This is a genomic window from Prolixibacter sp. NT017 (assembly GCF_009617875.1).
Classification (GTDB): domain Bacteria; phylum Bacteroidota; class Bacteroidia; order Bacteroidales; family Prolixibacteraceae; genus Prolixibacter.
This window is the reverse complement of sequence record NZ_BLAV01000001.1, coordinates 173015-230685: the sequence shown is the minus strand read 5'-3', so window position 1 is coordinate 230685 and position 57671 is coordinate 173015. Positions and strand designations below refer to the sequence as shown.

The window sequence follows — 57671 nt, the reverse complement described above, 5'->3', positions numbered from 1 at the left end:
CGATTCGCCATCGACTTCGCCGTTCGGCTTCGCCTTAGGTCCCGACTAACCCTGATCCGATTAGCGTTGATCAGGAAACCTTAGTCTATCGGCGGGCAGGTTTCTCACCTGCCTTATCGTTACTTATGCCTACATTTGCTTTTCCGGACGCTCCAGCATACCTCGCAGTACACCTTCAGCGCCGACCGGAATGCTCCCCTACCACTGTAAATAAATTTACAATCCATAGCTTCGGTGGTATGTTTAATGCCCGATTATTATCCACGCCCGACCGCTCGACTAGTGAGCTGTTACGCACTCTTTAAATGAATGGCTGCTTCCAAGCCAACATCCTAGCTGTCTAAGCAATCAGACCTCGTTTGTTCAACTTAACATACACTTGGGGACCTTAGCTGATGGTCCGGGTTCTTTCCCTCTCGGACACGGACCTTAGCACCCGCGCCCTCACTCCTGGTGAGCATCTTGCAGCATTCGGAGTTTGTCTGGAGTTGATAGGCGGTGAAGCCCTCGCATCCAATCAGTAGCTCTACCTCTGCAAGACTCATAACCAAGGCTGCACCTAAATGCATTTCGGGGAGTACGAGCTATTTCCAAGTTTGATTGGCCTTTCACCCCTACCCACAACTCATCCAAGGACTTTTCAACGTCCCCTGGTTCGGTCCTCCATCCCGTGTTACCGGGACTTCAACCTGGTCATGGGTAGATCACATGGTTTCGCGTCTACCCCCACTGACTATACCGCCCTGTTCAGACTCGCTTTCGCTTCGGCTCCGTGGCTGAACCACTTAACCTTGCCAGTGAGGAGTAACTCGTAGGCTCATTATGCAAAAGGCACGCCGTCACCCCCTAAAGGGCTCCGACCGCTTGTAGGCGTACGGTTTCAGGTACTTTTTCACTCCCCTGTTCGGGGTGCTTTTCACCTTTCCCTCACGGTACTGGTTCACTATCGGTCTCTCAGTAGTATTTAGCCTTACCAGATGGTCCTGGCAGATTCAGACAGGATTTCGCGTGTCCCGCCCTACTCAGGATACTGCTAACTCCGCAAGCCTTACACGTACAGGACTTTCACCTCCTTTGGTGTGACTTTCCAGAACACTTCCGTTTCGTCTTACTTTGTATATCGCAGTCCTACAACCCCGAAAGTGCCGAAACACTTCCGGTTTGGGCTATTCCCCGTTCGATCGCCACTACTGGGGGAATCACTTTTGTTTTCTTTTCCTCCGGGTACTTAGATGTTTCAGTTCTCCGGGTTAGCTTCCTGCATAACAGGATACCATGCTTATGCATGGTGGGTTGCCCCATTCGGATATTCGCGGATTAACGGTTATTTGCACCTCCCCGCGACTTTTCGCAGCTTATCACGTCCTTCGTCGCCTCTGAGAGCCAAGGCATCCCCCGTACGCCCTTTCGTACTTTCTCTCGCCTTGTTCGAAGGTTTTATCCTTCGGCGTTTCTCTTGTAACTCTGTTGTTTTTCTTCCAGCATGTCAATGAACTTCATCCCTTTCAGGATATGTGGATTACAGGGAATCGAACCCTTTCCTCTTTCAGGCGCCAGCCTAATCCTTCGTGTTCCAATACGTTTCTTTATGAACTTTTCCTGGTGTTTACACCCTCGTGGAGAATATCGGAGTCGAACCGATGACCTCTTGAATGCAAATCAAGCGCTCTAGCCAACTGAGCTAATCCCCCGTCTGTGCAATGGGTAATCAATAATGTGTAATGAATAATTACTAATTACCAATTTGCGGTTACTTCCGCTTTGCCTAATAAACAATCTGACTCATTACTAATTGTTCATTATTCATTGCTTTAGTAGTCCCGCCCAGACTTGAACTGGGGACCTCTACATTATCAGTGTAGCGCTCTAACCAGCTGAGCTACGGGACTGTCTGCAGAATTGAGAATTGAAAATGGATAATTGATAATGTCCGTTTCCTGCTCTGCATCTGCTTCTCTCAGACCCGTGCATTGAATAGTGAGAACCGCTTTGCATTGAATTCTCAACTTCAATTCTCAATTTTCAATTGCTCTTGTGTTTTACAGTATCTTTTAAAAAGGAAGAAGTAAGCATCCTCTGCTCTAATTTCCTCTCAGAAACCTATCGTGTCGGCTCCAGAAAGGAGGTGTTCCAGCCACACCTTCCGGTACGGCTACCTTGTTACGACTTAACCCCAGTCATTGGTTTTACCCTAGGCCGCTCCTTGCGGTTGCAGACTTCAGGTACCCCCAACTTCCATGGTTTGACGGGCGGTGTGTACAAGGCCCGGGAACGTATTCACCGCGCCATGGCTGATGCGCGATTACTAGCGAATCCAGCTTCATGGAGTCGGGTTGCAGACTCCAATCCGAACTGAGACCGGCTTTTGGGATTAGCATCCTGTTACCAGGTAGCTGCCCTTTGTACCGACCATTGTAACACGTGTGTAGCCCTGGACATAAGGGCCGTGCTGATTTGACGTCATCCCCACCTTCCTCTCACCTTACGGTGGCAGTCTCGCCAGAGTCCTCAGCTTGACCTGCTAGCAACTGACGATAAGGGTTGCGCTCGTTATGGGACTTAACCCGACACCTCACGGCACGAGCTGACGACAACCATGCAGCACCTTGTAAAACGCCCCGAAGGGAAGTCACCTTTCGGCAACGGTCATTCTACATTTAAGCCCAGGTAAGGTTCCTCGCGTATCATCGAATTAAACCACATGTTCCTCCGCTTGTGCGGGCCCCCGTCAATTCCTTTGAGTTTCAACCTTGCGATCGTACTCCCCAGGTGGATAACTTAATGCTTTCGCTTAGCCGCTGACTGTGTATCGCCAACAGCGAGTTATCATCGTTTACGGCGTGGACTACCAGGGTATCTAATCCTGTTCGCTCCCCACGCTTTCGTGCATCAGCGTCAGTTACGCTTTAGTAAGCTGCCTTCGCAATCGGTGTTCTGAGTAATATCTAAGCATTTCACCGCTACACTACTCATTCCGCCTACCTCAGGCGCACTCAAGCTATACAGTTTCAATGGCAGTTCTACAGTTGAGCTGCAGCATTTCACCACTGACTTATATAGCCGCCTACGCACCCTTTAAACCCAATGAATCCGGATAACGCTTGCATCCTCCGTATTACCGCGGCTGCTGGCACGGAGTTAGCCGATGCTTATTCCTGCAATACCGTCAAATCACTACTCGTAATGACCATTCTTCTTGCAGAAAAGCAGTTTACAACCCGTAGGGCCGTCATCCTGCACGCGGGATGGCTGGTTCAGGCTCTCGCCCATTGACCAATATTCCTCACTGCTGCCTCCCGTAGGAGTCTGGGCCGTGTCTCAGTCCCAGTGTGGGGGATCATCCTCTCAGAACCCCTAGGCATCGTCGCCTTGGTAAGCCGTTACCTTACCAACAAGCTAATGCCACGCATGCCCATCCTGTACCGCCGAAACTTTATTCAGAGTCCCATGCGAAACTCTGAAACTATGGGGTATTAATCCGGATTTCTCCGGGCTATCCCCCTGTACAGGGCAGGTTGCATACGCGTTACTCACCCGTGCGCCACTCGTGTACCCCCGAAGGGGCCTTACCGTTCGACTTGCATGTGTTAAGCCTCCCGCTAGCGTTCATCCTGAGCCAGGATCAAACTCTTCGTTGTAATCAAAAAGTTTAAATGTCTATTTGCCTGGCACGATCAGTTTTTCCTCTAAAAGAAAATTGAACTTCTGGTGCTTATCTTCTTTCCTTTTCAATATTTTCAATGAACTTGTCTTCTTCTTGACTCCTGCCCCTTCTGCCCAACCCTCAGTTGCCGTCGGACGGGCCGAAAAAAGCGTTGCAAAGATAGAAATCTTTTCGCGTTATCTCCAAATCTTTTTTTGCCTTTTTTCTAAAGGCTCAGTACCGGAAATCAACGCCCGTTTTTCAAAAACGTGGCGGCAAAGATAAAACCTTTTATCCCGACTTTCCAAATACTTCTTCAAAAAAATTTGCGGGGTGATTTCTACGGGTAAAAACCGAACGACTCCGGCCTCTTCTCTTCCCTTTTCAACCTCCCACTGAACGCTGCTCCCCTTTCGGAAAGCGGATGCAAAGAAAGCGTATTTTTTCTTTTCTCTCCAAACCTTTTTTCCTTCTTTTTTGACATAAAATCGCAAGTGACTGAGTAGCTGAACTAACTTATTTCAAAAAAAGATCACAGACAGCAATCACAGGAGGAGAAACATGGTGAGTGGGCGAAAAGGAGACGGGGAGACGGGGAGACAAGGCAATGGGGAGACAGCAATTTTGAATGATGATGAAAAGTGGAATGACGCTTCGGGGCTTTAAAAAAAAATTGAATGATGAATTATAAATGTTGAATTAAAAGTTCCGGGGAGCTTTCATAGCAGGCCTGGAGGACCGTATTTCCAAAGCCCGGGTGGCGTAGATTGAAACGGCGGGAAAGTTTTGGGCGAAATTACAGGAGCAATGCACCCGGACCCGGGCACCGTCCACATGTGCGGCGCAACAACGTTGTTTCTATTATAATGGCCGGAAGGTGCGCCTCCCGCTCTCGCGGGTATCCTAACCCGGGGTGGCGTCATCACGACTACATCGTGATTCCTTACCCCGGGCTGCGGGCTTTCAGGCCTTCAGCCTGACCAACAACAGAAACGTTTTTGACGATAGGAACAACAGCAAAGCACAACCCGGAACATGGAATTTTGAAACGTGTAATCACCTGCACAAAATGCAACATCAACATGTGGTATCTCTTTTTCAGACACTAATTTAAGACAAAAGTATCTTCATTTAATATACAGATAACATTATTTAGTTGATGTCGTCAACTACTTCGATGTATTTTTGCATATCAATTCAGTCGGAATTTTATGAAAACAGAAAAACCCATCTGTCAACTGCTTGGACAAGTCGCACGGCTTTATAAAAACAAGTTGTTTGCCAGGTTTAAGAAAAAAGATGTTGATATCACATTTGAACAGTTTGCCATTCTGAGTTCACTGAATTCAGGGAAAGAATTCACACAACAGGACCTGGCCAACCAAATGCACAAAGACAAATCTATTATACTCCGACAAATCAATGTATTAATCGACAAAAACTATATAAAAAGAACCCAAAATGAACAGGACAAACGTAAGAAAACGTTGATTCTAACCGACGAAGGATTCAAAACGTTGGAACAAGCCCAAAATCTTGTACAGAACGTACTTGACGAACTTCTTCTGGGAATCAGCAAGGATGAGCTATCCGTCTTCAGACATGTACTGGAGAAAATACAGGAAAACAGTGAACCGAATGACAGCAATTGCCAATGCTAATCGTCATATTCCAAAAACAACAGACAACTCAAAAAAGTAAAATGAAAAAAAATAACCTATTCAAAATTCTCAGTTTCATTGCGATACTGGCAACCACCATCTCATGCTCAAACTCACAAAAGAGAGGGCAAGCGGGAATGGCCGGTCGAGTCGGAGAATACAAGGTGATGAAAGTTGAACCGCAATCAACCACTCTTTACGAGGAATATCCCACTAATTTACAAGGAATTCAAACGGTTGAAATTCGCCCGAAAATCGCCGGATACATTCAGAACATCCTGGTAGATGAAGGCTCTTTTGTCAAAAAGGGACAAGTTCTTTTCCGTATCAACGACAACGACATCAGGGCAACCGTTCGCTCGGCACAGGCTCAGGTAAAAATGGCCGAAGCCGATATTGTTGCTGCGAAGATTAACCTGGATAAAACCAAACCATTGGTTGAAAAAGGCATCGTCAGCAAATTCGACCTGGAGTCATCCGAGTCGACATTAAAGGCAAAAGAGGCGCAATTGGCTCAGGCGAAAGCCAACCTGGCCAATGCACAGGCAAATCTTCAATATGCTACCATCACCAGTCCGACGGACGGATTTATCGGGAATTTCCCTTATCGTGTCGGAAGTTTGGTCAGCAGTACTATCAGCCAACCGCTCACCACTATCTCGAACACAACGGAGATGTATGCTTATTTCTCGATGAACGAGAAAGAGTTTCTCACGATGGTGAAAGGCTTGAAAGGGCAAAACATGCAGGAAAAATTGAGTCATCTGCCAGATGTTTCCCTGATTTTGGCTGACAATTCGGTATACAAAGAAAAGGGTCGGATACAAACAGCCAGTGGTTTGGTCGACCCGCAGACCGGTGCCGTGAACATCAGGGCGACATTTCCGAACAAGGAAGGAATTCTCCGCAGTGGCGGAAGCGGCTTGGTGCGCATCCCGCAGCATGTTGATTCGGTGATTATCGTTCCGCAAAATGCCACCTACGAACTGCAGGGCAAACATTTCATTTATACTGTAGGCAAGGATAACAAGGTGCATCCCACTGAAATTGATGTGCTGGTTGGTAACCTGAAAACCAATTATGTGGTCACCAGTGGATTGAAACCCGGTGATGAAGTTGTGGTCGAGGGAATTGCCTCATTGCGGAACAACATGCCCATTAAACCGAAATTAGTAACCGATAGCGGCTCCGACAACAAACAAGCTCAATCATCGGCCGAACAGGTTAATAAATAAATGCTTAACAAACTATGTTCAAGAGATTCATTGAAAGACCGGTCCTGTCATCGGTCATATCCATCATAATTGTCATACTGGGAGTACTGAGTATGTTCAGTCTTCCCATTGAACAATATCCTGACATTGCTCCGCCCACCGTCCAGGTATCCGCGCACTACACCGGTGCCGATGCCGAAACGGTATTGAAAAGCGTTATCACTCCGCTGGAGGAACAAATCAACGGGGTTGAGAACATGACCTACATGACCTCAACCGCCAGCAACAACGGTTCAGCAACGATCCAGGTTTATTTCAAACAGGGAGTCGATCCCGATTTGGCCGCCATCAACGTGCAGAACCGTGTGGCAAGGGCTACCAGTCTGCTGCCTTCGGAAGTTACACGAGCCGGTGTGATTACAGCAAAGCGACAAAACAGCATGCTAATGGTCTTTTCGCTTTACAGCGATGACAGTAAATACGACGAGACCTTTCTGCAGAACTACAGCAAAATCAACGTGCTTCCGCAGATACAGCGTGTTAACGGAGTAGGTGAAGCACTTGTTTTCAGTTCGAAAGATTACTCCATGCGAATTTGGCTGAAGCCGGATGTAATGAAAGCATACGATTTGATGCCTTCGGATGTAATCGCTGCCCTGAACCAGCAAAGTCTGGAAGCTGCGCCTGGCAGATTCGGTGAGGAAAACGGTCAATCGTTTGAATACGTCCTGAAATACAAAGGAAAATTCAGCAAAGCATCGCAATTTGAGAATATCGTCATCAAAGCCGATAAAGATGGAAATGTACTTCGTCTGAAAGACGTGGCCAAAGTGGAATTGGGAGCGTTGAACTACTCAACAACCACTACGGTGATGAATAAACCGGGAATCGCCATGGCGATTTTCCAGTCACCCGGTTCCAACGCCCGTGAAACCATTATCAATGCGAAAAAGGTATTGCAGGAAGCATCGAAGAACTTCCCCGAAGGAGTGAAATACCACATCATTATTGATGCTAACCGATTCCTGGATAATTCTATCAGCAAAGTGCTGCACACCTTGCTGGAAGCTTTCATCCTGGTATTTATCGTGGTGTTTGTTTTCCTGCAGAATTTCAGGGCGACACTTATCCCTGCGATAGCGGTTCCGGTAGCCATTATCGGTACCTTTTTCTTCCTCAGCTTGTTTGGTTTCACTATCAACCTGCTAACCCTGTTTGCTTTGGTACTGGCCATTGGAATTGTGGTGGATGACGCCATCGTGATTGTGGAGGCGGTTCACGCCAAACTTGAGCAAGGAGCGAAGAATTCGCAGGAAGCAGCGATTTCTGCCATGAGCGAAATATCCACAGCTATTATCTCCATTACGCTGGTGATGGCCGCCGTATTTATCCCGGTTACTTTTATCAAAGGAACAACAGGAGTTTTCTATAAGCAATTCGGAATTACGTTGGCTGTTGCGATTGTTCTGTCGGCCGTGAATGCCTTGACCTTGAGCCCCGCCCTTTGTGCTGTATTCCTGAAACCGGAAGATGAGAATGCGAAACACAAGAAAGGTTTCATGCAGCGTTTTTACGGTGCCTTCAACACATCTTTCGATGTGATGACGAACAAGTACCAGCGAGTGACCAACTATTTCCTGCGCCGCAAATGGATTCCGGCTTCGATTATTCTGGTATTCACGATTGGTTTGTACTTCCTGTTAAGAACAACGCCTACCGGATTTGTTCCCAAGGAAGATGTGGGTATCATGATGCTCAACGTGAGCCTTCCACCTGCTACTTCGCTGGAAGAAACCAAGAAAGTGATGGAGAAAGTCGACGCTATTCTGGCTCATACTCCGGAAATCAACGGACGGGCCATGGTGGTCGGACGTTCACTCATTAGTGGTCAGGGAAGTTCATACGGTATGATATTCTGCGACCTGAAACCTTTTGACGAACGAAAAGGGAAAGGGCACGATGTGAACAGTGTGATTGGAAGGCTTTACGGAGCCACCTCGCAGATTAAAGATGCCCAGATTATCATTTTCACGCCACCGATGGTACCCGGATTTAGTATTTCGGGAGGAGTCGAATTCCAGCTCGAAGACCGGACCGGTGGTGATATCAATAAGTTTGAACAGGTTTCGCAGCGTTTCCTGGGAGCACTGAACCAGCGCCCGGAGATTCAATACGCGATGACCTCGTTTAATATGAATTTTCCGCAGTACCAGGTCGATGTCAATGCGGTTCGGGCCAAACAATCCGGCATCGATGTCAGTACCATACTGGCAGCATTGCAGGGATACATTGGCGGATTTTACGCATCGGATTTTAACCGGTTCGGGAAACAGTACCGTATCATGGTTCAAGCCAGTCCGAAGTATCGCGGAAATCCCGATGACCTGAATAACATGTACGTCAGGACCGGTTCGGGTGAGATGGCTCCCATTACCGAGTTTATTTCTCTGAAACGGGTGTATGGTCCGGAGAACATCAACCGGTTTAACATGTACACATCCATTGCGGTCAATAGTGCTCCGCAGTTTGGATACAGTTCGGGAGATGCCATTGAAGCAGTGAAACAGGTAGCAGCAAAAACGTTGCCTCCGGGATACAGCTATGAATTCTCAGGATTGACCCGGGAAGAAATTGCATCAGGAAACCAATCAATTTTGATCTTCCTGTTAAGTGTCATCTTCGTTTACTTCCTGCTGGCAGCACAGTACGAAAGTTTCATCACACCGCTATCCATTCTGCTTTCATTACCGATTGGGGTAGCCGGAGCGTTCATATTTGCCCGCATTATGGGAGTGAATAACAACATCTACCTGCAGATATCACTCATCATGCTGATTGGATTGCTGGCCAAGAACGCCATTCTGATTGTGGAGTTCGCCCTGCAACGGCGACACCGCGGAGAAACGATTTTGCAATCGGCAATTGATGGAGCAACGGCCCGTCTCCGACCGATTCTGATGACTTCCTTCGCCTTGATCTTCGGTTTGATGCCGCTTATCGTTGGAGGTGGAGTTGGAGCCAACGGAAACCGCTCGATTGGTGTAGGAGCTATTGGAGGTATGCTGGTAGGAACATTCATTGGTATCCTGGTCATTCCAGCCATGTATGTCATCTTCCAAACACTCCAGGAGAAAATTAAAAAACCGGAAAAGGGTGAAATATCAGGCCTCAACAGCCTCGAATAATCAATGCCTGAAAACAAAATAACGAAATGAGAAAATCATCATATAAAATCATATTACTGACTATCGGCCTCGCGGTTCTGTTGGCGTCATGTAACACGTCGCGGCATTTCAACCGGGACAGTGTAGACACGAAGGGAATTTTCGGCATTGAACCGACCGATTCGGTGACCATGGCCGATACGCCCTGGCAGGAGCTGTTTACCGATACGCTGTTGCAGAATTACATTCAGGAAGGGCTGACGAATAACCCGGATTTGCAGATTGCGATTCAGAAAATGAACGAAGCCGAAGCTTACTTTTCACAAAGCAAGGCTTCCCTCTTCCCTTCTGTTTCGGCGAAAGCCAGTGACAATTACACCCGGCAGCCCAAGTCCATCTACCCGACAGGTCCATACGATGTAAATTACTATCAGCTTGGCGCCGAAGCCAGTTGGGAAGTCGACATTTGGGGAAAACTCCGCAGTTCGAAACGGGCAGCTTACGCCGATCTGCTGGCAAGCGATGCCGGAAGAAAAGCCGTGCAGACCCGTTTGATTGCCAACATTGCCAATGCCTACTACAACCTGGTTTCTCTCGATGCCAAGTTGGCGATTACCCGTCAAACGGTGAAAAACAACAAGGACCTGGTAGAAACAATGAAGGCACTGAAGGAAAGTGGCGTTGTTACCGGCGCTGCGATTGTGCAGAGCGAAGCAGCCCGTTACGCTGCCGAAGTCACCATTCCCGACTTGAAGCAACAAATCAGGGAAACCGAAAATGCCATGTGTATGCTGTTGGGACGAACGCCCGGAACGATCCAACGCGACTCATTGCTGGCATTGCCAAACAAACCGATGATGTGGACCGGCGTTCCTTCGCAGTTGCTCGACAATCGTCCCGACGTGATGCAGGCCGAGTATAACGTGATGAGCGCTTACGAGATGACCAACAACGCACGGGCCTATTTCTACCCGTCGTTGACATTGACGGCATCAACCGGCTTTGCTGCTACTGCGCTTGACAAGCTGCTTGACCCGGCCTCCTTTGCCGCCAACGTGGTGGGAGGACTCACCGAGCCGCTGTTCAACAAAAGAGCCAACGTCACCCGCCTGAAAGTAGCCAAAGCTCAGCGGGCCGAAGCATTGCTTAACTTGCGGAATACCCTGCTGAATGCCGGACAGGAAGTGAACAACGCACTTTTCTCATACCAGACTTCGGGACAGAAAATTGTGTTGCGCCAGCGTCAGCTCGAAGCATTGCAGAAATCGGTTTCGTACACCGAACAGTTATTGAACTACGGTTCGGCTACGTACACCGAAGTGCTGAATGCACAGCAAAGCCTGTTGTCAGCTCAGCTCAGCGATGTTAACGACCATCTGCAACAACTCTATGCCGTTATCTCGCTTTACCGCGCATTAGGCGGCGGCTGGAAATAATGAATTAAGTATTCATCAAAATAAAAAAGGACAGTGCGTTGGCATTGTCCTTTTTTTGATGCTATTAACCTGGCGGGCCGGTAAGGATGTCATCCCTTGAAGGGATGACATCCTTAAACGCTATAATCTTGCGTGAAAATCATTTGCGGGCTGAAAGCCCAGTTTAATTCAGCCCGGTGGCAACGCCCCGGGTTTTCGAGACGTTATGTTAGATTTTTCGGTCGTGTGATGATTTGGATTGAAACAAGGATGTTGTTTCGACCGCAATGGAACCGGCAATTGATTGGAAATATTTCTGATTTTGTTAATCCGCCCTTTCAGGGCGATAAATTGGTTTGGCGTGGTTTATTTTTCCCAAGGCGTTGCCATGGGCTAAAGTAATCTGTCCCTTCGGGACGTGAAAAGCAGATTCTCGCAAATTTCCATTCGCATACCAGATTCATGCATTCATCAAAAAATTTGGCACGTTCATCAAAAAAAACGGGCGAATAAAAATTTTCAAATTATATTCAGGATACGGTTTTTTAGACAGACAGATTTTTTAGCCGGATGATAATTTGTGAAGAGATGTGGGAGAGATGAACCGTACCTGCGTTCATTTACAGTCAACTTTTTCCAAAGTTTGAAGCTTTGGAAAAGCTAATCCACGCTGAATCGGCCCTTTCAGAATAAAAATCGCTAAAAAGCCAGTTATTACAGGGCATTCAGCAACCTGATTCTGCTTCCGGAACTGCGTCGGCGGCTATCTGCCATTCGCAGAAGCTTCCCGATTTGCGTCGGCAGCCATCTGCGGTTCGCAGATCATTCCCGCATCGAAGAAAAGACCATCTGCGGTTCGCAGAAACCTCTCGCCGGTTGTCGGGAACAATCTTCCGTTCGCAGAAGCTCCCCGCATCGTGTCGGCAATCATCTTCCGTCTGCAGAAGTGTCCCGCTTCGTGTCGCGAACCATCTGCCACCGGAAGAAACGCCATTTTCGAACGAATGAAACGTCAATTATTTCAAACCATCTAAAATCAATTACTAACCTAAACGGAAATTTATGGAAGTACACGAATTTGTAACGTTGCATGTTAGCGGCATGAGGATTAACGACCTCTTTTCGCTCAACAAATCAACCATCGATTACGCCAGGCCCGTTGTCGAACCATTGGGTGGCATCCCGGCAGCCGTACTGGCCCAACTCGAAAGTGATAACCAGGCGATGGGCGCACAAATGAACAAGTCGGGTCAAAACCAGAAAAGCCGTTCGCTGGCAGAGCTGGACACAGACCGGGACGATCGGTTTGCCGAAATCAAACGGAACATCACTACCAACCTGAAAGGACGGGACGCCGTGAAGAAGGCGGCTGCCGAAAATCTGAAGCGATTTTTTAAACCTTACTGGAAGGTGGAAAAACGGGCCATGAACACCGAAACGGGGATATTTTCGGAAATGCTGCAGAAATACAAGGGTGATGAAGGCCTCAAAGCCGATGCTGCTGCCATTGGCATAGCCGACATGCTGACTGGTCTGGAAACGGCAAATGTTGAGTTCAACACCCTCTACCAGGCCCGCAACAGCGAGGAGGCCAGTGAAGAACCTTCGGCCAGCAGTTTTAAGCGGGCAGCCATCCAGCGCTACAACCATTTTTGCACGGCTATGGAGCTGCAGGTGAATTATGCGCCGACCGATGCCGTTGTCACTTTGTTTGGGCAGATGAACGAACTGCGCAAAACTTACGCAGCATTAAACGGCCGCAAAACAAAAGAAGAAGAGACCACCGAAGACGCAACCGGGACAGAATGAGGAATGATTCCCGTTGATTGCGGGGATTGAAAAGGGACAAAAGAGGTGCGGATATCGCGCCTCTTTTTTAGAACGAATAATTTTTCGGGCTGAAAGTCCGACTTAATTCAGCCCGGTGGCAACACCTTGGGTTTTGGAGGCGTCATATTAGATTTGAGGTCGCGCGGTGCTCATGATTGAAACGGGAATGTTGTTTCGACCGCAATGAAATCGAACAATTGATTATGAATATTTCCGGAATGGTTAATCTGCCCTTTCAGGGCGATCAATGAGATTGGTGTGATTCTGTTTTCCCAAGGCGTTGCCGTTGGGCTGAATTAACCTGCCCCTTCGGGACGTAAAGACGAGTTAATCAAAATTGCTGATATTAAAAAAAGACCACCAATTGGCTCAGCAATTCGTTCATGAATAACTTCGGGCTGTCAACCCAAATTGTCCATTTTTCATTACCCATTGTGCATTGTATATAATGCCGCCGTCTTCTCAAACGCAGCACGATTCATCCAGCGTTGCTCAACGGCTTCATCGACGATACGATGGATGCGTTGCGCCAACTGAGGGATGAGTCCATGCTCTTCGATAAACTGCAATGCCTCTTCGAAAGCTTTGAGCATCGCGCGATAAAACGCCTCCTGGGTAACGGGACGCTCACCACAAAATGTCTGAGCCACTTCTACGTTGTACAGCATCAGGTCGGCAACCACGGGCGCATCAACTCCCAACCGGATGAAATTCCGGATATGCTTCTGCGCCACCGAACGCCGCATCTTCGGTTTTCTCCGGTTAACCGGGAAATATTCTTTGGAGATTTGCCATTTCGCTTCCTCCAGCATTTTGTCTTCCTGCGGATTGAAAGCAAAATCGTAAAAGGTTTTCACCTCTTTGAAACGTCCATATAAATCGAGGATTTGCTCTTCGAGCTGTTCCTTGGTCAGTTCTTTCAGGTATTGTTTTAATTCGCGTTTACTCATGAAAATTGTTTATCGGTCATCCACCGGCGGATGGTTTCCGGAGAAACGTGGAAGAAATCGGTAATAAAATGATGAGCGGCAGAAATATCATGCTGCACAGCTCCTTCGGGCCGAAAAGCGATGCAAGTCATTCCGGCATCAACGGCTGCACGAATGCCATTCATCGAATCTTCGAAGACCAGACAATTGGCCGGTTCATGCTCTAATTTTTTCGCGGCATAAAGATAAACATCCGGCGCCGGTTTACTCTTCCCAGCCTGCACCGTGGTAACTACCGCATCGAAGTAGGAACGGATTCCACACTGTTCCAGGATAATGTCGACAATGCCGGGAACCGAGGAAGTGGCCACGGCCATCGGAATGTTGGCATCGCTCAATCCCGACAGCAATTTCTTTACACCCGGGTTGGGCTGCAAATTCCCAAGGTCTTTGAAAAAGCCCACCCGAAATTCCTCATCGTACCGCACCAACTCTTCCAGCGATTGTTTCAGGCCATAACGCTGCTTCAGGTCCGACCACATCAAATCGGCTGCCGTGCCCAGGTAGAGTTGATGCACTTTATCCGGCACCTCGATGCCCAATTCGGCATAAATCAACTCTTCTACTTTATAGTGCCACGGCTCGCTGTCGACCAGCACGCCATCCATGTCAAATATCACCGCCAATTGCTCTGCCATCCTATCTCTGTAAAATTATTGAGGGGTCCAGTAAGGTTGTTTATTCGGTATAAACTTAATGGGAAGTCCCGAAATAAAACCACCAAGCCACTCGGCACAATAATCCATTCCCGCCTGTTCGGAAAGCACATGTCCCATCATGATGAAAGCTTTGCTTCTTCCCTGCTGCGTTGCATCGAGCGCATATTCGGGCGTTTCCCACTCCCGCGCTTCTCCGCTAATTACCACTTGCACATCGTCGCGATTAAGTAATTGTCGTTGCCGGTCTGCACCGGGAGCTCCGACTAACACCCCAACCCCGGTAAGTTTCATCCCGGGATCTCCCACAACACGAATAACTCCCTGCGGGAATTTTTGTTTCAGCTGCTCAGCCAAATCCTTCAGTGTTGTTTCCGGAAATTCGAAAACCATATAACTGTCTCCTTTCCGGTATTTGGCCCATCCAAGTTTTCGTACCATTCCCACATAAATTCCATCGGGGCTGGTGCGGTGCCAGTGATCGTGAAAACGCCAAACCACCAGGTGATGATCGTTGATGTATTTCAGCTTTTCGAGATAAACCGGATCATCTTTCTGGAAATCGGTTTCATCGAGGTGATTATAGAAGAGTGGTTCGTGGGAAATAATGAAATTGCAGTTTTGCTTCACCGCCTCACGTAACACATCCATCGTGGCAAACATGGTCGATACAATACCAGTCACCTTTTCGTCTGGATTGCCGGCTTTAAAAGTGTCGACGGTCTTTCCTTCATTCCACGGACAGGTAACATGCTGTTTGATTTGCTCTACCACGTCGCGACATGTCACGGAATCATCCTTACCGGAAACTTCCGATGCTTTTGCCGGAACGATCCCAACGGCCATCACAAGCAATAAAAGCGAAAATGGAAATAATCTTTTCATAGCCAAGGCAGGTAAGTTTTCGTCAGCAAGTTAGTAAAAACCGTTTCCGGGAAAAAGAAAAGAGAGCGGTTAAACTCTCTCTTCCCTTGCATTAAAGTGTATAAAGGTTCAATCAATAAAAATATATTAAGGTTTAAAATAATTCTTCGGAACAAAAACGGTCTTGTACGCTTTCGGGTCGTTAAAAACGGCCGATGGATTTTGAGATGACTTCACCAACTGCTCTTGTCCATCCTGATATGCAGTAACCGTAACAATAGGCTCTTCATCCTTCCGGGTGATATCGAGCGTTGCTACCGGCGCTGAATTCACTTCATTTTTTTCCGCGAAAGCGGTTCCCTTCAAATTGCCCAGCTTTTGCAAGTACCCTGCAACCTTGGCAGAGTCGGCAGTGACGCCGTTCACCTTCCATTTTCCATCCTCATTCACCAGCGTAAACGATTTACCAGTGGCATACGAGAAAGCCAGCTTCGTGATGTCGCTGGTAACCATGTGCACAATGCGATGATCGCGATATTCGTCCACCTTCCGGTTGAAAAGCATTGGCAAATAACCTTCCACTGCAAACACATCGTTTCCGGGCATCAACCGGACATACGTGGTCAGATTATGAGGTTTCGAATAGGTGAATTTACCCAAAACCAGGTCAGCCAGTTTTTCTTTCCCTTCATAAACTACAACGTGCGTTCCCGACGAATCTGCGACACCGAAGTCATCAAATTTCTTCTCGGATGAAGAAACCAAACTTCTTGCTTTTAAATCGCTAATGGCTGACAGCATCCGGACAACGACATTATTGTCAGCGCTCAGAATCTTCCCGCCAATTACAATATTCCAGTGGTTATTATGCTTTTCGAAGCGCAGCATTTTTTCAGCTCCCTGTTTCGGCGTTAGTTCTATTGCTGTCACTTTCGTAGTCGAAAAACTGGTAAGCTGGCTGTTGAAGGTCTGGTCGCCTTTCCGGCTATCGTCTATTTTCACCAGCACAACTGCCACCAAAAGCACGGCAAACGCTACGGCCAATGAGCGTATTCCGATTCTCCTAAACATAGTCGTCCTCCATTCTTTTGATACGAATCCACCGCTTCCGCTGTGCGCGGAATACACCGTAAATAATGATGAGCAAAATGGGCAACAGGAAGTTGAAGTATTTCAGGAAGGATTTCTTGCCATCCTGAATCTTCGCCAATGGCCGCGATGAAATTCCTTTGGTACGCAAATCAATCAAACCGGTATCATCCGAAAGCCAATCGACAGCATTCACAAAGAAGTTGATGTTATCACCCGGCAGCTGTCGGGCCGACTGTCCTGAACCATTCACTGCAAAATCGCCGTCCGTAATGACAATCATTCGGGCATTCGCCGGACCAGCAATTTTCCCCTCGAGTAAACCGGCTACTATTTCGTTGGACAATGGAAAATCTTTATTGGTCCAGTGATGTTCTATATCGAAATAAACCGGCGTGTGTTGCTTGCCCGACATCCGGGATGTTTTTGCCAGGGGAATAAACGTCAAAGTTGAATCGCCGGTATATTTCATCGGACTGGCGAATTGCAGAGACACTGCTTCCAACCCTTTCGTTACCGGATGATTCGCAAAGGTGGTGATGATTGGCAAATAAGGGAACTGCAACTGTGTGGAGAAACTAAACAACCCCGATTGCTGACGAAGCGAAATCGTTGAACAACTGGCATCCGTCACAAAACTGGATTCCACCTGAATGCCTTTATTCGCCAGCCAGGTCTCCAGTCCGGTATTAATTGCCACGCCTCTCGAACGTTCCAACTGGCCATCTACCCGGTCAAAAGCAACCAACAGGTTTCCTCCCTGCGCCAGGTAATTATTCAACAGTTTCAGTTGCTCCGGAGGAATACTGTCCTTCGGGCCATCCAGAATCAATGTTTTATATTTTCCGAGGTAAACTGAATCATTCAAGGTCACATTCCGGACATTATACAGCACATTCAGTTCCTGCATTACCTGCGGGAATTCGTATTTGGCCGGTTCGCCGTTACCCTGAATCAAACCAATCTCCGGTTTATTCTTCACGGTAAGTTTACGAATAGCCGATGCCAAAGCATACTCCATTCCGGAGCCCGGCTGCAAAAATGGTATCACCTGAGTTTTGTCTTCGTAATGAATCACAGCCCCGAGGTATGCCTTCTTCTGAACGGCCTGATCTTTTTCCCGCACATTGATAACCACCGGTTGAATACCCGCATCGACTGCTTGTTGCTCTGTATTGGAATTTTCGTTTGGAGCAACAAATTCATAATTCACTTTTCCGTGCGAAACACTATGGAATTCCTGAAGAAGGTTTTTAAAGTCGTTCCGCACACGACTGACATCCGGTGGTAAATCCTGCGAAAAATAAGCCGTAACCGTAACCGGATCATCAAGGTGGTTAATGATTTGGTGCGTGGCATCACTCAATGTGTAGCGCTGATCGTCGGTAAAGTCAATCCGAAAGAAAAAACGGTTGGCTAAAACATTCAAAAGAATCAGCACACCACCCAACAGAAGAAAATATGGTAATAGTAGTTTTTTGCTCTTCATGATACGCTTTTCAATTCAGATTACGCTTTGCCAAAGATGCCTCGGAGCCCATCAGCCCCATAACGACAATGGAAAGGAAATAGATGATGTCTCTCGAATCGATTACACCGCGGGAGATGGCACTAAAATGAGTCGACATACTGAGATAATCGAACACCGAGCCCGCAGCACCGGTAAGCGATGAAGAGAGAACTCCGAATATGACGTGAAAGAAAATACCGATAATCAGCGCCAGCAGAAAAGCAACAATCTGGTTGTTCGTTACGCTACTGGCAAACAAGCCGATGCTAATGTAGGCCGAACTCATCAAAATCAATCCAACATATCCCAGAATGACCGCTCCGTGATCGATAGGCCCTAAACTCCATACGGTGAAATAATACGGGAAGGTTAGAAACAGAGCGATGACAATCAATATGAGAGTGGAAAGGAATTTTCCAAAAACAATCTGCCAATCGGAAATGGGTTTCGTCAACAACATCTCCAGGGTACCGGTTTTATTCTCCTCGGCCAGTTGCCTCATAGTAAGTGCCGGAATAAACAGAAAAAGCGTCCAGTAAGCAATGCTGAAGAACGATTGCAGACTGGCCTGTCCAACAAAAAAGATGTCATTCCCTGAAATCCAGGTAAAGAATCCGCTGAATCCGAGGAATGCCACCAGCATAATGTAAGCCGTAAGGGAATCAAAAAACGACTGTAGCTCTCTCCTGACAATGGTCCATGTTTTACTCATTGTACCATTTTTTGAATGAATCTTGCTTTTCAAGTCAACTAATTCATGGTTACTTCGCGGAAAATATCTTCCAACCGGGTTTCTACCGGTGTCAACTCTTCGATGTACCAATTATTTTCGGCACACATCTCGAAAATGGAACGCGCCGAGTTCTCATTCTCGTGACTATGAACTTCGAAATACCCGGGGGAATTGTCTATGATAGCGATAGAACGAACCGTTTCCAGATCTTCCAAAGCAATAAAAATATCCTCCGGTTCTCCGCCACCAATCTTCACCTTTAGTATCTCGTCGCCGTGGGCCCGCATCCGCAATTCGGCCGGAGTACCGTTTGCCACGATGCGACCATTGCTGATGATCAGAATCCGGTCGCAAGTAGCTTCCACTTCGGCCAGAATATGAGAACTGAGGATGACCGTTTTTTCCTTTCCGATTTTTCGGATCAGGTCACGAATTTCGGCAATCTGGTTTGGGTCAAGACCAGTCGTCGGTTCGTCCAGAACGAGTACCTCAGGATCGTGAATCAACGCCTGAGCCAAGCCGACCCGCTGTTTGTATCCTTTCGACAGCTCACGGATGTTCTTGGATTTCTCACCGCTCAAACCACAAACCTTTATCATCTCACGAATGCGTCCCGGGATTTGTTCTTTCGGCACCCCTTGCAGCTCGGCAACAAATGCGAGATAATCGATCACCTGCATTTCCTGGTAAAGAGGATTGCTCTCGGGCAAATAGCCAATCAAACTCTTCACCTTCTCCGGATTTTCTCTAACCGATAATCCGCCAACGGTAATATCTCCTTCGTTGGGCGCCAGAAAACAGGTAATCGCTTTCATGGTCGTCGTCTTTCCGGCACCGTTAGGGCCCAAAAAGCCAAGCACCTCACCGGTATTCACCTTAAAAGAGATGTTGTCGACTGCCTTTTGCGCACCATATAATTTGGTCACCTTTTCAACGATAATGTCCATAACTTGATGCAGTATTTAAAACTTGCAAATCCGAAATTATAAAATTTCGATACCTGAAAAACATAACGTAACTTGGTTTAACAATATTTAACAGCACTTAAAACAAGGGATTCAGAGGAGTGTTGTAGATTAGATAACGCCTGTTAACCTATCAGCCCCGAAAAGATTGAATACACGTTATGCCAAATATTGTCGAAAGCAAATCTTCCGGTTTGGAGCAGCTGTCATCATTATTTCATCGACAGCTATCCAAGTCGTAACTGCCTCTGTACCTTTTTCAAATACAGATGCACTAACTACAACAAATCAAAAGCGATCAGAATCGTTAATAATTAATAAAAAGGACAAAAAATACCGTAGAGATTCGGTCCCGGAGAAAAATTTACACCGGCGTTTTGAGCAACTAAAAGTATCGGCTGACACACTAATTAAGCCACTTCCCATAAAAACCAGAAAAGATATTGTTAAATCGGCAGAAGTACAATCTGACAAATCAGATACCCTCACCCGCGACAGCCTTTCCCGTTCTACAGAAACGAAAGCTTTTTATGATTCACTCAGGCTGCGCTCCGAAAGGAGTTTCTGGGCCAGGTATCTTTACGGATGGATGATTGCATCACCACAGAGCGCCAAATCGCAGCTCGAAGTAAACAGCGAACAGTACTTTAAGCCTTTCGCCGGAAAACGAATTGGGCACATCCGCATTCAACAACTCGATGTGTTTGGTCCGTCGATACAAGACACCTCCATCGTTCTTGACAACTGGCTGGCAAAAGTTGGAAATGGCATTCATGTGAAAACCCGTGACTGGGTACTGCGGAAAAACCTATTGTTTAAAACAGGCGACATTGTTGATCCAAGAACAATGGCAGAAGACGAAAAGCTTATTCGTGACCTTCCCTATATTAAAGATGTATCCATTATTCTGATTCCGGATCAATTGAATTCCCAGATAGTCGACGTGCTTATTGTAACCAAGGACAATTTTTCCTGGGGATTTCTTCTGGATATTAACGGTAGTAAATCTGCGAGATTTGATTTGTTTAATCAAAACATGTTTGGCCTCGGTCATGAGTTCTCTATCGGAACCGTTTATCATTCCCATGAATATCCGACTGTCGGCTTTCATGGCTTCTATGGCGTCAACAACATCGGCGGGAAATTCATCAACGGAGCATTCCGAATAGAAGATACCTACCGGAAGAATGCTGTTTCAGCCATGCTGGAAAAGCGTTTTCTAACGACAAAAACCAGGAATGCCGGCGGAATTTCATTCAATCGGGTATTCCGTTTCGACTATTTGACAGATGACCGGATCATGCAATTGGATACCACTGTCAGCTTCCTGGATATGGATGCATGGTATGGGCACTCGTTCGAACGCAAAAAGGAAACGCAGGCAGCAGGTAATTTCATTGTTGCAGGGCGCCTTTCCAGTCGAAAATTTTTCGACCGTCCAACGGTATCTTCGCAAAGAAATCAATTGTTTCACGACCAACATCTAATATTGGGTTCGGTGGCCTACAGCAAACGATTTCTGCAAAAGAACAACCTGGTTTACGGCTACGGAATCACAGAAGATATTCCTTACGGCGATTACCTCGAGTTGACTTCCGGATATGACTTCGGGGAATTTTACAATCGGAGCTATCTTCACCTATACTATTCAAAAGGAATGGTTTTGCCCGATTTCAGCTACCTGCGCTTTGGACTGGGAGCCGGAAGTTTTTTTCACCACAACCAGCTCGAGCAAAGCACGATTCTGGGAGAAGGAAACTTCTTTTCGCGGCTGTATAACATCAACGGACATCGACTCCGGCAATTTATCAATGTCCGGTACATCATCGGATTCAATCATTTTAATCAGGAATATCTTACTTTGAATGATGAGTGGGGAATTCGTGGTTTTAAAACCGACTTCGTAAGAGGAACGCAAAAGCTCACAGTCAACATGGAAGCGGTAACCTTTCTTCGTTCTCAATTCTATGGTTTCCGTTTTGCTCCTTACTGCTTTTCCGATTTAGGCTTCATTGGCGACAACACGAAGTTCATTCTGAACCAGGATTTCTATGCCGGCGTCGGCTTAGGATTCCGCATTCGTAACGAATCGCTGGTCATTAATACTTTCGAATTTCGCCTGACCTGGTTCCCCGTTACTCCGCCCGACATCCATCCCTGGAACTTCAGAGCTCTCGGACAACCCAAAGCTGAATTCAATGATTTTCTTGGTCGTCGCCCCGAAATACTGCCTTATCATTAATCGATTGGAAAACATCCTTACTTCAGCACATAAAAAAAGCCCGGCTGGGAACCGGGCTAAACCTGTTAATTAATCTCCTCAATATTTAATAGTAGTTGTAATGTGCAAAGGAAAGTATCCATAATCGACATGCATTATCGACTTGCAAGGAACGGTAGGAAACATGAGCAAATTATGGATACAAGGATTGTAAACTTACGTTTACTAAGGAACATAATTTGAATAACCTTAAAAGATTAAAAAAGAACGCTTTGTTGTTTAACCTAAGAAATAAAAGTAGTTGTTGTGTTGTTTAACCAAAATTCTAAAAACCTAATTTAAAACCCTGTTGTAATATTTTTTACACTGATTGTTTTCGATGATAATTCCTTTCGGAAGAGTGGGAGGAGAATACCTCCCGACTCTGTGATTATTTTTTTAATCAAGTTTCTTGATAATATCCGTCGCTTTCGAGGCATAGTATCCATCACTGGATGCGATTTCCTTGAATACCTTCAGCGCTTTATCCTTCTCTTCCCGTTGCAGGTAACATAGTCCGATATACCACTGAGCCTGTTCTGTAAAGAGGTTATCGTTATGCTTCACAACTTTTCTATAAGATTGGATTGCTTTCGCGTACTCTTTCTCTTCCTGGTAAGCAACGCCTACGTAGAAGTTTGCGGCCGGATTATTTTCGTTCTTCGTCAGTACCTGATGGAACAGTTTCAAAGCCTGATCGTAGTTCGATTCATTAAACAGCTTCAACGCATCGGTCATCAGATTATCTGTTGAATTGTCAGCCGACCGGAAAATTCCCACTTTATACGTTTGATAGTAATCCCGGTAGATTTCCTGGTTGGAATACGACTGATTTCTTACAAAGCTCGCGATTCCGAGAATGAGTACAATAGATGCTGCGACCGTGTACCACAATATTCGTTGTGTTTTGGGCGGTCGAATACCCCGCACCTCTCGATTCTTCTCGTTTTCTTCTGCTTTCCTGATATTCTGCAGCGAAGCACGCAGCTCCATGACATCTTTCTCGCCGACAGCTTCATCCACTTCGCGGAAGAGTTTGACATCTGCTGCCAGATCCGGGTTCATGGCCATCTCGTCCTCGAATGAGGCAACACCTGCTTCATCCATTTCATCAGACAGGAAACTTTCAATTTCCTCGTATTGACGAGCATGTGAACTTTCGTTTTCACTGATAATGTTCAGTGCAGCACGCAGTTCCATAACATCTTCTTCGCCAATCGCTTCGTTGACTTCGTGGAACAGTTGGATATCGTTAGCCAGATCCATGTTACTTTCGGCATCCAGCTCGATGGCTTCCATCTCTTTATCGGATAGATCTCCGGAAACGTATTCTTCAATTTCTTCCACCGTACGGTTATGAGCGGGCATATGTTTGGCTATCGTTTCAATATTAGCCCTCAGCTCCATAATATCTTTTTCCATAACGGCATCCTGAATTTCCTGGAAAAGCAATTCGTCTGCGTCCGAGAAATCGCCGGATTCGCTATCACTAACCGGTTCGGCTTCGTCTTTATAAACTTGATGGACAGTCTCTTTGGAGGCTTTCTTGTGATTCTGTAAATGCAGTTTCTGGAGAGAGTTACTGTAGGAGTTAAGTTCCTCGTCATCCAGATCGAGGTCAGAAATATCTTCGATTTCTTCAGCCAGTCCGAAGTAGGCTTCTGAAATTTCCGGGGAGAAGTTTTCGTCTAAATCGAAGGAGTTAGTTATTTCTTGCAGATTACCTCTCAGTTCCATCACGTCTTTTTCGCTCATCGCCTCTTCGATCTCCTGGCTCAGCTTGAGGATCTCAGCCAGTTCTGGATCATCGACCAGACGCGTCCGGAACGCATTGAGTTGGTCTCCCGTCAATTCACCACCCAGGTACATCTCGACCAACTCATATTTATTTACTTCAGGTATCATCTTCAATCAGTTTTTTATAATTCAAATCCTGCTTGATACTGGTGATCAAGTACTCCTTGCACTTAAACTTGCGCTTTTTGGCGTACTTCTCACTCTTATATCCCATCATTTGTGAGATTTGACGTAACGGTATTTTATCAAAGAATAGCTGCAACAGCTTTTGACAGTCGGATCCGAGCATTTGGAAATGCTTCTGATACAACCGGTACCGTTCGTTCTTGTCAGCTACTTCTACGATGTTATAGTCGTATTCCTCGTCTGATAGGCCGGCGTTATCAATCACCATATCCCTTTCAGCTTTCTTTTTACTAAGTTGCTTAAGCCAGAGGATTTTGCATACCGAGTACAGGTACGTTTCGAAAGAAGCATTGTTTAAAACCAGGTCATTGGCTTTAAGCTTACGGTATATGACGATGATGGCCTCTTGAAAAATATCACTGGCATCTTCATCATTACCACTGTTCTTCTTTACGTAGAAGTTAACCTTGTAGTAAAAGTTCTTGTAAATGTATTGCAGGATTACATTGTCGTTCCTCAGAATTCCATTCAGGAGTTCTTCGTTCGTGTAATTTATCATTTTCACTAGTTAATACGTTTTCAACTCAAAAGGTAACCCGGTAAACTCAATTTTTTTTCATTTTTTTTCGTTTCCCTTTAAAAATAAGTCAAAAGAGACGACAAAAAATAGGAAGATTTAGTTTTCTCACTTCATGCTTACAACAATTTTAGAGAAAAAAATTCAATCTACAAACCGACAAATCAGGGTCAGCTCAAAGTAAAAACGGAACTTTCTCTATTTTTATGTGTCAAAATGAAAATTTTTTATTCTTCATATTTCATATAAAAACATATCTCTGATGCAGAAAACATTAAAACTTCTTGTGACCTTTATGTTTATAGGCGCCACAGCCTTTGCGCAAACCCGGCAATTGACGCTGAAAGATGCCATTATTGGTCGGTACGGGCAATACAATCCGGAACGACTTCACCAACTGACCTGGGTTAAGAATAGTAAGGATACATATTCTTATGTTGAAAAACATAAGTTAATTGGAAAAAATATAAAAGGAAAAGAGGTTGAATATACCTCAACAATCCAAATTAACAATGCTTTAAGGGCTGCTGGTCAGGATACGCTGAAGCGTTTCCCGAAAATCAGCTGGATAAATCCAGATGAAATACTTTTCAGAAATGACAATCATTTCAACCTTTACCAGCTCAACTCCCAACACATTACCAAAACAATTTCCATTAAACCGGAGGGAAAATTCGCCGATTTCAATGCGAAAGCACAAAAGGTGGCGTTTACGGTAGATAATAACCTGTGGGTGGCCGATGAAAACGGGATGACCGCTATAACTGATGACAAGAACCTCGGAATCGTTAATGGCCAGCACGTTCACCGTCGTGAATTCGGTATCACAAAAGGTACCTTCTGGTCTCCCAAAGGCGATTTGCTGGCTTTCTACCGCAAAGATGAAACCATGGTGCGCGATTATCCCATCGTAGATTTTATGACCCGGGAAGCCGAGCTAAAATCGGTGAAATACCCGATGGCCGGAATGAAAAGTCACCACGTAACCCTCGGTATATATGATTGTAAAACACAGAAAACCGTGTTCCTGAAAACCGGCAAACCGCTGGACCACTATCTGACGAACATTGCCTGGGGACCTGCCGAAAAGTATATTTACATTGCTGAATTGAACCGGGACCAGGATGACATGAAGCTGAACCAGTACGATGCGACAACCGGCGATTTCGTGAAAACATTGTATGAAGAAACCAGCAAAACCTATGTTGAACCGCTTCACCCTATCGTTTTCTCAAAAACAAATCCCAACCACTTTTACCGCTGGTCGCGTAAGGATGGTTATTTCCACGTTTACCTCTACGACACCTCAGGAAAGATACTGAAACAAATCACGAAAGGTCCCTGGGAAGTGACCGATATTCTGGGATTTGATCCAGCTGAAAAATACATGTATTTCGTATCCACCAAGGAGAGCCCGATTGACAGAAATATTTACAAAGTTCAAATCAGCAACGGGAAAATAACACGGCTGGATAAAGCAGACGGAACCCATCAGGCCTTGTTAAGCGATGATGGGAAATACCTGCTCGATACGTATCAAAGTAAAAATGTTCCAAGGGTAACCAACCTGATTACCAACAAAGGTAAAGTCGTAAGTAATCTTTTAGCAGCTGCAAATACGCTGAAAGACTTTAAATTTGGGACGAATACCATTTTCACCATCAAAGCAGCTGATGGAAAAACGGACCTTTATTGCCGGATGATCTTACCAGCTGATTTCGATTCAACAAAAAAATACCCTGTCATTTTATATGTATACGGTGGCCCCCATGCGCAGCTCGTCAGAAACACCTGGCACAACAACGCCCGTTTCTGGCAATATTATATGGCACAGAAGGGATACATCGCTTTTACCGTCGACAACAGAGGTTCAGAGAATCGCGGAGCCGCCTTCGAAAACGTCATTCATCGCCATTTGGGAATTAACGAGACTGCGGACCAAATGAAAGGCATCGACTACCTGAAATCACTTCCCTATGTCGACAAAAACAGAATTGGCGTGCATGGCTGGAGCTTTGGCGGGTTCATGACGCTGAACCTGATGTTGCGCCATCCCGAAGTTTTCAAAGTTGGCGTTGCTGGTGGTCCGGTAGTCGACTGGAAAATGTATGAGGTAATGTACGGAGAGCGCTACATGGATACTCCCCAGGAAAATCCTGAAGGATACAAAGAATGCAACATGTTGAACCACGTATCTTCATTGAAAGGGAAGTTAATGTTGATTCACGGAGCAGAAGACCAAACGGTCGTTATGCAACAAAGCATGAAATTTCTGCGGGAGTGTATTAAACAACAGAAACAAGTTGATTTCTTCGTTTATCCTACGTCAGAGCACAATGTCCATGGCATTGACCGCGTCCATTTGATGAGAAAGGTTAGCGATTATTTCCTGCAAAATCTATAACACCAGAAAGCCCCGCTACAAACGGGGCTTTTTTTATCTTTTCATTCTTCTTTTTCTTCTCCGCTCTACCCAAAATCGTTCTCCAATCACCACAAACAAAAGAATGATAATTAATCCAATGAAATAGGGAATTTTGGTACTGAATAGTGGTGTTTGATCGCCAACCAGGACATAGCCCAACCAATAATAAGGATGCGCTTTTAACGGATCGGCATTGGCCAAATGATCGAGTTTCGCCTTGCGCAACGCCTCATCCTTCGAGTACCCCTTCAATAAGTACTTATAGAAGTTAATCATCAGCTTGGCGCTGGAAACGTCCTCTACATTCCAAAGCGTCATCACAATACTGGGACAACCGGCATACAAAAATCCACGTGCCAAACTGACAACGCCCTCTCCTTTTCGCAGCTTCCCTGAGCCCGTATTACAGGCACTCAGGACCGCCAGCCGGGCCTTCAGCTTCATATTGTACACCTCATAAGTATTCAGCCATCCATCATTTATAGTGTCGCTTTCCGGCGAAAATACCAGCTTGGAATACATCGGCAAACTGTCGTTCAAAACCGTATGCATCGCCAGGTGTAGAATATCATAATTACCTGCATCTTTTTTGAAGTTGCTCTCCGTAGCTTTTGAATTATCAAAAACATCTCCTGAAATCAATTTTGTTATTCCTTTTACCTCCTCTTTAGCTCCGGGTAGCGGCGACAAGTTCTCCCTTACCCCATCACGAATGGCATTAATATCCACTGTGGCTCCTTTGGTATAGTCCGGTGCAAAAGCAATTAAATTATGAGGTGCCGTGGCATCGCTTTTAAAATACTGGTACAATAACGTTGCTGAGTATGAATAAGAAATCGGGAAATCCTTGATGAGGTAATGCAATTTACGGAAATCCATATGTGTAGTATCCGGCATGGAACTAATCATACCGTCAAAGGGAAGGTAAGCCAATTTATTATCCGGGATAAAAATCAGCCGGTAGCCCTGCAGTTCAGACGCAAAAGGCTGTACTAAAAGCTTGTACAAACTGTACGCAGAACGAGCATAAGCATTGTAGCTTTTTCGGTTGGTGTTCAATACGTCCGGATTCCTCAAGAAACCAAGAAATGTATTAATGTCTTTGTTGTAATTGTCATTGAGAGCTTGCCGCTTTACCTCACATTTCTGACTGGTAACAAAAAAAGTTATCAACTCTCCCGGCTTCCCGTTCTCAGGCTCATTCACCGCATACTCAATCAAGGCATCGCGGTGTTTCAGGTAATTCTGAAGCTTGTCTACAGTCACCACATCATCTGAATACTTCAGGTTGTAGTAGTTCGGATAATTTTGTTCGAATAAATGAATCAGGTCTGAGTAGTTTTGCTCCAATTCATAAACCTTCGACTGCCAACGCCCCAGCTTGGCGGAGTCAGGCTTATCCTTGTTATTTTCATTGAAAATAAATGCCTTGTAAGCAGCAATCTCACTCTTCAGCGTCTCTTCCTGGTTACGCAAGGAATCCGGAATCCCTCCAAATTTCTGCGCTTTCAGATCTCGTAAAGCTGATAAAAACGTAGCCGATTTTCCCCTCTCCGAAACTTCGAAAGCCTGTTCAAGGTAATGCCTCTCACCCGTCTTCTCATAAAGTTTGGTGGCCACATCCACCGTCTCAAAATAGGTAGACTGTTCATTCTCTGCCAGCGCCAATTTACTATCCTGATTCAAGTACCCATTCCTTAAAAGGTGAATCACCTCAATAGCTTGTTCATATGTACTCAATGAATTCTTGAGATATTTCATTGCTGACTCTTGATCTCCTGAATTCGTCTCTACCTCCGCCAATTGTCGCAATGCATCTGCCTTACGCTTTAAATTTTCAAGCAATTGACTATTACTAAATGAATTCTGAATATCCGGATTTTTCGTCCAGTCTTTTTCATTAAAATCAGGAGAAATTGCAATCAATGATTGTTGGAAATAATCCAGAGATTCTAGGAGTAAATTTCTTCTTTCCACCAAGAATTTACTGAGATCACTTGCTTTTGCTGACTTTCGAATATAAACGACGCCGATATTACCTAATATAGCGGAAAGAGCTTCACTCTTTTCACCGAGCTTCTTTTTAGCCAACAATAGCGATTTATTAAAATATATTAGTGCATTATCATACTGGCCTTCGTTCAAATATGAGGTTCCGATATTGCTTAATATAATTTCCTCATGATAAAAATCCTCACCAAGCTTACTTTTCCCGTATTCATAAGCTGAAAAAAGATTTTTCAGAGCTTCTGGGTACTTCTCCATCTTGGTGTATATATATCCAACAGACTCATAATAACTAAGCAATGAATAGACGTTCTCTCTACCTTTAAGCTCCTTAACAACACTAAAAGCATCATTATACCTCTTCAACTGCGTATAAGCAGTGGTAAGATTCAGTAGTAATGTTATGTAAGCAGGACGATTTAACTGTCCCACCCTTTCAAAAATATTTTTGGAATTTTCCAGATAAGTCAGCGCGGTGTTAAAATCTCCATTTTGAATATAAAGAAATCCAATATTAATGTAAAGAGTAGCCAGATTAGGCAACGCTTCTCTACCTACCTTCAAATATATTTTCTCCGCTATAGAATAATTGTCAATAGCCTCTTTGTCACGTCCAACCTGTTTTAGAATAATTCCAATATTTGAATACACATTGCCCGCCTCTATAGACATTTTGCCATATTGTTCTTCCCTATCGGTAACTGCAAGCTTGAATTGAGATAAAGCTTCTTCAAAATTGAAGTTACGAAATTCTTCTACAGCCATTCCATAATGGTCTTCCTCTTGAATTGGGTCCGCGTTCCCCAACTCAGGAATTGCCAAAAGCATAAAAACCCCTAAAATGAGAATCTTTCCATTCCAATGAAAAAACAGATTATAAAGTCTCATAGACCTTTCAAATAAAGTATCACTCACAAAAATAGTTTTTATTATTGAAATCCGCGCACCCCATACCATCCTGATTTATTAACACTTAAATGTTAACTAAATATTTTTTTGAAAATTTTTCCTGTTTTAGGGGTAACCTTTTTCACTTTCCGGGTATTAACAAATGCAAGGAAACAAATAAGGAACATGTTTAATCATTAAAGGCATTTGTTATGAATTCTCTCAATTTGGAAATTTTGTCTACAGAAGAATTGTCAACCGTGAAAGGCGGTCAGGACGGAACCGTCTTACCTCCAGGTGGTACTGTTCTCCAGTAATTACATCTAGTTATTTTTTGAATCTATAGTTGTTGTTTAACCATTTAAATACCCTGTTATGAAATCTATCTCAACCTTCGAAATTCTCTCTAGCGAAGAATTATCTACCGTGAAAGGCGGGCAGGTAGGAACTGTTTTAAGTCCCGCAGGTACAGTTTTGCAATAAGCCAAAGCACTAAACTGTAATCAAACTGAAAAGATATTAATGGTATTGCCTCAATGGATACATTGAACTGGTGTATTTATCATTTTCAAAGCGTTCTTTAAAGTTCTTGTAATATCCAGGCAATAAAATTCGATATCAGAGTCAGTGATTTTTCAGATTTGGTCATTTAACTTATGTACCTATTCTAGCGTTTTATAAATACCATTCAACTCTCGTTAAATAAGTTTCTGAATAGATTACTACCATGCATTTATTCGAAGAACGTTATGTACTTCGTCATCGAAAAACAAAGTCTCTCAAATTCAAAGTTTGGCTTGAGAGCAGACCTGTAAAGAGCAACTGATAGAGTCGTTGCAAACCCTATCATAAAGCCCCACCCTTGAGAAGCTTATCACAATAAGTTCCATTGATCAAATGGGATTTTTTTATTCTGTAATTTTCTACAAGTTTATTCTATTTCTACAACTACACTTCCAACCTATGGCGTTGTCAATTACAGCCTGGACTGTATTTGGTATATTCTTCCACATCTATGAGGCTTAGTCTGGGAATTAAACCAGACTTTTACCTGCTAGAAAACCAGACATCAACAAGCTAAAAACAAGCCACATATATAAACATTAGACTTTTTTTTGAAATTTTCCTGATTTAGGGGGTAACCTTTTCCGCTTTTCCGGTATTAACAAATGCAAGGAAACAAATAAGGAACATGTTTAACCATTTAAAAGCATTTGTTATGAATTCTCTCAATTTGGAAATTTTGTCTGCAGAAGAACTATCAACCGTAAAAGGCGGACAGTATGGAACCGTATTAGCTCCAGGTGGTACTGTTCTCCAGTAATTACATCTATTTATTTAAATCTATCGTTGTTGTCTAACTGTTTAACTACTCTGTTATGAAATCTATCTCAACCTTCGAAATTCTCTCTAGTGAAGAATTAGCTACCGTAAAAGGTGGAAAAGTAATCGGAACTGTTTTAGCACCAGGCGGCACTGTGTTGCAATAAGCTCAAGCAAAGCAGTTAAACTGTAATTAAGCTGAAAAGATATTAATCGTATTGCCTCGATGGATACATTGAACTAGTGTATTTATCATTTTCAAAGCGTTCTTTACAGTTCTTGTAATATCCTGGCAATAGAATCAATATCTAAACCATTTTGAAGCACTTAGACGAAATTAAATTACAACTTCAGTCTCTTTTTGAAGACTTCTTAGAGCCTTGATAAAGCTGATAGCATCGGTAGCTGCATTCTAAAGCACCGTTATAGAGCGTCATCTTTTCTGCAGGCCGTAAACCAACATTTTTCAAGCCATCTTTCGAGCTGGAAATCATCCAGGCTTCAAAGCCCGAAAAATTATTTTTAAGGCTATCACCTATCATCTGATAGAGTGCACGCAATGAAAATGGCTTCAAGCGTTCTCCGTAAGGCGGATTAGTAACAATCATTCCATTCTCAAAAGGCGGTTGAAGCTGCGCAAAATCCATCGTATCTACTTCGATGTATTTCGACAATCCCGCATTTTTAATATTCGCACGTGCAATCGCCACATTACGGGTAGAAATATCAGAACCTACAATTTGCCCATCAAAATCTTTTTCGTAGTCGGCATTGTAGATTTCCTCGAACAACTCCTCATCGAAATCCAGCCAACGTTCAAAACTAAAAGATTTACGATACATCCCCGGAGGAATTCCCAGAGCAATCATAGCTGCCTCAATCAGCAGTGTTCCTGATCCACACATCGGATCGAGGAAATTCTTTTTCCCATCCCACCCGGATAACAAAATCATTCCGGCACCCAAAACTTCATTAATCGGCGCTTCTGTTTGTGCAACACGGTAACCACGCTTATGAAGCGATTCTCCCGAACTGTCAAGAGATACGATACATTTATTTCCGGTTAAATGAACATTGATCCGGATATCCGGATCTTCAGTATTGACGGAAGGACGCTTGCGGGTCTTTTCTCTAAACTGATCGACAATCGCGTCTTTCACCTTCAGAGAAACATACATGGAGTTGATGAAAAGCTCAGAACTGACTACACTGTCAACGGCGATGGTTTTTCCAAGCTCGATAAATTGGGACCAGTCGATTTCTTTTGCCCCAGCATACAAACCTTCCCGATCGTTCACCTGGAATTCTGCAACGGGTTTTAAAATACGGAGAGCTGTTCTCAGACAGAAGTTGGCTTTGTAAAGAGTTTCTTTTGTGCCTTCGAAGGTAACGGCACGTCTTCCCTCGTTAATATTTTCAGCCCCCAGTATTTCGAGCTCACTGGCCAAAACGCCTTCTAAACCGGCGAACGTTTTGGCAACCATCTGAAACTTTTCCATCAATGCAGTCATTTATCCATTAATTTGCCCGGCAAAGTTAACCGAATCGCGGATAAATCAAACCACAAGCCTAAATTCCGCTCCCATCCACAAATTCAGCTTGTCGGCTTTTTACCTGAACAACCTTGGAGTGAGGAGGCAAACTATTAGTAACCCACACGTTACCACCAATAACTGAATCGTGTCCAATGGTAATTCGGCCGAGAACGGTCGCGTTGGAATAAACCACCACATTGTCTTCCACAACCGGATGACGAGGAATTCCCTTAATCGGATTGCCATTTTCGTCAAGCGGAAAGCTTTTCGCGCCAAGCGTAACACCCTGGTAAAGTTTCACATTTTTACCAATCACACTCGTTGAACCGATGACGACACCTGTTCCGTGGTCAATACTGAAATATTCTCCAATCTCAGCGCGGGGATGAATATCGATCCCGGTTTCAGAGTGAGCCATCTCCGTGATAATACGCGGAATGAGCGGTACTCCCAGTTTCAGCAAATGATGAGCGATGCGGTAATTGGAAATAGCCCGGGTGGCCGGATAACAAAAAATAACTTCTCCGATTCCGTTAGCAGCCGGGTCGCCCAAGTAGGCAGCATTCACATCAGTGGTCATAATCCGCCTGATCTCTGGCAAACCTTCAATGAATTTGGTAGCAATTTGCGAAGCGTCTTTCTCCAACTGTAGCATCTCCGGACGTTCGCTGTCACTACTACATGAGAAACATAACCCGGCAAGAATTTGCTCCGAAATCAGTTCAAATACTTCATCAATCATCACCCCGATATAATACTCAATAGTCCCGAGGTTTAAGTTGATGTCGCCAAAATATCCCGGGAAAATGATCTGTCTGATTTTATCGACCATTTTTGCCAGTTTATCAATCGACGGCATGGGCTCTCCCAAGCGATGTTCGTGACATACCAAATCATACGATTTGGGATCTGACAACTCCCTGATGGCTTTTGTCAAACGGTTGTCTATATCTTTCTGATTAATCTTTCTCATGATGATTACTGAATAATGGGGTGCTTAAATATCGTTCTCCTGTATCGCAAATAATGGTTACAATTCGCTTGTTCTTGTTTTCCGGCCACCTGGCTATTTCGATCGCCGCATAAACATTCGCGCCCGATGAAATTCCACAAAAAATTCCTTCTTCCTTACTTAGTCTTCTGGCTGTTTCGTAAGCGTGGTCATTCGAAACGCAACAGACTTCATCGTAACTCGAGGTATTCAACACTTCCGGAATAAATCCGGGGCCAATACCCTGAATTTTATGTCCTCCCGGCTCCTTCCCTGATAATATGGCCGAATCTTCCGGCTCTACAACCATGGTCCGGATTTTCGGATTCAGTTTTTTCAGTTCCTCGGAAACTCCCGTTATGGTTCCTCCTGTTCCGGCCCCGGCAACAAAGATATCCACCATACCATCGGTATCATTCCATATCTCATAAGCCGTCGTTTTCCGGTGCATTTCCGGATTCGCCGGATTGGTAAACTGCATGGGAATGAAACTATCCGGGATTTCAGCTTGTAATTGTTCGGCCTTGACAATAGAACCCTTCATTCCTTCCTTTCCGGGAGTTAGAATGACTTCCGCTCCGTACGCCTCAATAATCATACGGCGTTCTACCGTTGCTGTTTCAGGCATGACAATCTTCAATGCATAACCTTTCGATGCACAAACCATGGCCAATCCAACACCGGTGTTTCCGCTTGTCGGTTCAATGATGGTTGTATTTTCGTTGATTAAGCCATCCCGCTCAGCTGCCTGAATTAGGGCCAGTCCCAACCGATCCTTTACCGAGCCTCCGGGGTTAAATGACTCCAGTTTCACCAAAACTTCGGCTTCTATGCCCTTTGTCAACTTGTTTAACCGGACCAAAGGAGTTTGGCCAATCAATTCCGTAATGTTTTGTGCAATCTTCATGTGGGTTATTTTCAGCGCCAACGGCGAGGGTTTCGACAACGAAGTACATGTCCGAAAAACGCCATCTGACGATACAGGCAAAACTAAAAGGTAAACAAGTGAGACCTGTTAAGTCAGTCTCAAAAAATGTTACCCCTATTTAAAGTTACCGATATTTTGTATGTGATGCTAACAAAAGTGACCGGTTATGGTTTCATAATTTTTCGTGAATAAACTTCAGGGCATTGTTCAAACGAGCCTTACCGCTACCTGAAACAATTGCATAAGGAAATCCGAAAGACTCTATTTCGCGGCAATACATTTCCATTAGTTCATCGCGCTTTTCCCCACCATTTTCACGAACGGAATCCGGAATCCAAGGCAAATCGGTATCGCAAACCAAAAACAGATCAATCGGGGATTGACTGATGTGCTCCTTTACCCAGTCCGGACATTCACCGTACACCACTTCAAACCAAATTTTCGTAATAATCAACCAGGTATCAAAAAACAGAAATCCATTTTGGGCTTTTGCCTGAAATTCTTTTTCCTGTAAAAGCTGATGTCGGGCAATGGTCTCGACGTCCTTGCGAGTATAAGGACGCCCCAGATTTTCCACATAGCTCCGGGCATACTCCGGAACCCAGGTTGTTTGAAAATGCTCTGCCAATCCCCGGGCCAACTCTGTTTTTCCGGTAGATTCAGGACCTGTTATGACGATATGTTTTATTTTCTCTGCCATAAATTACCGGTTGTTTGCTAAATCTTTTCGCCACTCAATAAAACCAACTACGGCCATGACGGTATAAACGAAGAATAAAACGGTTGTGGCATACAAACCTTTGTAAATATACAATCCCAAAGAAACAGCATCGATAACCACCCAAAGCAACCAATGCTCAATTTTTTTACGGGCCAACATCCAGGTAGCAACAATGCTCAGGGCAGTCGTAAACGAATCCCAGTAAGGAACCGGAGAATCGGTGAAATCGATCAGGATATATGCAATTCCGACATACAACAGCAAGTTGACAATGAACAGTTTTACCCAAAGTACAAATGAGGTCCGGGAAACCTTCAGCTCACCCTGATTGTTGCTATTGCCGTTCCCGTGAAGCCACGCGTACCATCCGTAAATACTAATGATGACGTAGTAAAACTGTAGCCCCATGTCGGCGTAAAACTTAGACACGAAAAAAACATACACGTAGAGCGCCGAAGAGAGCAACCCCAGTGGCCAGGTCCAAATGCTTTGTCGAATAGAAAAATAGAGATAAGCCAGTCCGGAAATAGTTCCGCTAACCTCAACCCGATGCTCCTGTAACCAGGATAAAATTTCAGTCATTGCTGCACATAAAAGAAGTCCGGCTGAAATGGCCGGACTGTTATTATCTTCTCACTCTAACGACTTACCGTCCGAGATATTTATCGTATAATTTGCTGTCAGAAAGCACCTCAACAGCTTTCTTTATGGCTTTATCATCCTCATTCATAATCTGGAAATAAGTGCCATTGTCATACAAATCACGGGCAATTAGCGCCTTGATCTGTTGCTTCAGCAGATTTTCCGAAACTTCCGGGTTTTCTTTCTCCGGCTTAATTCCTTCCTCATCTCCTTTCGCCTCCAGCTTCTGATACATCGCATCGCTTACCAAGTAATCTTTATTAAATGCCTCGAACGTTTTGTAGTGTTTCAGCAGTTCTCCACGATTTTTGTCCATATATCCAACGACGAACGGGAACAATACATTCTTGCGAACCAGCTCGTTGTAATAGCGATAGTTCACAGAGGTATCCATCGGGATGAAAATATCCGGCATAATACCACCTCCGCCGTACACTTTCCGCTTGGTAACCAACGTATGTGTCAGTAGTGAATCGGGCAAATTGATGCTGTCGCGACTAAAGAATTCACCATGCTCGAACCGTTCCAGATAATCGTTCCGGTATTCCTTTATTCCTTTCGAATAAGGTTTCTGAATATTTCTGCCGGAAGGCGTATAATAGTGAGCCGTTGTCAGACGAATCATCGAGCCATCACTTAGCATAAAAGGCTGCTGAACCAATCCTTTTCCAAATGTCCGGCGACCAATTACCACGCCGCGGTCCCAATCCTGAATAGCACCTGTGACAATCTCACTGGCCGAAGCCGAACCTTCGTCAACCAGAATAACCACCTTACCGTTTTCAAAGTCGCCGCTTCCGGTAGCAAAATATTCCCGCTTAGGTGAATGGATTCCTTTTGTATAAACAACCAACCGGTGATTGGGCAGGAACTGGTCGGCCAAATCAATCGCCGCGCGAAGGTAACCTCCTCCGTTACCACGAAGATCGAGTACCAAGCCTTCTACTTTGTTTTTATTTTGAAGCTTATCCATCGCCTCCAGAAACTCGTCAGGCGTGGTAGCTGCAAAACGGTTCAGCTTGACGTAAGCAATATTCTTGTTCAGCATGTAAGCCGCATCGAGACTGTGAATCGGGATTTTATCGCGAACAATGGTAAAATCCAGTAGATTCTTCTCTCCTTTTCGTTTGATCTGAAGATTCACTTTCGTCCCCTTGTCACCACGAAGCATATCGAATACGTTCTGATTCGTCAACCCGATGCCGGCAATATTCTTACCATCGACCGTTACAATGCGGTCACCGGGACGAAGGCCAACTTTTTCCGAAGGCCCTCCGGGAATCGTCGTCAACACCATCAACGTATCCTGGTGAATATTGAATGAAATGCCAATCCCTTCGAAATTTCCCTGCAACGGCTCGTTCATCTCCTCCACCTCTTTTGCAGAAATGTAAACCGAGTGTGGGTCCAAATCGGAAAGCACTTTCCTGATGGCATCTTCGGTGATCGATTTCAGGTTGGTTGTATCAACATAAAATGTCTGAATCAGACGAAGTACCCGCCCAAATTTAATGGCCTGCGACTGCACATCGTTTTCCTGCGCCTGCACCGGAGAAGGAACCAGCAGAGCCGTGAACACAAAAAGTATTAGGGATAATTTCAAATATCTCATAGTCATCAAATTTTCAACGGGCTACAACTTAATCTGACAGCCATCGGTTTTCACAAAAATAACACAATTTCCCCCGAAAATAACCTGATTCTTTCAAACAGGCTTTCCAGTTAACATTAAATAACCTTTTGGCGAGGATATTTCTCACCAACATGCTATTGATTAATAAACTGTTTTCGGGTTAGTAAAGTTTTAATCTTCAATCGAAAAAATCTCCCGGATAAGCGCATCGTATTTTTGATGCAACACCTTGCGCTTCAATTTCAACGTCTGCGAGAGTTCGCCCGTCCCCTGCGACCAGGTATCAGCCACCAGCTTGAAGCGTTTAACCTGCTCGTTGTTTCCCAGTTTTTTATTCGCCTGACGAACCTCTTTCCGCAACAGCGCATCAATTTCGGGATGCTGAATCATCTCCTGCCGATTGGCTAATTCCAGTTTTTTCTCAGCGGCAAACTTTTCCAATGCCTCGAAAGCAGGAACAATAATCGCACTGGCAAATTTCTGGTTTTCGCCAACCACCATCACCTGCTCGATGAAATGCGAGCCTTTCAGGATATTTTCGACGGCTTGCGGAGCCACATATTTACCCGATTTCAGTTTGAAGATCTCCTTCTTACGGTCGGTGATACGCAGGAATTTACCTTCGTCGAGCACACCAATATCGCCGGTATGGAACCAACCATCTTCATCAATCACTTCGCGGGTCATCTCTTCTTCCTTGTAATATCCCATCATCAATCCGGGCCCCTTAGCCAGGATTTCGCCATCTTCCGCTATTTTCGTTTCCGTTCCGTTATCCAGTGCCGGACCAACCGTTCCCAACTTGACACGAGAATCGTCCATCGGGTCGTTCACAAAAATTACCGGCGAAGTTTCAGTCAGACCATAACCTTCGTACACACGCATGTTGGCCATCCAGAAAAACTGGTGCAGGTTGATTTGCAATGCTGAACCGCCCGACACCATATAGTTGATGCGTCCGCCCAAAGCCTCACGCCATTTGGAGTAGATAACCTTATCGAAGAAATTAAATTTTAATTGATCAATCGGATTGAATTTGATGCCGACATAGAATTTTCGGGTGAATTTTATCGCTTCGTCGAAAATCCACTTCTTCACGCCAGTCAAATCCTTACCCACTTCCATCACACGTTCGTGTACTTTCTCCAGCAGACGCGGAACCGTGTTAAAGACATGCGGACGAATTTCTTTGATATCGCGGGCAATCGTTGCCAAACTTTCGGCGTAGTATACCGACAAACCGTTGATTTGGAAATTATAGTTCATCATGCGCTCGTACACATGGCAAAGCGGCAAAAACGAAAGCGCTACATGAGACTGTCCCATGGCACGCGGTCCATGCCCCAACTTGTAAGCTGTCGCCTTGGAGTTACTCATCAGATTTTTGTGTGACAGCATTACTCCTTTGGGCGTTCCGGTTGTTCCGGAAGTATAAATCAATGTCAGTAAATCATTTTCATCGATGCTGCTTTTTATCTCCTCTACCTTTTCTTTCATCTCCGGAAGCAGCTCTTCGCCTTTAGCCACAAATCCATTCCACGAACGGGCATTTTCAACTTCGTTAAAGGAATAGATTCCTTCCAGTGAAGGGGTGGACGACTGCAATTCGCCAAGCTTTGCCTGAATGCTGCGGTCACCCACAAACAGGTACTTCACACCGGCATGGCGGAGAATATATTTTTGTTCGTCAAGGCTGAGCGTTGGATAAACCGGGACATGGACGATTCCAGCCTGCGCTGCTCCCATATCGAGCACGTTCCACTCCGGTCGGTTACCGGAAATCGTAGCAACCTTATCGCCTTTCTCCAACCCCAGGTTAAGCAGTGCACAGGCAACAGCACCCGAGCGACGCACGTAGTCGGCGGCCGACCAGGGCTGCCATTTTCCATTCTCTTTCCGGGCGAAAGCCACTTCCTTCTGGCTGTACTCTCCCCGGTAAAGATCGAGGATATCAAAAAGTCTTGTTAAGTTTTGCATGGTTTTCAAATTTCAACCCCAAAAATAGTTTTTATCAGGCATATATCCTTTCAGGAATATAAAACGAAAAAGTGAGAGGTATTGAGCGTCAAAAGAATGCCAAAATATTTCCATTAACAACTATTCGCACTGGCAAACTATCAGCTACTTGCTTTTTAATCAGACAAAATACAACTGACTAATTCCGCAACGTCGCTTTCAACCGAAGCGGGTTGGTCAACAATTCCAGAGCGTCGGTAATGTGCCGGCAAACCACATCGGCACTCAGCAGTGTTTTTATAGCAGCTCCTTCGGCCTGCAGCAAAACAATCCCCAGTTCGGCACTCGCCAGCATCAGTGCATCGTTCAAACCGTTCCCGATAGCCACCACGTTTTCTTTTCCCAAGCTCGTCACAAATTGCTCCTTCTGCTTATCCTGCTCTTCGGGTTTAATAACTGAAACCTGGCAATTGATACCAGCCAGTTCCTTCTCAACAGTTCCGAACGTATCAGCTGTCAGCACGTAAATTTCGAGTTGGTCACTCAATAGCTTCAACAGCGGTTCGAGGCCCGCTATCAGTTTTCCATCAATCGCCAGGGTGCCATTGTAATCGAGCACCAAATATTTTACCCGCATTTTCCGGTTTCCGGGAATATCAATCGTTATCATAAAAATTTATTTTCATCCAATAAGTATCTTCATCGCGTCATAACAAAGTAGCCCAAAATAACTCCAATGAGAAGGAAGAAAGCCAGGGCAGCCAATGCCGCTCGGAAAGCCAGTTTTCGGGAATAATCTTTTTCGGCAAAGTGCTTTACCAGCTCACCGTACGTTATGAGGTAAGCGATGATACCGGCTACCACGCTAAAGGGAACACCAAATAACAGGAAAAACCGAATAAACTGATTCCATATCATAAGTATTCCGGAAATTTTCAGGTTTCGACGGCTGCTGCCGACTCCACAACCAGGCAACTTGATTCTTCAACAGCTAATCGCCCGATAATGTTGGACGAGATCTGTCATCCAAAGTCTCCTGTTACCTTATTCCGGTTACATGGAATAGATTTGACTTTGTCGTCTCCCGTTTTGATGGCACATTCCACCTTCTCACCGGTGATGATCCTTCTTTCACCGACCCTGATCCCCTTCTCACCGACGATTGTTTTCGTTTCACGAGCTTTTTCCGTTGTTTCGATGACGATGATCGGACCCGACCATCGCCGGTGAGAAGGCGGAAACTGCTCGTGAGAAGCCGGAAACCATCAGCTAAACCGGTACAAAAGCCGGTGAAACAAAGGAACATGTTATTGAAACAGCGTAGATTGCCAAGCAACAGGCACTCTTTTCCCGCTAGAAGAAGAGAAAGGTAAATTCTTAACAATAAATTACCAGTGAAAAAAGCTCGCTAATGGAAAAGTATCCGCAAATTGCCCGTTAGATTAAACCGGAACTGTCGGAGATGTGTTAACAGGCAAGTTATAGTGGAGAGGAATCCGGTGGGAAGAAGCAACCAGGACGATAACATTCGAATCGTAAGAGAAACGAGTGGCCCGGAGGCGGAAAACATTTCCGGGCAACCGGTGTAAACCAGAATGATACCAAGGTGACAATACACGATATACGAAAAATACGCAGTGGGCTGTTGGCAGCGCTGCTACTTATGATAACTACTTCGGCTTTGCAGGCGCAAACCACCGTTGTGAGCGGAACCATTACCGATGCCGGCACCAACGAACCGGTACCCTACGCCAACGTTGTGTTTAAAGGCACCACCATAGGCGCCATATCGGACACCACCGGGCATTACCGGCTTTCGTCCAAACTTTCCCTTTCGGTGATACAGGTATCGGCTGTAGGCTACAAAATGCAGGAGATTAACCTCAAGCCGGGCAGCCAGGTCATCAACATCCGTTTGGTGAGCGAAACCTACAACATCGACCAGGTAGATGTCAAACCCCCGGAAAATCCGGCACATCCGCTGTTGCGGAAGATTATCGCCCGGAAGGATATGAACGACCCGAAGAAATTTCCCGATTACCAGTGCAAGGTGTACACCAAGATGGAAATCGACCTGAAGAATGTGAAGAAGCCAAAGAAAGACTCCAAGCTTTGGGATCAGTTTGCCTTTGTATTCGCCCACATCGACACCCTGAAATCGGATGGCAAAACGTACCTGCCGGTGTTTATGACCGAGACCTTTTCGGACTATTATCACCAGCGTGATAACGCCGACCACGAACGAGTGATTGCTACCAAGGCTTCGGGAATGACGACCAGCATGATTACCGAATTCACCGGCAAGATGTACCAGGACTTCGACATTTATGCCAACTACCTGCATGTGTCTGACATCGGGCTGGTATCGCCGTTGAACAATCACGGCCTACTGTTTTACGAGTATTATCTGCTCGACAGTACCGAGGTACAGGGGCACAAAGTGTACGAGGTATCGTTCAAACCCAAGCAGGTACAAAGCCCAACCTTTACTGGAAAGTTCTGGGTAGCCGATTCGACCTATGCCATTACCAAAGTGGCGTGGAAACTATCGAAAAAAGCGAATATCAACTTCGTGAACACGCTGAATATTGACAAGGATTTCCGCTACAGCGACGGCAAATGGCTTCCCCACAAGGACATGATTTTTGCCGACATCAACCTGCAAAAGAATAAGGAAGCCAAAATGATTGGCATCATGGGGCGCAAAACCACTCTGTACGATTCGTTGCAGTTTACCCCACCGCCGCAGGATTTGAAAAAGATGAAACGGGAAATCAGCGTGGCCAGCGATGCACTGGAAAAAGATTCAACTTACTGGACGGATAACCGCCCCGAGAAACTCAGCAAAAGCGAATCGCAAATCTATTCGATGGTCGATTCCATTAAAAATGTGCCGCTGTTTAAAACCGTTGCCGACTACATCCACATGTTTTACTACGGGTACAAAGATTTGGGTACCGTGGAACTCGGCCCGTACTATTATATGTACAGCTACAACCAGGTGGAAGGCCAGCGCTTCCGGTTGGGCGGGCGCACTACCATCGATTTCAGCAAAAACTGGCGTTTCAACGGCTTTGGAGCTTACGGACTGAAAGATAAAGATTTTAAATACGGCGGTGGCGCAGAATATTTCTTCAAAAAAGATCCAGAGCTTTCGCTGAATGCCCAGTATGAGCACGACTACCAGTTGTTGGGAAAAAGCAGCAACGCGTTTATGGAGGACAACATCATGACGTCGCTGCTGAGTAAAACACCTACTACGCAGCTGAACATGATGAACCAGTTCAATTTCACCGTCACTAAAGAGTGGCTCGGCGGATGGAAAAACCAGTTGCAATACAGCTACAACAAGATGTATACGGGGCCATACGTGCCTTTTATCGCCCCGAACGGAAACACCATCGACCATATCGAATACGGAGAGCTTACGCTGAAAACGCGATATGCACCTGGACAACATTACATGCAGGATGATTTTGAGAAGATTTATCTCGATACAAAAAACCCCATCTTCAATCTGAACCTGACCGTTGGCCGGAAAGAACTGGGCGGCGATTACAACTATTACAAAGCTTATTTCGACATGTACGATAAGCTTCCCATTAGTCCGTTCGGGTACACCACTTACTTGTTGCGTGCCGGAAAAACATGGGGAACCGTACCATTTCCGTTGCTGAAAATCCATGAAGGAAACGAAACGTACGCATACGACATTTACGCCTACAACCTGATGAACTACCAGGAGTTTGCCAGTGACCAGTGGGCCAGTTTGTCGCTGGAGCAGCATTTTAACGGATTCTTCCTGAACAAAATACCGCTGATGCGGAAGTTAAAGTGGCGTACAGTAGCCGGATTAAAGGTGCTGGAAGGTCGCCTCAACAGTGACACCCAAAACGAAATGCAGTTGCTTCCGGGCATGACCGGTCTGGGTAAAAAACCGTACATGGAAACATCAGTGGGAATCGAGAATATCTTAAAACTCCTGCGCGTGGACGCCGTTTGGCGGTTGAATTACCACAACCCGGATGTGACGAACCTGGGGATATTCTTCTCGCTGCAGTTCTCATTGTAGAAGGATGGTTTCAGATTCTGTGGTTGGCATAACACATCCCGTCAGGGATACATATTCATCACCTCCGGTGAAACCGGAGGATGGACTCACCCAATAGAAAAACAACTCCGCCAGGAGTTGAATATCTGAGAACATAAATTTCAACGGGTGTCAAATGAAAGCCATTGACTAATCTCTAAAAAATAAAATATTCAACCCACTCCGGGGTTGATTGAAAGAGTGGATCTCCCTACCCCCAATTTCTTTGAGGGTGAAGAATATCTATCCGGCGTTGCCGGAAAAAAAATATTCTAAGAGCTTTCCTCGCTGGTTTCAGTTTAGCGTAATGATTGAAGGATGTCATCCTTTCGAGGGATGACATCCTTACAGTCCTTTTATTTTCGCAACAAAAACGGGCCATCCAAAGTGGACAGCCCGCTGACAATATATTCACAAGGTGATTATTCCCATTCGATGGTGGCCGGCGGTTTGGAACTGATGTCGTAAACCACGCGGTTAATGCCACGCACTTTGTTAATGATGTCGTTGGAAACTTTGGCCAGGAAATCGTACGGAAGATGTACCCAGTCGGCGGTCATACCGTCAGTAGAAGCTACCGCACGGAGCGCAACCACATTTTCGTACGTCCGCTCATCGCCCATCACACCGACTGATTGTACCGGCAACAGCATCACGCCAGCCTGCCATACATCGTCGTAAAGGCCCCACTCTTTCATGGTATTGATGAAAATGGCATCGGCTTCCTGCAGGATACGCACTTTCTCAGGAGTAATATCGCTGAGGATTCGAATACCCAATCCCGGTCCCGGGAACGGATGACGTCCCAGCAACGAAGCTTTGATGTCGAGCGCTTTTCCTACGCGGCGTACTTCGTCTTTGAAAAGCAGCTTCAGCGGCTCCACCACCTTCAGGTGCATCTTCTCGGGCAGTCCGCCCACGTTATGGTGTGATTTGATGGTAGCTGAAGGTCCGTTCACCGACACCGACTCGATGACGTCGGGGTAAATCGTTCCCTGCGCCAGCCATTTCACATCCTGTATTTTGTGTGCTTCCACATCGAACACTTCGATAAAATCGCGACCGATGATCTTGCGTTTCTGCTCCGGTTCCGTAATGCCTTTGAGATCATTCCAGAACTTCTCCTTCGCATCGACACCAATTACATTCAGCCCCATGTCCTTGTAGGATTCGAGCACATCTTCGAACTCATTTTTCCGTAACAACCCGTTATCCACGAAAATGCAGGTCAGGTTTTTCCCGATGGCTTTGTGCAGGAGCACCCCAGCCACACTCGAATCGACACCGCCGGATAATCCCAGCACCACTTTGTCGTTGCCGAGCTGGTCGCGCAACTCCTTCACCGTGGTTTCGATGAACGATGCAGGCGTCCAATCCTGTTTACAGCCACAGATGTCCACCACATAATTCTTCAACAACTCACGTCCCTCGGTGGTGTGATACACTTCCGGATGAAACTGAATCGCGTACGTTGTTTCGCCTTCAATTTTGTAAGCGGCATTCTCCACATCCGAAGTGGAGGCAATCACCTGGTAATTCTCCGGCATTCGAACGATGGTATCGCCATGCGACATCCAAACCTGCGTATCCAGATTGATACCTTTAAACAGTTCGTTGCTCTGGTCGATGTACTTCAGGTTGGCCCGGCCATACTCGCGACTGTCCGATGGAGCGACTTCGCCACCAAAGAAATGCGCCATGTACTGCGCGCCGTAGCAAACGCCGAGAAGCGGCATTTTTCCTTTTATCTCCTCCAAATCGATGCGCGGTGCCAGTTCATCGCGAACAGAGAATGGGCTTCCCGAAAGGATGACACCTTTCACAGACTCATCGATTTCCGGAAAATGGTTAAAGGGATGAATTTCACAATAGACGTTCAGTTCGCGAACACGCCGCCCGATCAGCTGAGTGTATTGGGAACCAAAGTCGAGAATCAAAATTTTCTCCTGCATGGTGTGGAATTAAGAGGGTTGTGAATTTTGCCGCAAAGATATGGATATTTTACTGATGCTGAAAAAGAGGGGGTGCACCCGAAAAAATCTTTGCAATTTCTTCACACGGTCTGCCATTTTGAAATTACTTCAGCCTGAATACCTGCCATTTTCAAATCTTCACGAAAGTGAACAAAAAGAAAAAAAGGCCCTTCAGCAGTAACCGAAAGACCTTTCACAAAAATCTATGTAAAATAACTCAATTAAAAAGCAGCTCCTACTGCAGCGCCAATCATCGCCGCAACAAGCACCAATACATACAGGCCAACAATTATGATGGTCATGATGCCGAGAAATTTGAACGTTCGCCGAAGATTCGCAAATGCCTGCGTCAGAATTTCTTCATCGTTTCCGAACAACGCTTTGCGGGTTTCCGTCGAAAACTTGTAAAGAAACCAGCTGGGAATAAAGTAAACTCCTCCCATGATGACGTACACAACCGAAAGCACCGCGAACGGCATGTGCGGCATCTGTGTGTTTCCGCTCATCTCTTTGAAGATGGACATAAACGAGCCCATAAACAATCCGGCTACGACAATCAATGCCGTAAGCACAAAACCAATAATGGCCAGAAACTGTGCCCATTTTGCCGTCTGGCTAATCTGACGGAGAGCATCGTCAGACAAAGTAATGCCCTTGTTTTCTATCAATTCCATAGAACTAATTGATTGAGGTTAAACAATATTGATGTTTATAATTTTCGTATCCAGATATTCCGGTAGCTCACCGGGTTGCCATGATCCTGCAAAATCACCGAACCATTCCCGTGTGCTTTGTATTGCGGAATGCCAATGTATTCAGTCGGTCCAAGCAACTGAACATTGTTCTGTACCAACACACCATTTTGCAAAACGGTAAAACGTGCCGGCGTGAATAATGTTCCGTCTTCTTTAAAGCGCGGAGCCGTGTAAATAATGTCATAAGTTTGCCACTCGCCCGGCTTCTTGCAAACGTTCACCAGCGGCGCATATTGCTTGTAGATGGAACCCGCCTGTCCGTTGCGATAGGTGCGGTTTTTATAATTATCGAGCACCTGAAGTTCATAACGCTCCTGCAGAAAGATGCCCGAGTTTCCACGGCCCTGGCTTTTGCCTACTACTTCAGCCGGCGTTCGCCATTCGATGTGTAACTGAACGTCACCAAATTTTTCTTTGGTTTGAATAACGCCGGTTCCGCGAACCACCGTCACACAACCATCAGCCACATTCCATTTCGGAGCGTTTCCATCCTGTCCGACCCAGTTGGCAGCTAAACTACCGGGCGTTCCATCAAATAAAACAGTAGCATCGGAAGGCGCATCGGAAGGTTGGTCACCCGGAGTTACCACGGTTACTTCCGGATCCCAGAATTCAGTCATTTCCGGTTTCATCTTCATTGGCTCCTGGGCCATTACCTGCGACACACAGAAAATGCCCACAGTCAGCGCTATCAGGTTAGTTGTTTTCATGAGTTGATTATTTAGTTTATTAACGATTTTGCTCTCTCCGCCATACGGAAAGATGCATTTTGATTAGGTTCTTGCGCTTAAAAATAGAATTTACTTAACGTAAAAGTAAAAAAATATCGCGCAAATCGATTGCGACCTAGCTTTCTAAATAAGTGCCTCAACATTTATACTTTTTCGCTCCGGCATGTAATGAAAACCTTTTTCGGGATACTATTAAATAACCAAATAATCAATCAACTATCAAACCCACAAACCTTTGAACATGCATACAGATCAATCTTCACCGTCCCACCCATCCGGTATTTGGAAACACGGGCTGAGTATTTTGCTCATGTCGGTAACATTTATTGCACTGGAGATTTTATGGACACGCATCTTCTCCGCCGAATTCTTCTACACGTTCGCTTTTCTTATTCTCTCGCTGGCCATCCTCGGTCTGGGACTCGGCGGTTTAAGCATTCGGTTTTTCCGGAAATTAAACAATCCTTCGCTTATCTGGCTTTATCTCACCCTATCGGGAATACTCGCGTTGGTTGGCCCTGCGCTGGTTCTGCGACTCGATTTAAATTTCACGCACCTGTTTTCAAGTGGCTGGATGCTGATGAAATTTATTCTGACCATCGTCATTCTCAGTTCTTCATTTTTCTGGGGAGGAATGGCGTTAACGCTACTCTTCAAACTTGAAAACAAGAAAATATCAACGCTGTACATGGCCGATTTGATCGGTGCCGGTCTTGGAGTGGTTATCGCAGTTGTGTTAATGAATACTATCCAGACACAGCGAACGACACTGCTGATATGCCTTCCGGTTTTATTGGCCGCACTCATACAAGCTCCCAAATGGTGGCGAACCGCTCCGGCTGTACTCTCTCTGGTCGCTCTTTTTCTTCTCCCGCAAGCAGAAACCTTGATTCACAAGGAACGAAAAGAGCGTTTCCCGGTCATCTTTTCGCATTGGGATGCGATGGCGAACATCAAAGTGGCAAAGGCCGGCGACGATTTTTACTATTGTATCATCGACAATGCAGCGCACGCTCCCACCTTTCAGTTCGATGGCGTTATCGATAAGCCGGATTCACTGAAACAAGTGTCGGGTTATCCGCTGAAATACCTGATTGGCAGAACCGACTCGTGCACGTTCCTATCGCTGGGTGCCGGCGGCGGCGCCGATGTGCTGAATGCACTTTACGAAGGTGCGACAGAAATTCACGCCGTTGAAGTAGTTCCTTACCTGAACTACATGATGACCGATGGTTTTCTGAAAGATTTTACGGGAAATATGTACCACAACAAACGGGTAACAGTGGTCACTGAAGATGGACGTGCGTATGTGCGACAATTCCGCAACAAGTTCGATATTATCTATTCCGGAAGCACCAATACCTTTGCTGCACTGGCTTCCGGTTCGTTTGCCCTGGCCGAGAATTACCTGTTCACCCGCGAAGCGTTCGAAGATTACTACCGCGCCATGAGCGACAGCGGCGTCATGCTACTCGACCATCAATTTTATATTCCCCGCCTGGTGAACGACGCCATCGACGCCATGAAGAAGCTGAATGTTCCCAATCCTGCCAGTCACCTGGCGGTTTATGATTTTCCCGGAAGAGGCAGAATGGTAATGCTGATGAGTAAACAACCGATGAAAAAAGAAGTCTGGGAAAATGCGCTGTATGATCTTTCGGCTGAAAATTATCCGCAGTTCCGGATTGTTTATCCGAGTCCCGATTCCATCAAAAACAATCTCATTAACCAAATTGTGGAAAACGGCTGGACATCCGCCCAGGAAAACAGCGCCACCGACCTGTCGCCATCAACCGATAACCGTCCGTTTGCGGCACAGATGGGCATGTGGAAGAATTTCCATGTTTCGGAGTTGGAAACTGTCCAACCTTGGGAGTTCAAAGGATTTCCACTGGCGAAGCTACTCATCACCATCATCCTGTTGGTCATCGGTTTGCTGATTATCCCGATCAACCTGATTCCATTCCTGAAAAAAGGAGAAAAACTGAATGTGCGTGGTTGGCTTTATTTTTTCCTTATCGGGATAGCGTTTATGACAGTCGAAGTGATTCTAATCCAGAAATACACACTGTTTATCGGCTCCAGCTCTTACGCCTTTATGACCATTCTTTTCTCATTATTGCTGGCATCGGGAATCGGCAGTTTCTTCTCATCACGATTCACGTCAACCACCCCATTTCTGGGGATTATTGTCTGGATTGTTTTAGACGTCCTTTTATTCGGATTCCTGACTGAGAAACTGGTTCTTCTTCCCATTTCAGGTAGAATATTAGTCACAATGGTGTTAATACTGCCACTAGGGTTTTTCATGGGAATGCCTTTCCCGAAAGGGACATTGCGCGTGGGTTCGTTGGTCGACTGGGGCTTTGCGGTCAATGGCGCAGCATCGGTACTTGGCTCTACGGCGATCATGTTGGTAGCATTTAATTATGGATACCGAGTCGCCTTGGTAACCGGTGCTTTTGCGTATTTTCTGGCAATGTTGCTGATGCGATCCGAACGGGTTTGGATAAAAGAGTAAGCCCATTTTACCCATAAGAAAACGGCCTCCCGTCATTGGAAGGCCGTTTTTATTTTTCTATTCGATTCAATGATTACAAGCCCATATCGGCCATCACTTTATCGACTTTTTCATTCGCTTCGGCATCCAATTGATCGAATTGCTCGCGAGATTTCAAATCACCTTTTACTTCGATGTAGAATTTAATCTTCGGCTCGGTACCGGAAGGACGAACCGAAACTTTCGAACCATCTTCGGTGAAGAACTGCAGCACGTTCGAGGTTTCTTTCTGGTCGATATCAGTTTCCGAGCCATCCAGCAGGTTTTTCACCTTCAGGGTACTGTAATCTTTCACAACAGCCACTTTGGAACCGGCCAGTTCTTTCGGCGGATTTTCACGGAAGTTGACCATCATCTGCTGGATTTCCTCAGCACCGGCTTTTCCTTTCCGTACCACATATTTCATGCGCTCTTTCGAGAAACCATACTCAAGGTAAATATCCTGCAACAGTTCGTACAGCGATTTGCCGTTGTCTTTTGCCCAGGCAGCAACCTCGGCCATCAGCGCACACGACGAAACCGCATCTTTATCACGAACAAAGTCGGCCGGAAGGAAACCGAAACTTTCTTCTCCTCCACCTATGTATTTCTTCACTCCTTCGTTTTCACGAATGACGTCGGCAATGTATTTGAAACCGGTGTAGCAATCGTAATACTCCACATCGTTACGACGAGCGATTTCGGCCACCAGTTCGGACGTTACAATGGTTTTTACCACGAACTCATTCCCGACAAGGTCTCCCTTTTCTTTCCGTTTGGTGATGATGTAATAAAGGAAGAGCAAAACGGTTTGGTTACCGTTCACGATGAAAAACTCACCCTTATCGTTTTTCACTGCCACTCCAATGCGGTCGGCATCCGGGTCGGTAGCCATCACGATGTCAGCGTCTACTTCTGCCGCTTTCTCCATAGCCAGTTTCATGGCAGCCGGCTCCTCCGGGTTCGGAGAAACCACCGTTGGGAAATCGCCGCTCACCACATCCTGTTCCGGAATATGAATTACGTTGGTAAAGCCCATGCGATTAAGTGCCATTGGAACCAATTTCACACCGGTTCCGTGGATGGGCGTATAAACAATCTTCAAATCTTTCTGCCTTTCCACCGCATCCGGCGAAAGCGAAACCGTCACCACTTTACTGAGGAATTTCTCATCGATATCAGCGCCCATGATGGTAATATTCTCTTCACTTCCGTCAAAACGAATATCGTCGACTTTCACTTTCTCAACTTCCTTAATGATATTGACGTCGTGCGGAGCTACAACCTGCGAACCATCATCCCAGTATGCTTTGTAACCATTGTATTCTTTCGGGTTGTGCGAAGCAGTCAGGATAATTCCGCTCTGGCAACCCAGTTCACGAATGGCATACGAGAGTTCCGGAGTCGGACGCAAATCTTCGAAGAGATAGACTTTGAAACCGTTCGCCGAGAAAATCTTTGCCGCTGTTTCAGCAAACAGGCGACTGTTATTGCGGCAATCGTGGCCAATCGCCACTTTAATTTGCTCCAAATCCGCGAAAGCGATTTTCAGGTAATTGCTCAGTCCCTGAGTGGCAGCTCCCACCGTATAAATGTTCATGCGGTTCGAACCAGCTCCCATGACACCGCGCAATCCGCCGGTACCAAACTCCAGGTCTTTGTAAAAAGCATCGATTAACTCGGTGGTATCGTCATTTTCGAGCAAGCGCTTTATTTCCGCTTTGGTCTCTTCGTCGTAATTCCCGGTCAGCCATTCATTTGCTTTGGCTTTGACCATCTCCAGAACGTCATTTTGCTTCATCCGGATATTATTTAAGTTTTGTTATACACTCCTTCAGGCTCTCCCGCCAATAGGGAATTGACAGGCCGAAGGTTGATTTTATTTTCGTTTTGTTCAGAACAGAATAATGAGGACGCGGTGCTTTGGTCGGGAATTCTTCCGAACCTACCGGGAAGACCTGACAATCGAGGCCACCATACATTTCGTGAATCGCCAGGGTGAAATCGTACCAGCTGGCCACTCCTTCGTTAGAAAAATGATAAATACCTCGCTTAAAATCAGCGGGATCGTTCATCAATTTATCCGCTATCGCGATGACTGCTTTTGCCAGATCGCGGGCGTATGTAGGCGTTCCAATCTGATCGAAAACCACATTCAGTTCGTCCCGCTCTTTGCCCAGCTTGATCATCGTTTTCACGAAATTGTTTCCAAACGATGAATACAACCACGAGGTCCGAATCACAATACCTTTGATTCCGGCCAGCAGCAGTTCCCCTTCACCTTCCATCTTTGTCCGACCGTAAACCGAAACCGGGTTCACCGGGTCATTCTCTACGTAAGGTCGGAAATTTTTTCCGTCGAAAACGTAATCGGTTGAAATATGAATGAAACGCGAACCTGACGCGTGACAGGCATACGCCAGATTTCGAACAGCATCGCGGTTAATGAGACCCGCTTTCTCCGGTTCGTCCTCTGCTTTATCAACAGCAGTGTAGGCCGCACAGTTTACCACCAGCCCCGGATTTTCTTTGGAAAAATATTCTGCTAAAGCATCCGGATTGGTAATATCCAGTTCATCTACATCAGTAAACAGAAACTGATGTTGCGGCGTTTCCTTATCCAACTCCTTGAACTCACTTCCCAACTGACCGGAGGCCCCTGTTATAAGAATCTTCATAACGATAATTACTTCTTTTCCGACAGAAAACCGTCACAGCGAAACGTTTTACAATCCGCTCTGCACAAATCTTTCGGAACGATTGGCTATTATATTTCAGATTTGATTTTCAGCAAAGATAAAATTCATTTCGGCATCGTGGAAACGCGGACTTTTTTTGTCTTTATCCGAAACGATGAACTCCTCGTGAGAGATTTTCCAGTCGATTTGAAGCTCCGGATCGTCCAGTGCAATTCCTCTTTCCGACTCCGGATGATACAATTCGTTGCATTTATAAGCCAGCACAGCAGTTTCGCTCAGCACCGAAAAACCATGAGCAAATCCTTCCGGGATATACAACTGTTTTTTGTTTTCAGCGGAAAGCTCTGCACCAAACCATTTTCCGAAAGTGGGTGAATCTTTTCGGATATCTACTGCAACGTCAAAAACAGTTCCCTCGAGCACGCGAACCAGTTTCGCCTGTGCATGAGGCCTCAACTGATAATGCAACCCACGAACCACGCCCCGTACCGAACGCGATTCATTATCCTGAACAAAAACCGTATCGATTCCTGCCTCTTTATACTTCTGCTCATTGTAACTTTCGTAGAAATAACCACGCTCGTCGCGGAAAATCCTCGGGTGAACAATCAGCAATCCCGGCAGATCTGTCTTCTCTATCTCCATACTCTTCTAAAAAGTTGCTTTCTTTTGATTAGCCAACTGTATTAAATACTGGCCGTATTGGTTTTTCTTCAGCGGTTCAGCCAGCGTGAGCAATTGCTCCCGGCCAATCCAGCCTTTGTTATAGGCAATCTCTTCAAGGCAGGCCACTTTCAATCCCTGGCGGTGCTCAATGGTCGCAATAAAATTCGACGCCTCAATCAAACTCTCGTGGGTTCCGGTATCGAGCCAGGCCATGCCGCGCCCCAACAACTTGACGCGCAATTTCCCCTCTTCGAGATAGAGACGGTTCAAATCGGTAATTTCCAACTCACCCCGCGCCGATGGTTTCAATGTTTTTGCTTTTTTCACCACGTCGTTCGGATAGAAATACAAACCGGTAACCGCATAATTCGATTTGGGTTCGGATGGTTTTTCTTCCAGGCTGAGCACCTTACCATTCTCAGCAAATTCCACGACACCATAACGCTCCGGATCGTTCACGTAGTAGCCAAAAACAACGGCACCTGCCCGATAGGCTGCAGCGTCTTCCAGCATTTGACTAAAACCGTAACCGTGAAAAATATTGTCCCCCAGAATCAGGCAAACATCATCGTTCCCGATAAATTCCTCACCAATAATAAAGGCCTGCGCCAGTCCATCGGGCGATGGCTGTTCGGCATATGAAATCTGCAAGCCCAACTGGCTGCCGTCTTCCAACAGGTTCTGGAAATAATTTTTGTCGGATGGAGTAGTAATGATCAGCACCTCCCTGATGCCCGCGAGCATTAACACTGACAAAGGATAATACACCATCGGCTTATCGTAGATGGGCAACAACTGTTTCGAAATACTTTTGGTAATTGGGTACAGACGTGTGCCTGAACCACCGGCCAGGATAATTCCCTTCATATACTTTCTATGTTTTTGGTCAGGTGAAACCCACCAGATTGTTTTCAGCAACAGTTAAATACCAGAATATCCGGCACAACCAAGCGGTTTCGACAGGCTAAAGGTACGAGTATTTGAAAAAGATCACAGAAAGAGTATTCTGAAACATGTCATTTCAGTATAAATAATCAAAGCTTCAATTCTCCGCGTTGAAGCATATTGTCAAAATAAGCTACCGTTTTTTCCAATCCTTCCCTGAGCTGAACTTTGGGTTCCCAGCCATTCAGGTTCTCTTTTGCCAAAGAAATATCGGGTTGACGTTGCTCCGGGTCATCCTGCGGGGCGGGAAGATGAACAATTTTGGAAGACGAACCGGTAATATCCAAAACTTCGCTCGCCAATTCCAGCATCGAAAACTGGTTGGGATTTCCAACATTCACCGGCCCCATGAAATCATCCGGCGTATTCATCATCCGAATCATTGCTTCAATCAGGTCATCTACATACTGGAAACTTCTTGTTTGAAGACCATTGCCATAAACGGTTATGTCTTTTCCAGTCAACGCCTGAACGATAAAATTAGAGACCACCCGCCCGTCGAGCGGATTCATGTGCGGGCCGTAAGTATTGAAAATGCGAATGATTTTGATGCGAACATCATTTTGCAAGTTGTAATTCATCATCAACGATTCGGCACACCGCTTTCCCTCGTCGTAACACGAGCGCGGTCCGATGGGATTGACATGCCCCCAGTAATCTTCTGTTTGCGGATGAATTTGTGGATCGCCGTACACTTCGCTCGTGGAAGCCTGTAAAATCTTCGCTTTAATCCGTTTGGCCAAACCACACATGTTAATGGCGCCCATCACCGAGGTCTTGATTGTTTTAATGGGATTGACCTGGTAATGGATAGGCGACGCCGGACAAGCCAGGTTGTATATCTCATCCACTTCGATAAAATAAGGCATCGTCACATCGTGGCGAACCAGTTCAAAGTATGGATTATCGAGCAAGGGAAGTACATTTCGCTTCGAGCCGGTGAAGTAGTTATCGAGACAAATCACCTCGTTGCCTTCATCGAGCAGCCTGCTGCACAAGTGCGAACCGAGAAATCCGGCTCCTCCGGTTACCAGAATTTTTTTCACAAAACCAACTGTTTTAGTAAACCATCGCGACTACCACCTTGTTGCATGCAATAAAGGGATTTAGCCAAGGCAGTCGCGGAGTAGCAAAGTTACAAAATAAAGATACATTACGTAAAGCGACGCATGACCAGGACACGAAAGGAAGACTACCGCACGACAATCTCTTAAATATCTCTGCAAACCTCCGACTTTCAGCAAAAAAGAAACCCAAAGATTTGATTTATTGGGTTTATGTTCTAATTTTGCGGCGCATTCAAAATAATGTCTAATTTATAAAAAGTTACAAGCTTAACATTACATGAGCGAAAACAAAGAAAATCTCGAACAAACAGAAGCAGTAAACCAGACTGCTGAAGAAGCTAAAGCCGAGAAGGTGGAAGCAAAAAAAGTTACCTCGAAAGAGGCTGACGAAGATTTTGACTGGGATGCCTTTGAAGGTACTTCCCTGGAAGCCACTGGCGAGAAAAAAGATGAAATGACCGCTCTGTACAACGATACTCTTTCTGTATTGCAGGAAAAAGAAGTTGTTGACGGAAAAGTAATTTCACTGAACAAACGTGAAGTAGTAGTTGACATCGGCTACAAATCGGATGGTATCGTTTCACTGAACGAATTCCGCTACAACCCTGACCTGAAAGTGGGCGACACTGTAGAGGTATATGTTGAAAGCCTCGAAGATCAAAAAGGTCAGTTAGTCCTCTCTCACAAAAAAGCCCGCGCACTGCGCAGCTGGGATCGCGTAAATGCCGCATTGGAAAAAGACGAAGTAATCACCGGTTACATCAAGTGCCGCACCAAAGGCGGTATGATTGTCGACGTATTCGGTATCGAAGCCTTCCTTCCCGGTTCGCAAATCGACGTGAAGCCCATCCGTGACTACGACATTTATGTTGGAAAAACCATGGAATTCAAAGTGGTTAAAATCAACCAGGAATTCCGTAACGTGGTTGTTTCACACAAGGCACTTATCGAAGCTGAACTCGAGCAGCAGAAGAAAGAAATTATCTCGAAACTCGAAAAAGGTCAGGTTCTCGAAGGAACTGTCAAAAACATTACCTCTTACGGTGTATTCATCGACCTGGGTGGCGTAGACGGTTTGATTCACATTACCGACCTGAGCTGGGGCCGTGTTTCGCATCCGAGCGAAATCGTGCAGCTCGATCAGAAAATCAACGTGGTTATTCTCGACTTCGATGATGACAAGAAACGTATTGCACTTGGTCTGAAACAGCTGACTCCGCATCCGTGGGATAACCTGAGCGCCGAGCTGAAAGTTGGCGACATCGTAAAAGGTAAAGTAGTTGTTCTGGCTGATTACGGAGCATTTGTTGAAATCGCTGCCGGCGTTGAAGGTCTGATTCACGTATCAGAAATGAGCTGGTCACAGCACCTGCGCTCTGCTCAGGACTTCCTGAAGGTAGGTGACGAAGTGGAAGCCATGATTTTGACTCTTGATCGTGAAGATCGCAAAATGTCTCTCGGTATCAAGCAGCTGAAACCGGATCCATGGGAGAAAATCGACGAGAAATATTCCGTTGGTTCAAAACACACCGCACGCGTTCGCAACTTCACCAATTTCGGTGTATTTGTTGAAATCGAAGAAGGTGTTGACGGCCTGATCCACATCAGCGACCTGAGCTGGACCAAGAAAATCAAACACCCGTCAGAATTCACTTCTATCGGTGCTGACATCGAAGTAGTCGTTCTCGACATCGACAAAGACAATCGTCGTTTGAGCCTTGGTCACAAGCAACTGGAAGAAAACCCATGGGATGTATTCGAAACCATCTTTACGGTTGATTCTATCCACGAAGGTACCGTTATCGACATCTTCGATAAAGGAGCGGTAATTTCACTGCCTTACGGTGTTGAAGGTTTCGCTACTCCTCGTCACCTGGTTAAAGAAGACGGTTCACAGGTGAAACTCGACGAAAAACTGGAATTCAAAGTAATCGAGTTCTCCAAATCAGCTAAACGCATCATCCTGTCACACTCACGTGTATTCGAAGATGTGAAGAAAGCTGAAGACAATGCCAAGAAGAGAACTGCTACCAAGCAGACTCAAAAAGGTATGAAAACCGTTAAGGATAACCTGGAGAAAACCACTCTTGGTGATATCAGCGATTTGGCTGCTCTGAAATCCAAGATGGAGAAAGACGAAAAAAAAGACAATGAATAAGAAATTGTAATTCATCATAATTTCTTATCTTGCATCTATGAACTTTGGTACGCAGAATAAAGAAGGCTACGCCGTCATTCAGGTGCACAACGAAAGGCTCGATAGTCTTATCGCACCCGATTTGAAATCGGAGCTGGTATTGGCAACGGAAAATGGACAGAAGAACATTGTCCTCGATATCAGTGAGTGTACATATTGTGACTCTTCGGGTCTGAGCGCCCTGTTGGTAGGCAATCGGCTTTGTGAAAATGTTTCGGGACAATTCGTCTTGTGCGGATTGACACCGATGGTTGACAAGCTGATAAAACTGGCAATGCTCGACACGGTTTTGACCATCACAACCGATGAAAAGGAAGCCAGTAAACTGCTCAATAAAGATGCATAAGTCTTTTCAGATATAAAGAAAAAGCCCGGTTTGAACAAGCCGGGCTTTCTTTTTATATTTGGTCAAAACCAATGTATGATCCCGTTTACGGTTACCATTCTCGGAAGCAGTTCGGCGCTGC

42 protein-coding genes, 2 tRNA genes and 2 rRNA genes (2 of these 46 running past the window's edge) are annotated in these 57671 nt (G+C 45.5%); 14 read left to right on the top strand and 32 right to left on the bottom strand.

Translation table 11 applies throughout. From position 1 onward, the window contains the following. The 4 genes from GJU87_RS00880 to GJU87_RS00865 all read right to left on the bottom strand — a co-directional run. Positions 1-1419: ribosomal RNA gene (locus GJU87_RS00880) — 23S ribosomal RNA — on the bottom strand; it reaches 1468 nt to the left of the window's first position. Between the two features lie 198 nt (positions 1420-1617). Then, a tRNA-Ala gene (locus GJU87_RS00875) sits at positions 1618-1691 on the bottom strand. A gap of 124 nt (positions 1692-1815) precedes the next feature. Next, a tRNA-Ile gene (locus GJU87_RS00870) sits at positions 1816-1889 on the bottom strand. Between the two features lie 229 nt (positions 1890-2118). Then, positions 2119-3638 (bottom strand): 16S ribosomal RNA (locus GJU87_RS00865). The 16S and 23S rRNA genes sit together here with 2 tRNA genes alongside, the layout of an rRNA operon. Positions 3639-4854: 1216 nt before the next feature. Here GJU87_RS00865 and GJU87_RS00860 point away from each other — a divergent pair. Genes GJU87_RS00860 through GJU87_RS00845 form a run of 4 tightly spaced genes read left to right on the top strand, consistent with a single transcriptional unit; the run spans position 4855 to position 11118 of the window. Then, positions 4855-5304 (top strand): MarR family winged helix-turn-helix transcriptional regulator, encoded by a 450-nt coding sequence (locus GJU87_RS00860; protein WP_153637792.1) that lies wholly within the window; start codon positions 4855-4857, stop codon positions 5302-5304. Between the two features lie 41 nt (positions 5305-5345). Further along, on the top strand, positions 5346-6539 hold the full coding sequence (locus GJU87_RS00855) for an efflux RND transporter periplasmic adaptor subunit (RefSeq protein ID WP_153637791.1): 1194 nt from the start codon (positions 5346-5348) through the stop codon (positions 6537-6539). A 14-nt stretch (positions 6540-6553) separates the two neighbouring features. Beyond that, a complete protein-coding gene (locus GJU87_RS00850) occupies positions 6554-9703 on the top strand; it encodes an efflux RND transporter permease subunit (RefSeq protein ID WP_153637790.1) in 3150 nt (1049 codons plus the stop codon). 26 nt (positions 9704-9729) lie between these two features. Continuing rightward, entirely contained in the window at positions 9730-11118 is a 1389-nt protein-coding gene (locus GJU87_RS00845) for an efflux transporter outer membrane subunit (protein ID WP_153637789.1), read from the top strand. A 742-nt stretch (positions 11119-11860) separates the two neighbouring features. Here the strand turns inward: GJU87_RS00845 and GJU87_RS00840 are convergent. Further along, positions 11861-12091 carry a hypothetical protein gene (locus GJU87_RS00840; RefSeq protein ID WP_153637788.1) on the bottom strand — a complete coding sequence of 77 codons (231 nt, stop codon included), beginning with the start codon at positions 12089-12091 and terminating at the stop codon, positions 11861-11863. A gap of 68 nt (positions 12092-12159) precedes the next feature. Here GJU87_RS00840 and GJU87_RS00835 point away from each other — a divergent pair, with 68 nt between their 5' ends. Beyond that, complete coding sequence (locus GJU87_RS00835) at positions 12160-12906, top strand: DUF6261 family protein (RefSeq protein WP_153637787.1); 747 nt, start codon at positions 12160-12162, stop codon at positions 12904-12906. 446 nt (positions 12907-13352) lie between these two features. Here the strand turns inward: GJU87_RS00835 and GJU87_RS00830 are convergent, their stop codons facing one another. The 7 genes from GJU87_RS00830 to GJU87_RS00800 form a co-directional block, all read right to left on the bottom strand. After that, positions 13353-13877, bottom strand: coding sequence for a DUF6155 family protein (locus GJU87_RS00830; protein ID WP_153637786.1), 525 nt, complete (start codon positions 13875-13877; stop codon positions 13353-13355). Further along, a complete protein-coding gene (locus tag GJU87_RS00825; protein WP_153637785.1) occupies positions 13874-14554 on the bottom strand; it encodes an HAD family phosphatase in 681 nt (226 codons plus the stop codon). The genes GJU87_RS00830 and GJU87_RS00825 overlap by 4 nt, the downstream gene beginning before the upstream one ends. Positions 14555-14569: 15 nt before the next feature. After that, positions 14570-15457 (bottom strand): Nif3-like dinuclear metal center hexameric protein, encoded by an 888-nt coding sequence (locus tag GJU87_RS00820; protein ID WP_153637784.1) that lies wholly within the window; start codon positions 15455-15457, stop codon positions 14570-14572. A 126-nt stretch (positions 15458-15583) separates the two neighbouring features. Further along, positions 15584-16507 carry a DUF4340 domain-containing protein gene (locus GJU87_RS00815; RefSeq protein ID WP_153637783.1) on the bottom strand — a complete coding sequence of 308 codons (924 nt, stop codon included), beginning with the start codon at positions 16505-16507 and terminating at the stop codon, positions 15584-15586. Continuing rightward, a complete protein-coding gene (locus GJU87_RS00810) occupies positions 16500-18014 on the bottom strand; it encodes a Gldg family protein (protein ID WP_153637782.1) in 1515 nt (504 codons plus the stop codon). Before GJU87_RS00810 ends, GJU87_RS00815 begins: the two co-directional genes overlap by 8 nt. Positions 18015-18024: 10 nt before the next feature. Further along, the gene (locus tag GJU87_RS00805) at positions 18025-18747 is read right to left on the bottom strand and encodes an ABC transporter permease (protein ID WP_153637781.1); all 723 of its coding nucleotides are present in this window, start codon (positions 18745-18747) and stop codon (positions 18025-18027) included. 38 nt (positions 18748-18785) lie between these two features. Beyond that, positions 18786-19715 carry an ATP-binding cassette domain-containing protein gene (locus GJU87_RS00800; protein WP_153637780.1) on the bottom strand — a complete coding sequence of 310 codons (930 nt, stop codon included), beginning with the start codon at positions 19713-19715 and terminating at the stop codon, positions 18786-18788. 166 nt (positions 19716-19881) lie between these two features. On the opposite strand from GJU87_RS00800, the gene GJU87_RS00795 reads away from it, so the two are divergent. After that, the gene (locus GJU87_RS00795) at positions 19882-21975 is read left to right on the top strand and encodes a hypothetical protein (RefSeq protein WP_153637779.1); all 2094 of its coding nucleotides are present in this window, start codon (positions 19882-19884) and stop codon (positions 21973-21975) included. 417 nt (positions 21976-22392) lie between these two features. Here GJU87_RS00795 and GJU87_RS00790 read toward each other — a convergent pair whose 3' ends face one another. Then, complete coding sequence (locus tag GJU87_RS00790; protein ID WP_153637778.1) at positions 22393-23898, bottom strand: tetratricopeptide repeat protein; 1506 nt, start codon at positions 23896-23898, stop codon at positions 22393-22395. After that, positions 23888-24475: an RNA polymerase sigma factor gene (locus tag GJU87_RS00785; RefSeq protein WP_228492079.1), complete on the bottom strand. Its 588-nt coding sequence runs from the start codon at positions 24473-24475 to the stop codon at positions 23888-23890. Before GJU87_RS00785 ends, GJU87_RS00790 begins: the two co-directional genes overlap by 11 nt. Before the next feature lie 280 nt (positions 24476-24755). Between GJU87_RS00785 and GJU87_RS00780 the strand changes: the two genes are divergently transcribed. Then, on the top strand, positions 24756-26897 hold the full coding sequence (locus GJU87_RS00780; protein ID WP_153637776.1) for a S9 family peptidase: 2142 nt from the start codon (positions 24756-24758) through the stop codon (positions 26895-26897). 33 nt (positions 26898-26930) lie between these two features. Here GJU87_RS00780 and GJU87_RS00775 read toward each other — a convergent pair whose 3' ends face one another. After that, positions 26931-29840 (bottom strand): CHAT domain-containing tetratricopeptide repeat protein, encoded by a 2910-nt coding sequence (locus GJU87_RS00775; protein ID WP_194831406.1) that lies wholly within the window; start codon positions 29838-29840, stop codon positions 26931-26933. A gap of 348 nt (positions 29841-30188) precedes the next feature. Here GJU87_RS00775 and GJU87_RS21720 point away from each other — a divergent pair, with 348 nt between their 5' ends. After that, positions 30189-30296: a lactococcin family bacteriocin gene (locus tag GJU87_RS21720; protein WP_153637774.1), complete on the top strand. Its 108-nt coding sequence runs from the start codon at positions 30189-30191 to the stop codon at positions 30294-30296. Between the two features lie 709 nt (positions 30297-31005). After that, entirely contained in the window at positions 31006-31137 is a 132-nt protein-coding gene (locus GJU87_RS21715; RefSeq protein ID WP_153637773.1) for a lactococcin family bacteriocin, read from the top strand. Positions 31138-31486: 349 nt separating this feature from the next. Here GJU87_RS21715 and GJU87_RS00755 read toward each other — a convergent pair whose 3' ends face one another. The 9 genes from GJU87_RS00755 to GJU87_RS00715 all read right to left on the bottom strand — a co-directional run bounded on the left by GJU87_RS00755 (position 31487) and on the right by GJU87_RS00715 (position 40460). Continuing rightward, positions 31487-32635 (bottom strand): class I SAM-dependent RNA methyltransferase, encoded by a 1149-nt coding sequence (locus tag GJU87_RS00755; RefSeq protein WP_194831404.1) that lies wholly within the window; start codon positions 32633-32635, stop codon positions 31487-31489. 70 nt (positions 32636-32705) lie between these two features. Then, positions 32706-33644, bottom strand: a complete 939-nt coding sequence (locus GJU87_RS00750; protein WP_153637770.1) for a serine O-acetyltransferase — start codon at positions 33642-33644, stop codon at positions 32706-32708. After that, on the bottom strand, positions 33631-34569 hold the full coding sequence (gene cysK / locus GJU87_RS00745) for a cysteine synthase A (protein ID WP_153637769.1): 939 nt from the start codon (positions 34567-34569) through the stop codon (positions 33631-33633). The genes GJU87_RS00750 and cysK overlap by 14 nt, the downstream gene beginning before the upstream one ends. A gap of 193 nt (positions 34570-34762) precedes the next feature. Then, positions 34763-35290 carry an AAA family ATPase gene (locus GJU87_RS00740; RefSeq protein WP_153637768.1) on the bottom strand — a complete coding sequence of 176 codons (528 nt, stop codon included), beginning with the start codon at positions 35288-35290 and terminating at the stop codon, positions 34763-34765. Between the two features lie 3 nt (positions 35291-35293). Then, positions 35294-35893 carry a nicotinamide riboside transporter PnuC gene (pnuC, locus tag GJU87_RS00735; RefSeq protein ID WP_153637767.1) on the bottom strand — a complete coding sequence of 200 codons (600 nt, stop codon included), beginning with the start codon at positions 35891-35893 and terminating at the stop codon, positions 35294-35296. A 64-nt stretch (positions 35894-35957) separates the two neighbouring features. Beyond that, on the bottom strand, positions 35958-37565 hold the full coding sequence (locus tag GJU87_RS00730) for a S41 family peptidase (RefSeq protein WP_194831403.1): 1608 nt from the start codon (positions 37563-37565) through the stop codon (positions 35958-35960). 192 nt (positions 37566-37757) lie between these two features. Further along, complete coding sequence (locus GJU87_RS00725) at positions 37758-39563, bottom strand: long-chain fatty acid--CoA ligase (RefSeq protein ID WP_153637765.1); 1806 nt, start codon at positions 39561-39563, stop codon at positions 37758-37760. A gap of 178 nt (positions 39564-39741) precedes the next feature. Continuing rightward, positions 39742-40212 (bottom strand): HAD family hydrolase, encoded by a 471-nt coding sequence (locus GJU87_RS00720; protein ID WP_153637764.1) that lies wholly within the window; start codon positions 40210-40212, stop codon positions 39742-39744. A gap of 29 nt (positions 40213-40241) precedes the next feature. Further along, positions 40242-40460 (bottom strand): hypothetical protein, encoded by a 219-nt coding sequence (locus GJU87_RS00715; protein ID WP_153637763.1) that lies wholly within the window; start codon positions 40458-40460, stop codon positions 40242-40244. A gap of 688 nt (positions 40461-41148) precedes the next feature. Here GJU87_RS00715 and GJU87_RS00710 point away from each other — a divergent pair. Next, the gene (locus tag GJU87_RS00710; protein ID WP_153637762.1) at positions 41149-43614 is read left to right on the top strand and encodes a DUF5686 and carboxypeptidase-like regulatory domain-containing protein; all 2466 of its coding nucleotides are present in this window, start codon (positions 41149-41151) and stop codon (positions 43612-43614) included. A gap of 440 nt (positions 43615-44054) precedes the next feature. On the opposite strand, the gene guaA is transcribed toward GJU87_RS00710, so the two are convergent. From guaA to GJU87_RS00695, 3 genes are all read right to left on the bottom strand, one after another. Then, entirely contained in the window at positions 44055-45584 is a 1530-nt protein-coding gene (gene guaA / locus GJU87_RS00705) for a glutamine-hydrolyzing GMP synthase (RefSeq protein ID WP_153637761.1), read from the bottom strand. A gap of 242 nt (positions 45585-45826) precedes the next feature. After that, on the bottom strand, positions 45827-46279 hold the full coding sequence (locus tag GJU87_RS00700; RefSeq protein ID WP_153637760.1) for a DUF5362 family protein: 453 nt from the start codon (positions 46277-46279) through the stop codon (positions 45827-45829). Between the two features lie 35 nt (positions 46280-46314). Further along, complete coding sequence (locus tag GJU87_RS00695) at positions 46315-47070, bottom strand: DUF1080 domain-containing protein (protein WP_153637759.1); 756 nt, start codon at positions 47068-47070, stop codon at positions 46315-46317. Between the two features lie 262 nt (positions 47071-47332). On the opposite strand from GJU87_RS00695, the gene GJU87_RS00690 reads away from it, so the two are divergent. After that, entirely contained in the window at positions 47333-49612 is a 2280-nt protein-coding gene (locus GJU87_RS00690) for a hypothetical protein (RefSeq protein ID WP_153637758.1), read from the top strand. Between the two features lie 73 nt (positions 49613-49685). Here the strand turns inward: GJU87_RS00690 and GJU87_RS00685 are convergent, their stop codons facing one another. The 5 genes from GJU87_RS00685 to GJU87_RS00665 all read right to left on the bottom strand — a co-directional run bounded on the left by GJU87_RS00685 (position 49686) and on the right by GJU87_RS00665 (position 54986). Continuing rightward, positions 49686-51431 (bottom strand): phospho-sugar mutase, encoded by a 1746-nt coding sequence (locus GJU87_RS00685; RefSeq protein ID WP_153637757.1) that lies wholly within the window; start codon positions 51429-51431, stop codon positions 49686-49688. A 7-nt stretch (positions 51432-51438) separates the two neighbouring features. Continuing rightward, positions 51439-52308, bottom strand: a complete 870-nt coding sequence (gene rfbD, locus GJU87_RS00680; protein ID WP_153637756.1) for a dTDP-4-dehydrorhamnose reductase — start codon at positions 52306-52308, stop codon at positions 51439-51441. A 96-nt stretch (positions 52309-52404) separates the two neighbouring features. Next, complete coding sequence (gene rfbC / locus GJU87_RS00675; RefSeq protein WP_153637755.1) at positions 52405-52974, bottom strand: dTDP-4-dehydrorhamnose 3,5-epimerase; 570 nt, start codon at positions 52972-52974, stop codon at positions 52405-52407. A 6-nt stretch (positions 52975-52980) separates the two neighbouring features. Continuing rightward, a complete protein-coding gene (rfbA, locus tag GJU87_RS00670; protein ID WP_153637754.1) occupies positions 52981-53862 on the bottom strand; it encodes a glucose-1-phosphate thymidylyltransferase RfbA in 882 nt (293 codons plus the stop codon). A 167-nt stretch (positions 53863-54029) separates the two neighbouring features. Further along, positions 54030-54986 carry a UDP-glucuronic acid decarboxylase family protein gene (locus tag GJU87_RS00665; protein WP_153637753.1) on the bottom strand — a complete coding sequence of 319 codons (957 nt, stop codon included), beginning with the start codon at positions 54984-54986 and terminating at the stop codon, positions 54030-54032. Between the two features lie 298 nt (positions 54987-55284). On the opposite strand from GJU87_RS00665, the gene rpsA reads away from it, so the two are divergent. From rpsA to GJU87_RS00650, 3 genes are all read left to right on the top strand, one after another. After that, the gene (rpsA, locus tag GJU87_RS00660; RefSeq protein ID WP_153637752.1) at positions 55285-57165 is read left to right on the top strand and encodes a 30S ribosomal protein S1; all 1881 of its coding nucleotides are present in this window, start codon (positions 55285-55287) and stop codon (positions 57163-57165) included. A 37-nt stretch (positions 57166-57202) separates the two neighbouring features. Further along, positions 57203-57550: an STAS domain-containing protein gene (locus GJU87_RS00655; RefSeq protein WP_106543039.1), complete on the top strand. Its 348-nt coding sequence runs from the start codon at positions 57203-57205 to the stop codon at positions 57548-57550. Between the two features lie 75 nt (positions 57551-57625). Continuing rightward, a protein-coding gene (locus GJU87_RS00650; protein WP_153637751.1) for a ribonuclease Z crosses the window boundary here: on the top strand, positions 57626-57671 show its start. The gene runs 872 nt beyond the window's last position; the window shows 46 of its 918 coding nt (coding positions 1-46); its start codon is at positions 57626-57628; the stop codon falls past the right edge of the window.

Coding starts and splice junctions, on each gene's coding strand:
- GJU87_RS00850 (WP_153637790.1), top strand. CDS start 6,554: ATGTTCAAGAGATTCATTGAAAGACCGGTCCTGTCATCGGTCATATCC.
- GJU87_RS00780 (WP_153637776.1), top strand. CDS start 24,756: ATGCAGAAAACATTAAAACTTCTTGTGACCTTTATGTTTATAGGCGCC.
- GJU87_RS00740 (WP_153637768.1), bottom strand. CDS start 35,290: ATGGCAGAGAAAATAAAACATATCGTCATAACAGGTCCTGAATCTACC.
- GJU87_RS00835 (WP_153637787.1), top strand. CDS start 12,160: ATGGAAGTACACGAATTTGTAACGTTGCATGTTAGCGGCATGAGGATT.
- GJU87_RS00785 (WP_228492079.1), bottom strand. CDS start 24,475: ATGATAAATTACACGAACGAAGAACTCCTGAATGGAATTCTGAGGAAC.
- GJU87_RS00730 (WP_194831403.1), bottom strand. CDS start 37,565: ATGAGATATTTGAAATTATCCCTAATACTTTTTGTGTTCACGGCTCTG.
- rfbD (WP_153637756.1), bottom strand. CDS start 52,308: ATGAAGATTCTTATAACAGGGGCCTCCGGTCAGTTGGGAAGTGAGTTC.
- guaA (WP_153637761.1), bottom strand. CDS start 45,584: ATGCAGGAGAAAATTTTGATTCTCGACTTTGGTTCCCAATACACTCAG.
- GJU87_RS00805 (WP_153637781.1), bottom strand. CDS start 18,747: ATGAGTAAAACATGGACCATTGTCAGGAGAGAGCTACAGTCGTTTTTT.
- GJU87_RS00695 (WP_153637759.1), bottom strand. CDS start 47,070: ATGAAAACAACTAACCTGATAGCGCTGACTGTGGGCATTTTCTGTGTG.
- rfbA (WP_153637754.1), bottom strand. CDS start 53,862: ATGAAGGGAATTATCCTGGCCGGTGGTTCAGGCACACGTCTGTACCCA.
- GJU87_RS00725 (WP_153637765.1), bottom strand. CDS start 39,563: ATGCAAAACTTAACAAGACTTTTTGATATCCTCGATCTTTACCGGGGA.
- GJU87_RS00755 (WP_194831404.1), bottom strand. CDS start 32,635: ATGGAAAAGTTTCAGATGGTTGCCAAAACGTTCGCCGGTTTAGAAGGC.
- GJU87_RS21715 (WP_153637773.1), top strand. CDS start 31,006: ATGTTTAACCATTTAAAAGCATTTGTTATGAATTCTCTCAATTTGGAA.
- GJU87_RS00800 (WP_153637780.1), bottom strand. CDS start 19,715: ATGGACATTATCGTTGAAAAGGTGACCAAATTATATGGTGCGCAAAAG.
- GJU87_RS00750 (WP_153637770.1), bottom strand. CDS start 33,644: ATGAGAAAGATTAATCAGAAAGATATAGACAACCGTTTGACAAAAGCC.
- GJU87_RS00860 (WP_153637792.1), top strand. CDS start 4,855: ATGAAAACAGAAAAACCCATCTGTCAACTGCTTGGACAAGTCGCACGG.
- rfbC (WP_153637755.1), bottom strand. CDS start 52,974: ATGGAGATAGAGAAGACAGATCTGCCGGGATTGCTGATTGTTCACCCG.
- cysK (WP_153637769.1), bottom strand. CDS start 34,569: ATGAAGATTGCACAAAACATTACGGAATTGATTGGCCAAACTCCTTTG.
- GJU87_RS00855 (WP_153637791.1), top strand. CDS start 5,346: ATGAAAAAAAATAACCTATTCAAAATTCTCAGTTTCATTGCGATACTG.
- GJU87_RS00810 (WP_153637782.1), bottom strand. CDS start 18,014: ATGAAGAGCAAAAAACTACTATTACCATATTTTCTTCTGTTGGGTGGT.
- GJU87_RS00825 (WP_153637785.1), bottom strand. CDS start 14,554: ATGGCAGAGCAATTGGCGGTGATATTTGACATGGATGGCGTGCTGGTC.
- GJU87_RS00655 (WP_106543039.1), top strand. CDS start 57,203: ATGAACTTTGGTACGCAGAATAAAGAAGGCTACGCCGTCATTCAGGTG.
- GJU87_RS00690 (WP_153637758.1), top strand. CDS start 47,333: ATGCATACAGATCAATCTTCACCGTCCCACCCATCCGGTATTTGGAAA.
- GJU87_RS00815 (WP_153637783.1), bottom strand. CDS start 16,507: ATGTTTAGGAGAATCGGAATACGCTCATTGGCCGTAGCGTTTGCCGTG.
- pnuC (WP_153637767.1), bottom strand. CDS start 35,893: ATGACTGAAATTTTATCCTGGTTACAGGAGCATCGGGTTGAGGTTAGC.
- GJU87_RS00845 (WP_153637789.1), top strand. CDS start 9,730: ATGAGAAAATCATCATATAAAATCATATTACTGACTATCGGCCTCGCG.
- GJU87_RS21720 (WP_153637774.1), top strand. CDS start 30,189: ATGAAATCTATCTCAACCTTCGAAATTCTCTCTAGCGAAGAATTATCT.
- GJU87_RS00715 (WP_153637763.1), bottom strand. CDS start 40,460: ATGATATGGAATCAGTTTATTCGGTTTTTCCTGTTATTTGGTGTTCCC.
- GJU87_RS00685 (WP_153637757.1), bottom strand. CDS start 51,431: ATGAAGCAAAATGACGTTCTGGAGATGGTCAAAGCCAAAGCAAATGAA.
- GJU87_RS00700 (WP_153637760.1), bottom strand. CDS start 46,279: ATGGAATTGATAGAAAACAAGGGCATTACTTTGTCTGACGATGCTCTC.
- GJU87_RS00830 (WP_153637786.1), bottom strand. CDS start 13,877: ATGAGTAAACGCGAATTAAAACAATACCTGAAAGAACTGACCAAGGAA.
- GJU87_RS00790 (WP_153637778.1), bottom strand. CDS start 23,898: ATGATACCTGAAGTAAATAAATATGAGTTGGTCGAGATGTACCTGGGT.
- GJU87_RS00720 (WP_153637764.1), bottom strand. CDS start 40,212: ATGATAACGATTGATATTCCCGGAAACCGGAAAATGCGGGTAAAATAT.
- GJU87_RS00840 (WP_153637788.1), bottom strand. CDS start 12,091: ATGGCGTTTCTTCCGGTGGCAGATGGTTCGCGACACGAAGCGGGACAC.
- GJU87_RS00820 (WP_153637784.1), bottom strand. CDS start 15,457: ATGAAAAGATTATTTCCATTTTCGCTTTTATTGCTTGTGATGGCCGTT.
- rpsA (WP_153637752.1), top strand. CDS start 55,285: ATGAGCGAAAACAAAGAAAATCTCGAACAAACAGAAGCAGTAAACCAG.